The following is a 57,671-nucleotide window of genomic DNA, read 5'->3' on the forward strand; positions in this document are numbered from 1 at the left end:
CGCCTGTGGCACGGAATTGAATGTCGTTCAGAGTGGTATTCCTGAGGTCATTCCCGTCGAAATGTGCTATCTCGGCTGGCAAGAATCTCTAGAGCAGTTGGCAAAATTGGTCGAGCCAGACATTGCTGGTTAGATTTGAGAACGGGCTCAAACAAGCATTGAATTGACAATCAAAAACAGAAATGGAGACGAATGATGGCCTATGTTGATGGATTCGTATGCGCGGTCGCGACTGCGAACAAAGAACAATATCTTACCCATGCAAAGCTCATTGCGAGCGTATTCAAAGAGCATGGGGCACTACAAGTCGTGGAATGCTGGGGGGATGATGTGCCTGATGGAAAAGTGACTTCTTTTCCACTAGCTGTCCAACGAAAAGAGGATGAAACGGTCGTTTTCTCATGGGTACGTTGGCCTTCGCGCACTATACGAGATCAGGCTTGGGGAAAGGTAATGCAAGACCCACGACTGAGTGATCAAGATCGAATTTTGCCTTTTGATGGGCAGCGCCTCATTTATGGTGGCTTTGAGATGCTACTAGAAATTGAATAAAAAACCTTTCAATTGAATACGACATTTCACGACACTTGATTAATCAAACCTCAAAGGAATCCCTATGCCAAAAATGATTTTTGTCAATTTACCAGTCACTGAGCTCTCAAATTCTATTGCCTTTTATACTGCGATCGGCGGCAGCAGAAATCCGCAGTTTTCAGACGATACCGCCGCTTGCATGGTGCTTTCAGAATCCATCCATGTCATGCTGCTGACCCACGCCAAATACAGCACATTCACGACCCGACCGATTGCAAATACGCACGCCACTAGTGCCAGCTTGCTTGCACTCACGTTCGATAGTCGCGACGAGGTGAATGCAACGCTTGATCTTGCGGTCGCTGCAGGTGGCCTAGCAGATCCCAATCCGCAACAAGATCTCGGCTTCATGTTCAGTCGCTCGGTACAAGACCCAGACGGTCATGTGTGGGAAATATTTTGGATGGACCCTACTGCACTCGCCACCACCTAACTATCCTAATTGAAAAAGGAGCACCGTCATGAAATACCTGTGTCTCGTCTATCTATCAGAAGAGAATTGGAATGCATGTCCTGACCCAACATGTTTTGCCTTTGCCGAGCAACTCGCCAAAAGTGGGCATATGATCGCCGCAGAACCCTTACACCCAATACAAACCGCGACAACGGTACGAGTACGTAATGGACAAATGTCGATGACTGACGGCCCCTTTGCTGAGACCAAAGAACATTTAGCAGGCTTCTATTTAATTGATGCCAAAGATCTCAATGAGGCAGTCAGCTGGGCCGCAAAAATTCCTCCCGCCAAATTCGGAAGTATCGAAGTCCGGCCAGTACGCGAATTAGATTTGGGTGTCGCGCCGAGCTAATCATATTCAACCTGCTAGGGTCAAACGATCATTACGAGGACAGAACGAATTCACTGTTTGCTTTCAATGAGTCACTTTATTTAAAAAAAGGAAAAACATGGCTAAGACCATCACGATCAGCTTACCCGTCACCGACATCAATGCGTCGAAAGCGTTCTATACAGAGCTCGGCTTTACATTCAATCCAAAATGGGGCGACGAAAGTGCAGCATTAATGGTGTGGAGCGACACCATCAGCGTCATGTTGTTGACGCACGAAAAATGGAGCAGCTTTACGACACGCCCAATTCCTCCAACTACATCAAGCGAAGTCGCGCTGAATATAAGCTGTGATTCGCGCGAAGATGTGGATGCGATGAATCAGGTTGCTCTAACAAAGGGCGGAATCGCCGATATCAATCCAATTCAAGATCATGGTTTCATGTATGGCCGCGACTTCGCTGATCTTGATGGTCATATTTGGGGTGCGGTATGGATGGATATGTCTGCAATGCCAACAGAAGACTAGTCTCCTGCAAAACTGTCTGTCATGAGCATTCCCAACTTCGGCGCCGCGAGGGGGAATGCTATTGCTACTGCAGTAGATCGATCGCTGCGGCGCTCATTGCCTGTACCGAGGCCTTGATCGCGGGCTCCGCAATCGGCGCAAATTTGCTGGTGTGAGTACCAGGAACATAGGCTAGCCCCGCATTAGCTTTCGCTAGATGTTCGGCTTCGGTTACACCCACATTAAAAAGAACGGTTGGAATTTCGCGTTGTGGCAAACTGTACAGGGCAAAATCCTCACTGCCCATGATAGGGAATCCATCACTGACTTTAGCCGAACCAAGTACCTTTGCAATCGATTTTTTTACGCGCGCAACCAGATCCCGATTATTGACATTCGCGGGTCCCGTTTCCGTTTCTATGATTTTAACGATAGGTTTGCGATCTTCCGCAAGACCATTGCTCACTGCCAAACCATCGGCGGCACGGCGGATCCCATCGATGATGATCTTCATTGCCTTATCGCTATGCGCTCGTGTTGTTAATTCTAGTTTTACCTCATCGGGGATAATATTACGTTTGGTGCCACCATGAATACTTCCGACCGTCACCACAGCTGAGTCAAGCGGATCTTGATTACGGCTCACGATGGTTTGAATTTGGTTGATAAATTGTGCGGCCATCACGATAGGATCGCGTCCCCGATGGGGGGCAGCACCATGACCACCCACTCCTCGTATGATCACATCAATGGACGTTACCGCAGCATGGGTCGCACCAGCATATACGCCCACCTCGCCTGTTGGTATTGCGGCACTGTCATGCATGGCCAATGCCATATCTGGTCGCCCAAAACGCTCATACAATCCATCCCGCAACATCGCTTGTGCGCCATCCAAGGTCTCCTCAGATGGCTGACCGACCAGAACCAAAGTTCCACGCCACTCTTGACGCCGAGCCGCAAGCTCTCGCGCCGTTCCAACCAAGGCTGTCACATGCAAGTCGTGGCCACAAGCGTGCATTACACCAATCTCTTGCCCCATGGCGTTCTTGGCTTTAATCTTACTAGCGTACGGCAATCCGGTTTCTTCGACAATCGGCAACGCGTCCATATCTGCGCGAATTAAGAGGCGTGGCCCTGGCCCATTTTCTAGCACAGCAACGACACCATAGGCTTGACTACCGTCCTCATATTTTCCGACGCGCTCGGTCACTTTGTAGCCAGCCTTGCGTAACTCTGCTGCCAAATTTGCAGAAGTATTTTTCTCGAAATGCGACAATTCCGGATTCGCATGCAAATGTTGGTAATAGCGGAATAAATCATCGGCATGGGCAATTGTTACATTAAAAACACCCAAAGCAAGCAACGCCACCATCGATCGCAAGCGAAGACTCTTTTTCCCCATAATGTCACCTCTAAAGTAAGCTATACATCGTGTCAACTTTGACCTAGTTCGGCAATACCGTTCTGACTAAAAGTCCATTATATAGACGAGTAAAGCAAATCATTGCCACGCCAAACCAACTGTTGTTTTCGAGATAAACTGCAAGCTACTCAATTAGTTATGAGGGCTTCAATCAATACGCAAGGTACGCACGTGTTACGTTCACCATCGCTGTTGGCTGTCACATCAGGTTCTTCAATTTACCGAAGCGCCGCGCTTACTACATTGCACATTCTGATTTACTCTCTTTGAGTTCGCTGCGTAAAAATTGTTCGATGTAATCGAAATGGCGAAGTGGAGCTCGGTGATTTCCATCTATAGCAATATGTCGGACTGGAAAAGGAAAACGCTTTGCTTCAAGTCGTTGCACAAGTCTCTCAGACATTTCTGTCGAGGGCCACATCTCATCTTTTTTTGCTGAAAGAAGCATCACGGGGCCATTAATTTTTTCGACGGAAATCGCCGCTCTTTCCATCGCAAGTTGGTCCTCCATCATAATGGAAAATGCTGCGCGTAGATCGCGTCGCATTAAGGCTGGGTAAGTCGCCTCTGACACTGGAACAAAGGGGAATACCTTGCCATGATGACTCCACCCCGGCGTATCCATTGTCAGTGTTAAAGCAGGAAATACTGAACTACCTGGAACAATCCCGATGACCGCATCGTATTCACTATAAAGACTGCCAAGCAACAAAGCTAGTTCCCCCCCGCGCGAACCGCCAATCACGACTATGCACTCAGAGTTGATGCCAGGAGCGCGCGCGGCTTGCATCACAGCTTCATGGATCGATTCAATAGCAATACGGTCGAGATTCGCTGGCGTTTCTTTTGTCCCAAAGTAGCCCAACGCTAAGACAGCATACCCTTGCTCCAAAAAGCGGTCACGCTGTGCTTTCCAGAATTGACTCGCCCAAGGATTTCCTCCTTCTGAGCCGCCCAATCCAACGATCAATCCCTGTTTTTTGCCACTTCCGACAAACAATTGTTGACTAACTTGTCCGTGCCTCTCAGGGAAAACGACCGCTTGATCTTGAGCAATCGCCACATTCGAGACATCAAACCCAATCAGTATGAACATCGACATGCAAGTTATCCATCGCTTCATTTCTTGTCCCTCCCTAAACGCTGATCCAATTGGCGCTTTTCCCAATTCGCCCCGAAAAATGCCTTTGCATCGAATAGCTCGATGATTTGATATGCCAACCAAAAGCCCCATCCGACCGCGAGTCCCAAACCGTTTCGGATTTCACCATTGTGGACGTACGACGCGACACAAATTAGTGGCACAACAATGAAATAGGCCACCAATTCGACAATCAAGTGCCGAATTGCACGAATGTTTTTGAGTTCAGCTTTCTCCACTTCATTCAGTTGGGCTTCATCGACCGCTTCAATCAGCCCAAGCTGTGTAATTGGGAGCTCAAATACGGCAGCAAGACACTTGGCTGTTTCTGCCGTCGCAGCTTGCCCTTTTTCAATTCGCTGAATTGTGCGTTGGCTGACACCACTGAATTCCGCCAACTGTGCTTGCGTCCAGCCCCGCTCATTACGAAGATTTTTAATCGACATTGCGTATTCCTTGCATCATTAAAGGAAATTCCAGTTTACGAGGAATTGCAGTTTTCAGTAACGAAATCGGGCGAAAGCGATGTGACACGAAGACGACATGGCACGACAAAGGATAACGAATCGATACTTTTTGCACACTCATGGCAACTGGGTAGCACATTGCTGTATTTTTTTATTTCGCAAAAAAAGCAACCCATCCGACCCAACACTTGCGAATCCTACCGGTAAATCTGAAGATTTTTTACCAGCAACTACGACCTCACGCGCAATGCAAAACACTTAAAATGTTGCCTCACATGGTTCCGTATCGACCTTGCTTTGACCATGATATGGTGCCAATTAAGGCCCTGCTAGCTAAGCAAAATTCACTTAGAGATCAAACCGTACTCGGCATATTTGCGGCTAAAGAAAGACCTATGCACGAACATAAGGATGGTACTTGGACTTGAAATCAACATCGCTTGAACACCATCACAAATCGGATAGTGACAGATAAAAATTGACTCATTGAATCAGCATTTACCCATAGGAGAAAAGCACATGAAATGTCCCGTCTGCACCACCTGCCACCTATTGATGTCAGAACGTCAGGGCGTCGAGATCGACTATTGTCCGCAGTGCCGCGGTGTATGGTTGGATCGAGGAGAATTAGACAAAATTATCCAACTTTCCGGGACGCAAACGCATATTCCGCAATCCGATACCGCTAGCCTTCCCCCAATGGGAAGTCAGATCCATCAAACGAGTTCGCCGCATCCTGGGCACACTGAGCACAAACATATCCCAGCACCAGCCTATCATCCACCAGCTCAAAAACAGTATTCTAACCACCACCAAACACATTACCCTCAGCAAAATACTCAATATAAGAAACGAAAGGAGAGCTTCCTCTCTGAGCTGTTTGATTTCGACTAATGCATGCACCGCTAATCCAAAGTCACCGACAAGATATGAGTCGAACTAAATTGTTACGACGACACGGGCACCAAGCAATCTCACTTTGGTGTCCTGTCGACGTCTTCCTAGGCATCTGCCAGACTTTCTCCTTCAGCCTACGCTGAATCGGATCGACGTTTCATCCAAGCGTGCGATCCATAATATGCGTTATCAACGCATGATTAGCCGTATCATATCGAATTCAAATCGAATTCAAATCTAATTCAACACCTGTCCATGCTATCGCTTCGACCACGCTTTCTGCCATGACATAGTCGACTGACAACCATAACGCACTAGCCCGACTAAGCTTTCAAAACGCACAGACTCGACCAATTTCATTTCAGGTTAATTATGCAAGATCTTCACCACCATCTCAATTTCATCTTAGAACTTGATAAGCTCAAAGCAGTCTATCGCAAAGCATTGATCAAGGCGGATAATAATCGTTACGAAAACAGTGCAGAACATAGCTGGCATATCGCACTCACTTCTCATGTCCTCGCACCTTATGCTGATTCATCGGTCGATATCGCGCGCGTGAGTTTGATGCTCTTAATTCACGATATTGTCGAGATCGACGCGGGAGATACATTCGCATTTGATCACCTCGCTGTCCTAAGTGCACAATCGATTAAGGAAAGCGCTGCTGCCGAACGTATTTTCGGATTATTGCCAGCACCGTATAACGCCCAATTTATCGATTTATGGAATGAGTTTGAAAAAGCCATGACGCCTGACGCCCAATTTGCCAAAGCGATGGATAGGATTTTGCCGCTGATCCAAAACATGCAGAATAATGGCGGCAGCTGGGCGCAAAATAGCGTCACTAAAAATCAAGTCATCCAACGCAATCAGTATTTAGAAAAGTCGGCACCTAAACTATGGCACTATGTTCTAGCACAGATTGAGACAGCGACGCGCAATGGTTGGCTCAAAGAGGAGTAAAGCCATGCTTATCGAAGATTTTTGCTCTTTTATTGTCAATAAATTTTCTATTTTTTAAAAAGGTATTCAGTAAACCGTTGTTGCTGCGCCCTGATCTGCGAGATTGCGTCTTCAATTGATGAACAATGATTGACCAAAAAAGTAGCATGGATTACTCTGCATGCACTTTAATTACGAAGCCGAAACTGAAGCCGCATCACGATGCCTTAGATTGAGAATACACTTCTGAACCACAATGTACAATTAGAATGAGAAAAACAAAGTACTTGTCTCAACAACTCTCTCGAGCCGCCTTATTGTTACTGTCGGCTATCAGCGGGGCTGGCACAGCTCAAACAAAACACACGACGATTCAAGTCACCACAGAGTACCTTTTCCCCTTGAATATCGTTGATAAAGAAGGCGAGGCAATCTACGGTCAATCCGCCGACAAAGTCCATGAACTGTTTAAGCGCAGTCGTCTGCCTTACCAGATGAATATGATGAGTTGGAACCGCGCCTTCGAACTCGCACGTAAGAACCCAGATACTTGTGTATTTTCAACGGCGCGTATCAAAGAAAGAGAATCATGGTTTCAATGGGTGGGTCCCATCGCATCAGGTCATTGGGCAGTTTTTGGCAGTCCTGAAAAGCTGGGAAAAGTGACACGCCTCGAAGACATTCAACACGCGACAATCGGAACCGAGATTGGCAACGTTTCAGTGCCTTACCTCTCGGAACGCGGTTTTCACATGATTACTTCTAGTGAATCTGAAACAACCTTCAAGAACGTTGCTGTTGGGCGGATTGATTATGCGACGGCAGGTGACATTCACGGCAAGAAAATCATCGCAGAACATCACCTCGAAGATAAAGTCATTTGGCTGTTTAACTACCAAACATCTGATTACTACCTAGCCTGCAATCCTAAAATGAACTCAAATACGATTGCATTATTAAACGCCAAGTTGCGAGAAATGAAGCAAGACGGTAGTTACAAAAACATCGATGCGAAATACTAAATCGACCGTCTAGGTTTGATTTATAAATCCTAATAGCATTGAATTTGCAGGCGTTTCGCCATCACAGGGTGTATCAGTCGCGGTAGCGATCAAAGATTCGTTTCAACTCTCCACTTTTCGATAGATCAAGCAAAGCATCTTGAATCATTTTGACCTCGAAAGCGGGTAAGTCTTTCCGCAATCCCATGTAAAACTTCTCAGTATGAAAAACGTGATCTAGAACACGCACTTCCCGAGACAGCCCCGCTTGTTGGATCGACGACTTGAGACCTGGGGAGCGGTGACAATAAAATCGGCCTCTCCCTGCTAACAGTTTTCTTAGATTTGAAAGTGATGAAGTCGCGCTCGGATCTAATTTTAATCCGCCGATCTTTTGCAGAATATCGACGATTCCAAAGCCTTGAAGTGCCAAAATAACGCCATTGTCCCCAAGCTGCCGTATCTCCTCCCAAGACTTCACTTGCACTGGATCATCCGCCCGAACGGCAAGCATGTAATCAACAGAAAACAAAACCGTACTTAATAACTGATATTGTGCCGTATTACGTGGAAGATCTTGCACACCGCAAATGAGATCAATGCGCTTATCCTGAAAATACAAATCCATCCTTCTGCGCGGCATCCACACCTGGTCACCACTAAAATGTATCGTGGGAAAGCGCTTTTCTATCGAACGAAAAATATCAACACAAATACCACTAATCGCGGGTTTCCCTTGGCTTTTAATTGCGATAAATTTGGGTTCGGATGATTCTTGCGCTGCTGTCCGTATGTGAATCTCCGCCGATGTCAGTTGTGGAAATCCGCACACGAAGAGCGTGAATACCACAATCAAAACGTTCATCGGACTCCTCTGCATTCCAACACTTCCTTTTACTAAAACGAAACAGCCATCGAACACACCAACAAACCAAAAACCAATAAACTAAGTTGCTACATTTGAACTATATAGCAGAAACAGCAAATAACTGCCAACAACGAGCGCCACAAGGTAGTTTTGGACACGTTCCAAACAAGAGCCAATTCGATGGACGCAGTTCACTAGTGCATCTCAACTCAATGGCATAAATTAAAATCAAAACGAAAGATCGAGCGAAATTATCAGAGCTGAACGAAATACAAACTCCCTTGTCTAAACGCCTTCCCGAGACTGCGCCCGCTTTACCACCGACATTAATATGGCACTTTCGTATTCGACCCAGACGGCAATAGTGTTGAGACGATTTGCCACCACGCAGAATAAGGTTTTTCAGTCGTGTCGCAGATTCACCAAAAACGCATCAAAAGTAAGCAATTGAGCTAGCTAGAAATCTCACAGACGACTACGATGGTAAACAGCCCCCAACGCACGAATCGCAATACAAAGTTAAATAATAATCATGAATTTCGTTAAAGATGTTTAATTTCAATGCATTAGGATAAATTTTATGTCCACCGGAACGAAAACATCGTTATATTGCCATACGGTAATTTTTATTTGCTCGTCTTTTATACTTGCTTTCTCAAAGGCTCACAATGTTTTCTCAAATGGGTATTGCTAAACGACTGTATGTGGTCTCCTTTCTCCTGATCATCGCGCTTGCGGTTGTCGCCATTGATGCTTGGGTCTCATTAAAAGGGATCAAAACCATGGTGGTTCAAACCGAAGAAAAGCGCGTGCCACAGATGATGCAAATTGCAGCGATCGAATTAAATGTCACACGCACTTCACTTTTGCTTCGCCACGGTATCTTATCGCGCTCGCCAGAAGAATTGGCCGCGACAATGGCAGACATCAAAGAAAAGCGGCAGCTAATTGACCAAAATCTAAATGATTTCGAACATGGCGTATTCACCAAAGAGGGGCGTGCATTTATTGAGAATTTCAAGCCCATCATGAAACGATTTTGGGAAATCGGTGAGCAAAACATTCAATTGATCTTAGATGGAAAAAAAGACGAAGCTTTCGAATATCTTGTCAGTAAAACGATTCCAGCACGTAATTTACTATTGACTGCGAGTGGGCAAGAAAAAGACCGACAAACCAAACAACTAAGACACGAATTGGCGACTTTTTCCAAAGAAGCGGATATGACAGGCTATCAAATCGTAGGCTTAGTGTTAGTGGTGGCAATCGGGTTGGTCATCTTCTCTGCTTACCTCGCTCGTGTGCTCCGCAAACGGGTGGAAATATCGCAAGAAATTGCGGAGCGCGTGCGCCACGGCGACTTAGTCCACGCCGTTATCGACGATAGCCATGATGAATTTAGTCCATTACTCGCCTCGCTCCACGCAATGCAACAAGCTCTGATTGAGATTGTTAGTAAGGTTCGCCATTCTTCTGACGGTGTTGCAACCTCAAGCGCCGAAATCGCAACGGGTAATATGGACTTAAGTCAGCGGACTGAAGATCAAGGCATGAGCTTGGAACAAACCGTCAGCGCAATGGCACAACTGAATACAACCGTAAAACAAAATGCGGAGAACGCACGGCAAGCCAACCAGCTCGCGGTCTCAGCATCGGAGATCGCGTCACAAGGCGGTCAAGTCGTCGCAGAGGTTGTGGAAACCATGAAAGGTATCAATACAGCATCAACAAAGATTGCCGATATTATCGGTGTGATTGATAGCATTGCATTTCAAACAAATATTCTCGCGCTCAATGCTGCGGTTGAGGCAGCTCGCGCAGGAGAACAAGGCAGAGGCTTCGCGGTGGTCGCGTCAGAAGTCAGGAGTTTGGCTGGTCGCTCGGCGGAAGCTGCCAAAGAAATCAAGCATTTGATCGGTGCCAGTGTCGAACGTGTGAATGAAGGCTCTGCTTTGGTTGATCAAGCTGGTTCAACGATGGAAAAAGTCGTCAGTGCCATCACACGTGTGACCGACATTATGGCCGAGATCAGTGCGGCTAGTGAAGAGCAATCGCGAGGGGTTGGGCGTGTCGATCAGGCTGTGACACAAATGGATGCCAGCACGCAGCAAAATGCTGCCTTGGTCGAAGAAATGGCAGCAGCAGCAGCCAGCCTCAAATCGCAAGCTGGCGAACTCATCACCGCGGTATCGGTATTTAAACTACGCTGAGCGCAAGGATGACCCAATGCAATCGATCATACATCCGAAGTTTTGAATTCAATGTTCAATTAAGCAGGAACCTGAAGTGAGGATTGGCTCTTTAGTTGAAAATGAAGCGCCTCTTCTTTTAACCATTGCTCAAATGCGTATAAGGCCTCACTTTTCTGTAGTCCCTTGGGCGTGACCAAATAGTAACTATAATCGGATGGTGCAATCAGATCGAACAATCTCACCAAATTACCCGCTTCTATCTCCCCCGCGACCAAACTATGCCGTGCTACCGCGATCCCCTGACCCGCTTTCGCTGCTGTTAACATCAAATTACTATCACTATGATGGGTGTCGTGTTGAAAGTGGTTGATGTCAACGCCTGCTACGCAGCTCCAGTTGTGCCACTCGCGCCCGTTTTCCACACTTAAAATTCGATAATTTCGCAATTGTTTGGGCTTGCTTGGAAATCGGCCACCGTTGAAACTCGGACTACAAACCGGATATAACTGATCATCGAGTAATTTTTCTGCATCGTAATCTTCCCATTTTCCCAGACCAAAACGAATTGCAATATCGGTTTTGGTTCGATCGAGATTCACGAGTCCAATCGCTGCTTGGATATGGATGGCAAGATCGGGATGCCGCGACTGAAATTGCCCCAATCGAGGAAGTAACCAAAAGGTGGCGAAAGACTGCAATGTTGCGACGCGAATTGCATTGTTTCGTTTATCAGAAGTCAACTGCGACAAGGCTCGAGCTATTTGCCGCAGTGCTGGCTGAATCTGCTTGAGTAGTTGTTGCCCTTCTGGGGTTAACTGCATTTGCCGTCCCTTGCGCTCAAACAAAGCTACCGAAAGCGACTCCTCTAACAAACGCATTTGCTGGCTAATTGCGCTATGCGTAATATGTAGCTCCGCCGCAGCCAAAGAATAACTCTTGTGACGTGCAGCGGCTTCAAAAGTAACAAGCGAATTTAACGAGGTTGGAAACATGTAGTATTGTTAGTTTTTCTTACAATAGATGTCAATAAGTATCGTTCGCCTTTTTCAAGCTAAGCCGTTAGCATGCAAACCTTAATGACGGAATGTCAAACGCTTTTTTATCCGCATTGGACAGTTGTGAAGCTACCTTTTTGTCATTCAGCTGGAACCATTGTAACCAGTAGAATTGGTGCCACCAGCAACCTAAACGCAGGCATTACGGATTTCCATTACTTTATAAACTGAATTGCTATGTCACTCTCAAACTTAACTCGACTTTTACTACTCGCACTTATCTGGGGAACCAGCTTCATGCTGATGCGGATCGCGTCACCAGTGTATGGCCCCTTCCTCACCACCTTCGGACGTGCAAGTTTGGGAGCCTTCGCAATCTACTTATTTGCACGCCATCGTGGCATTGAATTTCATTGGAAAAAGAATGCGAAGACCTATCTGATCATTGGATTGGGCAACACCGCCATCCCGTTCAGTCTGTTCGCATGGTCTGCACTGCATATTCCTTCTGCCTATATGGCAACCATGAATTCTCTCGCCCCCATCTTTACTGCGGTGTTCGGTTTTTTGATATTGGGCGAACGCTTAAGTTGGTTGAGAATTAGTGCTTTCATCATGGGCTTGTTTGGCGTCGCAGTTTTAGTCGGCATCGGCCCTGTGAGCGTGACCCCACTGGTCATACTAGGGGTCTTGGCGGGAATGGGTGCTGCAGTCAATTATGGTTTCGCTGCCATCTACACACGGATGCATGCCAAAGAAATTCCATCGCTGGCGACCGCTGCGGGCAGTCAATTCGCGGCCGCACTGGCCCTGCTTCCGTTTGCATTTCCTGCTGTTCCCCATGCCATTGCGTACGGCACGATACAAGCTTTCATTTCTGTTCTGATTTTGGGCATCGTTTGCACAGGAATCGCGTATGCGCTGTTCTTTCATCTTATTTCAACAGAAGGTGCAAGCAAGGCCGTGACTGTGACCTTTTTGATTCCTGCTACCGCTTCCATTTGGGCTTGGTTACTACTAAACGAACCAATCACACCTGGCATCATCACAGGCATCATGATCGTTCTATTGGCAACTGCGATGTCACTCGGCATATTCAAATTACCCGCCTCTCTGAAAAGAACGCCAACAAATTCGTAAAGACCATTCGATCTGGCTAAGCTAGCTAACCAGATCGACTTTTATCGTCCTTTAAATCCGCTCATGGGGTTGCGGACTCCTTCATTCAAAAACGCCATGAATGGGTGCGCGAGCAATTTTTTACGATTTTACGGCGCGCAATGTAAGTCAGATGGCTTTACTTAAGCCCCGATGCAACTTATTCCCTTCACGCATCATAATGTCAATTGACTGTTAATTCGCGAATACGCTTTGGGATTACAATGCGCTCGCTTATCTATTTTTAGTGGAGACTGGTAATGCAAGAATCAGCATTTTTTGAAATTGAGTTTTATGTCCTCATTTTGCTTACTTTTTTACTGCCTATTGGTATCTATTGGATGATGCTAAAAAAGCGGTCTATTTCAAAAATCCACGTATTAGCCTATGGTATCGTACTCGTTTTGTTATCAGCTTTAAATGTGGTCCTACTCAGGCTGTTGCATGACATCGCGATGAAAACACCCTCACTTGCGGATGAAAAACTATTCGCGTCGGAAATTTCCATTGCCTTGTATGTCGTTCCAGCAATTTTTGCAGGAATTGGTATCAACATTATTTCCCACGTCCTGATTGAACACCTTAAGGAAGCCGAACGGAATTTTTCTCAAGATGAATCAACGCACCGATAAGTGAATAGTCAACGACAATCCACTCCAATAATGTCAAATAAAACGGTAATTTTCCTTTTTGCATCAAAATCACTGGTTCGCAACCGAGTAGCGTCAACAAAAACCTCTAATCAAGCGTACTCCGTCTCATTTTTGCCTATCTACTTCATTTGAAAAAAACCCATCAAGTTTTGCAGTTGTTCCGATTGCTCCATCAATTCTTCTGCCGTTGCAGCAAGCTCTTCCGATGCTGAAGCATTTTGCTGTGTAATTTGATTTAATTGATTCATCGCGACATTAATCTCTCGAATCCCTTGAGTCTGTTCTTCTGATGCAGCAGCAATTTCTTGCACTAGATCTGAAGTCCTTCCAATGCTCGGAATCATGTCACTAAGTAATTGCCCCGCATCATCGGAAATATTCACGGTCCGCTCAGCAAGCGCGTTAATTTCTTGCGCGGCAACTTGGCTGCGTTCGGCCAATTTACGAACTTCAGAAGCGACTACGGCAAACCCTTTACCATGCTCGCCGGCACGTGCAGCTTCGATTGCAGCGTTTAAAGCCAGCATATTGGTTTGGTAAGCTATGTCATCAATAATACTGATTTTGGCGGCAATCTGGCGCATTGATTCAATCGACTGCGTGACAGCAACACCACTTTTCTTTGCCGTCTCTGACGCTTTTGTTGCCATTCCGTCCGTTACTTTTGCATTGTCGGTATTTTGCGCAACCGACGCTGACATCTCTTCAATCGCGGCACTGGTTTTGTCGACTCCCGCTGCTTGCTCAGAGGAAGATTGCGCCAAACTCTGCGCGGTGGCACTAACTTGTTCAGATGCCAAACTGAGTGCAGCGGCGGCATCTTTAACTTCGCTCATAATCTCCGCAAGTTTTGCCGCTGTCCCATTCACGTCATCTTTGAGACGTGCAAAAGTCCCCGCATATTGATGTTCGATTCGTTGCGTCAGGTTGCCGTGAGATAAGGCTGCAAGAACCCGCGCGATATCATTCAGACCAGCCTCACTTGTCGCAATCAATTTGTTCATACCTTGCGCCAATTGTAAGAAGAATGCACTTTTATTTTTCTCATCGACGCGCTGGCTAAAGTCGCCTGCTGCGGCACTTGACACAATGCGATTGATTTCAATTTCGGCTGCCAATTGGTCAGTGACATCAAGCCATTGGCCCACGGTCCCGATTTTTTCTCCACTATCAGCATAGACTGCGGAGGTGATCACATCATAGTCACGCCCACCCAGTTCAAGTCGAGTCTTAACGGTACCTTCAAGATTTTGTAATCGATTTAGCGCGGCAACAGGGTCTGCATAAAATATTCCAATACTGCCCCCCTCAACTTTGTCCGCTTCAAATTGCGGAATCTTGGCACGGAAGGCGGCTTCATCTCTTCGCAATGTATTCCTTAACTCTTGATTGATGTAAATGATGGTACCGTCCATCGTAGCAATTCGCACAGGCACGGCTACCGCATCCAATGCCATACAAATTCGATGATTTTCCTTTGCAATTTGATCCGCTTTGGCCAAGTTGTCACTCATTGCTTTCAGCGCTCGCAACAGATCACTGGTTTCATCCTCCGAGAGAATCTGAATCTGCTGAGAAAAATCCCCTTCTGCGACACGTCGCGCTATATCAACTGCCAGTTTCACCACAGAATCGAGCGCGAGACGGATGCGTTGATTGTCCTCTGCCACGGCAGCAGCAGCGGCTAAACTTTGACTCATTTCTGCGAGTGCGCGCAGCAGGTCCCCCGTCTCATCTGAGGTGTCGACCTTAATCTTTTGTCCCAAATTTCCCTGAGCGACACCTTTAGCAACTTCGACTGCATAGTTCACAGGTTGCGTGATACCAGCACTAATCACGCCACAAATCCAAAGCAATAGACCTGACAGTAAAGCGGCGCCAAGCATAAATAGGCCTGATCTGGTCCAAAAAGCCGCATTAACTGTGTCCACATACACACCAGAACCGATTAACCAACCCCAAGGTGCAAATCCCTTAACAAATGAAACTTTTTCGACAGGTTTACTTTGTCCGGGTTTGGGCCACATATAAAAGACAAAACCCGACTCATGTGCTTTTACAGTCTCGACAAATTCAACAAATAGTTGTTTACCGTCAGGGTCTTTGATATTCGCAACATCCTTACCGTCGAGTTCAGGTTTGATAGGATGCATCAACATGCGCACTTGCATATCATTGACCCAAAAATACTCCTGCCCTGAATAGCGCAAACTTTGAATGGTTTGGAGCGCGGCGGCTTTGGCATCCGCTTCACTCATTAAACCCTTGCGGCTCTGCTCGTAAAAATGTCCAATAATTCCATGACTGGCTTCTACCGCTTGGCGAACACTGTTCTGCCGCTCTTGCATCAAGAGTCGCTTTTCTGACAATAAAAATATGATTGTCAATAGAACCAAACCTAAGGTCGCACAATAGGCCAACAAACGCAATTTCTTACTGATTTGAAAGTATTGAATTTTTTGTGAAATCAAACGAGAAAAAGACATTGTTGGTCCCCACCAAAGCGGAAAGAATGAAAAGTCAAAAAAAGTGGCTTAGGATCAACTTTTTTGAAAGTTTCGTCAATCCGCGTTCCGCGACTTTGTTGTTTATCTGTGCACCATCAATTGAGTATAAAACCGTCACATCAAAATGCCACCGAGTCGTAAAAAAATGCAAAACAACAAAGGCAAAGGTCGCGAATGCAATCACAAGATTGGCTTTGAACAAAACGTCCCGCTCACTCGCTTGGTTAACAAGCGCAAAACCTGACCTCCATTTCGATAAAGCCCGAATAGAAGTAAAAACACCTTGCATCTCATCGTTTCATTTCTCAAAGGAAATTGGATAATCCTTCTATTGGCGAACAAGACATGGGCCAGAATCAATCGACAGCCGATTTATTCAGCCTTCGATATTTACTTTAAAGATAGAAGGAAGACTATGCTAGTCGAACGCGAAGCTGAAAGCTGCTATTTGGGTCAATTCATTCCCCTTCAGTATCATCACAATATGTTGATGGATGCAAATCGTATGGACAATTTCAAAGCAGCCATACAGCACCAAGTATTTGAGGGAGCAAAGGTACTTGAGCTAGGAGGCGGAACTGGTGTTTTGTCGTGGTTTGCTGCACAACATGCAGCAAAAGTCTATTGCGTCGAATTTAATCCTGATATGGTGGCAGAGGCGCGTCGCTTAATGGGCATGAATCAACACGGTGAACGAGTTGAAGTCATTCACGCTGATGCTTTTGAATACCTACCACCTGAACCTGTCGATTTTGTCATTTGTGAGATGATCCATGTCGCGATGCTTCGCGAAAAGCAAGTCGAGGTCATTGAAAACTTCAAGCGTCGCTATGCGGCTCGTTTTCCCGATGCCAATATGCCCGTCTTTATTCCTGAAGCAATCTTAATGGCGGTCCAACCTCTGCAACAACGTTATGATTTTTCTGGTTTTCAAGCACCAATTATCCAGTTTCAATTAGGTGGTGTGTTTACCGCAGACACCCAAGAACTTGCACAACCAGTGCTCTACAAAATAATCGATTTTACCCAAGCCAATGATTTGTTCGTGAATTGGGCCGGTCAGATCAAAATAGAACAAAGTGGGCGACTCAGCGCACTGCGATTCATCACAAAGAATGTCTTAGCAATTGTTCCAGAGACCAACTCAACCATTGATTGGCTTAACCACTATATGGCTTTGCCACTCAAAACACCTATCAATGTCAACGCTGGCGACATTATTGAGGTTCGATTCAACTATCGAACAGGGGGGGCGATTGATTCTCTACAGCAGACTATTTCTGTCGAGGTCAATCCCCACTTGAATAAACTTGAACGTGGACGACACTTAATTGAAGCATAGGGAGATCATGTCGTTTCCTGCTCAGTATTGTTCCCAAAAGGAAATTAAGAGTCGGCAATTTCTACAACCATGAAACGCCAATAAAAACTGAATATTTGCATCGCAGCTCAAAGTGCAGAACCCAATTGCCCCTCATTCAAGGGGCAAACCATTTTTCTCTGGCGGCAGATCTTACGAACTTCGTTAGTAAACGATTTGATGCATTTACATCATCCTAGCTTGCCTAAATAGTTGTTGCATCGAATCCCCTCGGGATCTCAACGCGAGATTGGAACTTTCCGCATGATCCAAATCTCTTCCACGCCAATGCTCAAAACGCTCAATGTCAATTTTTGTGACACAGTCAGTTCTCTTTCGCTATAATCCTTGAGCTGTTTTTTAATTAATATTTCAAGAAATTAGGCGACACCTAATTTCCACGAAGTTACAGCGACGCCCTGTCGAAGAATCAATTTTGCCCCACGCCCTTTATTCGCGATAACTATGAAATCTTTTCAACGTATTTGCATCTTCATCGCTCTGTTAACTTTGTCAATTGGCAGCAACGCGCAAATGCGCAAATGTATTACGAGCGGTGGAAAGTCTATCTATACGGATCAGCCCTGTGCCAGCAAGGCGGGAGAGAACGCGGCTGAAGTCAAAGATAGCGAGTTATTAAAAAAAATTAGCTCAATTAATGGTCAAAAAAATTTGGAAAAATCCTGTTGGATTCTGGGTCACCGAGATTCTCAATGTTATCCACGCGTAATCAGCGAACTCGGAACAGTGTTTCGTGAAAACTGTTCGATCCCGAGTAAACAGTACGAAAAAGATCAATTAAATGGGAAACGACGCCCTCATCGAAACAACGATCCAGAAAATGAAGGCGACGACCTACTATTCGAACATCGCTACACTGAAAAGAGTCGCTCAACTTTGCAATGTGACGCATTAGAGAAGGAAATGTGGGACTTTTTAAAATCAAATTTTCCTAAACGAATTTCGGAACAAGATGCCAAGATTATCAACTACAAATTGAAGATTTCACCGACCAAAAATTCTGAGAGTTACTATTGAGTTTCAGTTCTTACAGGATCAACAATACGAGAAACAAAATCGACTAGACCGCACGCTTACAATCCGCGTCATATAAATTCGAAGAACCTACGAGAAAAAACGGTCTGTCGTTGCTTCATGATATGGATGTAGTCACCATCGCATTTAATAGACCTTACCAATAATAATGATACGCAAACTGATCATCGCATTCTGCGCCCTTGGCATTGCCTACTACAGCATCCAAATCAATCAATTAAAAGATCGTATTTCGCTGTCGCCCAATTCGGCTTCGGCTTCGACGTCGGCCTTGGCCTCGACTTCGAATAAGACTTCTCCTGCGCAATCAAAGAAACGGGAACAAATGCGTTTTCATTTTACGATGAGTTCACGTGACATTCAGTTGATTGAAAGGTGTCGTCAGTTGTTCAGTGAGAATGACCAGATGGTATTGGGTATCGATCCAAAAGATAGCAGCACCGCGAATTTAAAAGTTGAACGCATATTTCAAACTCAAATGATGCAGGAGATTTTAGACTTAAACAAAGCACTTAAGTCCAACGGCTGCATGCAAAAAGACAGCGATGTGTTCGAAATAAAGACAAATTAATCTTTGTCTCGAAAGGCCTAAGCGATCCCAGCGCGAGTCCATTCGATCGATAGTGACTGAGTTGGAGATCATCGCCATAAAAAGAAACCAAGCTTTAGAACACAGCTTGGTTTCCTATTTAAATGAATCAAACTAACCAAGTTAACCTGATTTCTTAAACTGTTTTTCGCTTTACTATTTTCTGAAACAGGCTGACTATTCCCAAGACGCCAGCGCCGGCCACTATCCCGCACAATGCATCGAACAACGAAGGAATAAAAGCAGCCAAAAGTGAGCCTATGCCAATCACACCCGATGCACTGTGGGCGATCTGATGTGAAAATTCACTCAAAGCATGTACGCCATGTGTCAAAATTCCACCGCCAACTAAAAACATCGCCGCGGTACCAATCACCGTTAGTGCTTTCATAAGACGGGGTGCAAACGCGACAAAGCCATCCCCCAATTTGCGCTGAAATCGATTTAAAAAAGATTGCCCTTGATATTTTTGCAAATAGAATCCCATGTCATCAAGCTTAACAATCAGAGCAACAAAGCCGTACACACCAACAGTCATCAACAAACTAACCCCCGCCAATACGGCTAAACGGGTGGAAAATGCAGATTCCGCAACAGTTCCAAGCGTAATGATGATAATTTCACCGCTCAACACAAAATCCGTTGTGATCGCCCCTTTAATTTTGTCCTTTTCAAATTGTACGATATCGACATTTTGATCATCCAAAGCATGAACCAACTCGACATGATGCGCCTCATCTTCAGCTTCACTATGCAAGAATTTATGCGCCAATTTTTCAAAACCTTCAAAACACAAATAGGCACCACCTAACATCAACAATGGTACGATTGCCCAAGGGGCGATTGCGCTAAGAATCAATGCGATCGGCACCAAAATCATTTTATTGACTAACGATCCCTTCGCGACAGCCCACACGACTGGCAATTCGCGTTCAGCGCGCACGCCGGCAACTTGCTCCGCGTTCAAGGCAAGATCATCGCCAAGGACACCAGCAGTCTTTTTAGCGGCAACCTTCGTCATCAGGGCAACATCATCTAAAACGGTAGCGATATCATCAAAAAGTGTGAGCAAACTTGCGCCAGGCATAATGACTTTCTATAAAAAAGAAGAGTGCAAATTCTACTGTACAAAACTACCATCTCCTAGTGCTTCCTGTTGGTGATTTTTAGTTCGAATCACCATGCACGAATTGAGTTGAATTTCTCTGGAACTTTCCAACCAAGAGTCAGTCTATTTTTGCTGTGGTCCGGTGCTCAATCATGGCATTGTCATCAATAGCCTATTCAAAGGAAAAAAATGAAAAAAAAGCTCATCGCACTTAGTCTCTGCGTCATCTACAACTTCGGTATTATTGCGACGCCTGCAATAGCAAGCACGACAACTTCTATTCCCAAGATAAAAGCAAGTGAACTCAGTTTAGAGCAAATTTTCCGTAGTCGCTCCTACATGGGCAAAGCAGCAACACAGATTCGATTCAGCCAGGACGAACGCTTTCTTGCCTACACTTGGAATCCATTTGGCGAGGAAGGGAATGACCTTTACCTCCACGACACCGAGACAGGCAAAACGACCAGAATTACTTCCCCAACACTGATGAAAACGTATGACCCACCAGAAGATTGGGATCGCTTCGAAAAGAAACTCCGCCAAAAAGAGAAGGAGCTGAATGAACGTCAGGCCAAAGCCGAAGCGCAAGCTGCCTATCTTCGTGGTGAAAAGGTGGATTTGCTTCAATGGGAACGTGCTGCAATTGCCGATCTCAAACAAGAACTAGCTGATAAGAAAGCGCGAGAAGCAGCGCTCAAGATTGAAAAGGATCTCGACATTGCCAAGGAAAAAATGGCAGTTGCTGCATTAAAAAATAGCAAGTCAAATGACCCACAAGAGAAAAAAGATCCGTTATCTGACATGAAAACGGATGGCAAAGCGACCAGCAAACTCGATGATACGAAGAAAAGTGAAGTCGACAAAGAGCTATGGGAGCTTCGAGATGAATTGAAAAAAAAGCTAGCCAAAGAAAAGTTGAAAAATAATGATCTCTATCCAGGAGTGGAAAACTACGTATGGGCAAAAAATGCGCAGGAGCTCATCTTCCAATATCGTGGCGATTTATTTCGACTCCAAGCACAATCTGGCCAAATTGAGCGCCTCAGCAAAACCGATAAAGTCGAGCGCATCGTCTCTTATCTCGCCGACGATAGCGGTTACTTATATATGGATGATAAACGCATATTTGCTTCAAGTTTTAACAGCAGCAAACTACGCCAATTAAATCCGGAGTTCATTTTTGCGGATGACGCCGACAAGAAGTATAGCCTCACTTCAACGATTCTCAGCGAAGACAAGCAGTGGATGGCAATTTCTGCGAATGCAACTCCAGCAGACCCAGCGAAGTCACCGAGCGGGCGTCAAATTGAAATCATGAATTATAACGAACGATTTGCAACCGCTAAAAAAGTCAGTCGTGAAGTATCAGATGATAAAAGAACCGTTCCCGCAAGTGCCTTGTATATTCGTCGGGTCAGTGATGAATCCATGCGCCAACCTTTGCCAGTATTCACCAATGACGGCGGTGATGTCTGGTTTGAAATGAGCCGTGTTAGCTTTTCTAAGGACGGTAGGCAATATACTTTTGCAACTTGGGAACGAGAAAAAGAACTATTGCGTATTTATCTTGGCAGTACAGCCGAATCAGGTAAGCCAAAGATTGTGTTCGAAAAACGAGGCGATATTGGGCATGAAGTGGTTGATGTGGTTGCACCGCAATTCACTCCTGACGGCCAGCAATTAATTGCAGTCCTTGACGAACTTGGCTACCGTCAGCCTTTTACAATTGATTTAAGTAATGGCAATGCGAAGCCGCTTTTAAAGGGTAACTTTGAGGCGCATCAGATACTTCACATGACACCCGATAGCCAAACCATGTTTGTGCTCGCGAATCGTGATGACTTTGCATCCATGAATATATTCAAAGTAAAAATGCAATCCGGTGAAATGATCGCGTTGGGTCAGCTGGGTGACTTTCATCGTGCGACCGCAGTATCGGAAAACGGCTCACTAGTCGCGAGTGTTGCCGGACAATGGTCGAATCGACCCGAATTAAAGTTGATCAATTTGAGAGGCGATCAACCACAAGCTCGTACATTGACCGATAGCCATGATCCCAAATGGAATGCGGTTCATTTGCTCCAGCCCGAACGCTTTAATTTTACAAACCGACATGGCGACAAAATCGATGCTTACGTTTTCAAACCATCTAATTGGAGCAGCAGCGATAATCGTCCCGCCATCGTGTACACCTATGGTGGCCCATTAGGTGACCGGCATATCATCGAAACAGATAGCTTCCAAGCGACGGCCTATCAGTTTGGAATGTATATGGCAGCGAAGCATGGCTATGTGACTGTCGCCGTAGACCCGCGTGGACACTCAAATTATGGCCGAAGATTTAGCGATGCGAATTGGGAACAAGTCGGCAAACCACAGACAGAGGACTTAGAAGACTTAAGTAAGTACTTGCAGAAAAAACTGGGGGTTGATGGAAAAAGGATTGGTTTGACAGGTTGGAGTTTTGGCGGATTTCAAACACAATATACGATGTACACCAGTCCGGATACATTTGCCGCAGGAATCGCCGGGGCGGGTCCGACGGAGTGGGAAAACTATAACAGCTGGTACAGCGGAAGGACTATTGGTAAAGTTGATCGTAGCAAGCCCAACCTGCGCCGCTACTCATTGTTACCACTGACCATAGGATTGAAAAAACCCCTGATGTTAGTGCACGGGATGCAAGATCCCAACGTCTTATATCAAGATACCGTCAATGTGTATCGTGCATTACTTGAAAATGGCAAAGAAGGTCTCGTTGATCTCTTCCTTGACCCAGATGGTGAACACGGATTAGGTGGTGCCATCAAACCGAAAGCTTGGCATAAAAAATATGAAAGTTTCTTCTTACAACACTTAGGGAAAGCACGTTAATTGCGTACTGATTGCATATATAAGCAACTTTACATCTTACGCATTGTCACCTGCTAGACCCTGTTAGACAAAGCGCGAGAGCGAGGGATAACTCAGCATCCATCGCTCTCCTCTTCTACCTACAAAAACAATGGCGATTGCAACTGTAATCAGAGATCGTTTGCAAACCACTCGGCGAGTTAAATATTGCGTTGCCATTTGGTTCAATTGCCCTTGGTGTAGAAATCCGATCGACTCGCAGTCATCCACATGACGATAGTGTTCACGCGAACCCATGCCTAAGTTCGGTCTTTCTTGTTCACGCTTCTTTTCCCTTACGTGCGCTTCCTTAACACGATTTGTTGCGGACCAAGGCGACAAATGTATCCTCAACAGAATGTACGAAAAGCTGCCACAATAGCGATTATCTCCATTCTACGAATCCCGTATGTCCACCCAATTCACCGCAGTAGAAGCCACCAAATCTTCAAAACCAACAACCGGTACACTCAAAACACTGGCTGAATTGCTTCCATTTCTGCGTCCGTATCGACGTCAATTCTTATTAGCAGGGATCGCCCTTTTTATTGCTGCCGCTGCAACCCTCACTATCCCTTATGCATTTCGACAAATGATCGATCAGGGTTTTAGCAAAGTTGGCGAAGGTGGGGGTCATGGAATCGAGCATGTTAACCTTACATTTCTCGCCCTATTTGTGGTTGCTGTCGTTCTTGGTATCGCAACGGCCGCGCGTTTCTATATGGTCTCTTGGATTGGCGAAAGAGTCACTGCTGATATTCGCAATGCGGTTTATGCGCATGTTGTCACCCAAAGTCCTGAGTTCTTTGAGACCACTCAAACGGGTGAAGTTTTATCTCGACTGACAACAGATACAACTTTAATTCAATCCGTCGTGGGAACGAGTATTAGTTTGGCGTTACGAAACGTATTGTTGTTTGCAGGTGGACTGATCATGCTGTTCGTGACCAGCCCGATATTGTCGTCCATCATTATTGTTATGCTCATACTAGTGATTGTGCCGATTATTTTATTCGGGAGAAGAGTCAGAACATTGTCACGTGATTCGCAAGATCGAATCGCAGATGCATCCGCTCTTGCAGGAGAGATTCTGAATGCAATGCCCACTGTTCAAGCCTATACCCACGAACAAATTGAAGCGAATCGATTTTCGAGTTCCGTCGAACATGCTTTTCACACTGCGATGAGACGAATTCGTGCGCGCTCTCTACTGACAATGATGGCGATTTTGCTGGTCTTCGGCGCAATCGTATTTGTCTTATGGCTGGGGGCGCAGGCTGTCTTGCAAGGAGAAATGAGTGGTGGCAAACTTGGTCAATTTATTCTTTATGCTTCGATCGTTGCTGGAGCAATTGGTGCACTATCCGAAGTGCTGGGTGAGGCGCAACGGGCGGCTGGCGCAACCGAACGACTGTTGGAACTCATTGCAGTGCGATCACCGGTCAGTTCACCTGAACACCCATTGCACCTTCCAGTCCTTGATGTACACGGCGCAACGATTAGTTTCCAAGCGGTCGAATTTCATTACCCATCGCGCCCACAAACCGCCGCACTGGCGAATATTCACTTTCACGTCAATCCGGGAGAAACGATTGCCCTTGTCGGTGCATCAGGCGCTGGAAAAACTAGTCTGTTTCAACTACTCCTACGATTCTACGATCCGCAGCAAGGCGAGATTCTAATTGAGGGGGTTCCGATTCGCCAAATTAGCCTACATGCTTTGCGCGAAGTGATTGGGATCGTGCCACAAGACACTGTGATTTTTTCAGCAAATGCAATGGAGAATATTCGATATGGGCGCATCGACGCGAGTGATGAAGAAGTTATTCTTGCTGCGAAACAAGCAGCTGCACATGAATTTATCGAACGACTACCCGACGCCTATCACTCATTTTTAGGCGAACGTGGAGTGCGACTTTCAGGAGGTCAGAAACAACGCATCGCTATCGCTCGTGCGATCCTCAAAAATCCACGTCTTTTGCTACTTGATGAAGCTACCAGCGCGCTTGATGCTGAATCAGAGCGTCTGGTTCAACAAGCACTAGAGTCCGCGATGCAAGGACGAACCACAATGATTATTGCGCATCGACTCTCCACAGTTCAACGCGCAGATCGCATTATGGTATTAGAACAAGGAAAGATCATTGAGACTGGCACCCACAACGAGCTCATTAAGTTGGGTGGCACATATGCCCGTCTTGCATCCTTACAATTTAACCTGCACTAACATGAATGACATCGTTGCGTTCTTTTAGCGCGGAATCAACTCAACAAAATATTTTGAATGTACTCCGAACTCAAGTATTGGATTGGCAAAATAGTAGGACGTCATTTCTACGCATTCTGAAATGACGCCACTTTCCACGAAGAGTTCAACTTCCTACAAATCAATTACTTCTTGTAGACCAACTTACCAGCCTGCCAAGTTTCCAAAACTTGTGTCTTGAAGATATCTTTGGTTGGGATCTTAAAAATATCTTGATCGATCACGATAAAATCGGCCCATTTACCCTTTTCCAAACTACCTAAAGTTTTTTCTTGGTGAGCCGCGTACGCTGCATCTAGCGTGAAGCATTTAAACGCTTCTTGAACACGCATTGCTTGCTCAGGATACCAGCCTTTAATAGGCATTTGCTGATGATCCTGACGCGTTACAGCACTGTAAATACCCCAAAATGGATTAGGACTTTCGATTGGAAAATCGGAACCGCAAGGTATCGTTGAACCTTGATTTAAAAAAGTTCGCCATGCATACGCCCCCTGAATACGTTCCTTACCAACGCGATCTTCCGCCATATTCATATCAGAGGTCGCGTGTGTAGGTTGCATCGATGGAATAATATGAAACTTTGCAACCCGAGGAATATCACTCAACGCCAAAACTTGCGCATGTTCTATTCGATGCCGCAGGGACTTCGCAGAATATGCCTTTGGTAGCTGTCCCAATGCTTCAATGACTTGTCGATTCCCAGCATCACCGATCGCATGTACATTCACCTGATAGCCTTTTGTTGCAGCTTTGCGCACCATCGCCTGCATATCAGCATCCTTCGAGAATAAAAGCCCTTTGGTGTGTGGCGCATCTGAATAGGGTTCGAGAAGTGCAGCGCCACGACTGCCTAAGGCACCATCTGAGTACAATTTGACGGCACGTAGAGAATATAAATCGTCCTTCAAATTGAGTAAGGGCCCATCACGCGACACTCGATCAAAAAACTGATCAACACCACCAATCATTCCGTAAACACGTGTCGTAAGTTTTCCTTGTATTGCATACTCCCGAAAGAGACGGTCGGATTCGGCATCAACGCCTGCGTCATGGACACTCGTTAAACCAACACTACGTAATTGCTTTAATGCTGCATCCAAAGCGAGTCGTAATTCCACATCATTTTGTGGTGGAATTACTTTTTCCATCAAATCCATCGCCGCATCGACCAAAATACCAGTCGCTTTACCTTGACTATCTCGTTCTATTTTTCCGCCAACGGGATCAGCTGTCGAATCAAGAATTCCTGCGAGCTTCAATGCACGTGTATTCGCCCAGCCAGCATGGCCATCGACTCGCCGCAGCCAAACTGGGCGATCAGCGACAACGTTGTCGAGTTCCTGCGCGGTAGGAAAGCGCCCCAGCTTCCATATAGCCTGATTCCACTCCCCACCCAAAATCCATTGCTGCTGAGTCGCCTTCTCTGCATAAGCAGCAATTGCCGCTAGGGCTTCTGCCAAATTATTTGTACTACGCAGACTGAGCTGACTTTCCGCAGTACCGAGATTAAAAACATGCCCATGTGCGTCGATCAGTCCTGGTAGGACCGTCTTTCCACCTAGATCAACTTGGGCTACATTTGGATAACGCTTGAGTAGTACCGACTTCGCGCCCGTCATTTTTACTTTGCCATGATCGTCAACCAACATTGCATCAAACTTCTGCAGTTGATGTCTTCCATTGAGAGTGTATCCATTTGCGGCAACAAACAAGGTATCGGCCTGAACCCCACCCACGACAACACCGCTCAAGCATAGGCCCAAAAACATTTCTAATCGCTTATTTTTTTTCAGCATCAGTATCTCCATAATGTTCATTTATTTTAATTAAGCACAACAATACCCTGTCGGTTTTGCTCCTTATCCTAATGATACTCCAAACATGACTTACGCTATTCAAGCGAAGAAAGCATGACTTTTTCCCCACTAAATATTACTAAGCGGAAATTCTCTAGCAAATTCAATCAGAGTTATATTGCTCACAAAAAACTTCAGCGCAAATTCACCTTCACTTTATCAGATTCACTTGACCTTAAATTGGCCTGTTGCGTACACTTCGCTGTTACCCAATTTAGCATCGAATGCTTCGATATTTTGGAAATGATGAAACGATTCACATATAGTCTGAGCAGTGCAATCTTCGCATTTTTGATGCAAGATCCAATGACAGCACAAGCTCAAACCTCTGAGCAACTAAAGCTCAGCAAACGACTGAGCGATTCAGCATTAAAAACTTATCCTGAATTAATCGAGACTGTCGTTCCCGACCAAGTCGAAGAAGACATTTTGCATTTCACAGAATCGGATTTATGGAATCGGATTCGTCGCGGTTACGCCATCCCGAATCTAGATAATCATCTCGTCAATTACCAAACCAGTTGGTACAGCGCACGTCTCGACTATTTGATACGTATCATTCAACGCGGTTCCCGTTATTTGTATCACGTAGTTGATGCATTAGATAAACGCGGCATGCCAACGGATTTGGCATTGTTACCGTTTATCGAATCGGCATTTAATCCGCAGGCAATTTCCAGTGCGAAGGCTTCTGGCATCTGGCAATTTATGCCTGCTACAGGTCGCGATTTCAATTTAAAACAAAATATTTTCAAAGATGATCGCCGTGGCGTCTTAGATTCAACTGAAGCAGCACTCGACTATTTGCAACGGCTCTATAATATTTTTGGCGATTGGCAGTTAGCTTTGGCTGCATACAATTGGGGAGAAGGTTCCGTACAACGCGCCATCAAACGACAGCAAGCCCTTGGCTTGCCAATCGACTTTGACAGCCTGTCCGCCTTGATGCCCAACGAAACGAAAAACTACGTGCCAAAACTTCAGGCCGTCAAAAATATTATTGGGCACCCGGAACAATACAACTTGACCTTGCCACGCTTAGACAATGTTCCTTACTTCACAAGTGTAAAGAAAGACAAAGACATCGATGTCCATCTTGCAGCAAAATTGGCAGAGCTCCCTTTAAGTGAATTTAAAGCCTTAAATCCCCAATTCAACCGACCTGTTATCACTGGCGGCAATAACACGAGTATTTTGCTACCGATAGAAAAAGCCGATGTATTCGAAAACAATTTTTTAATGTGGAAGGGTCCATACTCTTCTTGGACAACTTTAAACGTCAATAAGACGGAGAAAGTCGAGAATCTCGCAACACGTTTCGGCTACAAACCAGACGTATTACGTGAAGTGAATGCGATACCCGCCAAAATGCTGGTGAAAGCGGGCTCAACTATCTTGGTTCCTAAAACGGCACGTTCTTCCGATGAAAATATTCCACAAAGTATCGCTGAACAAGCACAACTCAGTATCGCCAAAGCGGAACCGAGCACGCGTCAAATACATATCAAAGTTGGGAAGAAGGATAACTTAACGACGATCGCAAAAAAATATCAATTACAGATTGCGGATATCAAAGAATGGAACAAGCTACGTCGAGACCAAATAAATCCTGGGCAAAAACTTGTGCTTCACGTTCCTAAGGCAGGCTCTACAAAACTAACCAAGCGTCATGAGTCAAAAAAGAAAACATCTCGATTGGTAAAACATAATGAGAATGGTCGCTCTAAGAAAATAGTCGCTAGCAATACCAAGAAATCGCGAAAACAGAGTTAAGGTAGGCAAACTGCGGTAAAAATGTAACTGAAAGAAGTTGTTAATCGATCAGCAGTCAATTGTGGACGCAGAATTTCGTCCCAAAAGATAGTTCAAACAACCGCTGAAAAATGTCAGCGACGACCAGAAACCAAATCATTGATACACGTCGCAGTGTGAAGCCTTCGTAGGCACACACTCTAGGCTAAGAGAGCCATCAATTTCGTATTATTGTTCCGGATCGCCCTTCTGTTTCGTCACGGCTGACTTCCGAATCATTTGCCGAATGCTTTACCCAAATGAACAACGCAATGAAGTGATTTTTTTAGTCACAAAAAAAGGTAGCTTAATAAAGCTACCTTTTCTAAGAAGTTCAACGAATTTACTTTGCTTGATTCGCGTAAATCGTCCAAAACCGCGCTAAATCCGCAGAACCATCTTTACCTTGAACATTTTTAAATGCTTTTAGGCCAGCTGCTTTTTTACCAGCGAGCAAGTGCGCGACGCCGAGATGTAGGTTTGCATCATCAGGATGTTTTAAACTACCTTTTTTGATGCCTTGCTCCATCAAGCCAACACCTTTCTCGTATTCACCACCAGTCGCTAACGAGAAGCCCAGATTCACTAAGGCAGTACCATCAGCAGACTTCTGTGCGTCCGACTCAGTTGTTGCAAACGCTGCTTTAGCTTCAGCCACGCGTTTAGTCGCCAAGTCTTTTAAGCGTCCGTGACGAGCAGCTTCATTACCTGTGCCCAGGGCACCAGATTTATAACCTTGTTCAATGATCTTTAATGCCTCACCTGCGTTCCCATCCTGAATCGCCATTTGAGACATTTCCATAAAATCGCTAGTCTTCGAAATTTGCCCCACAGCCAATTTTAATCGGTACAAGTCCATCGTCAATCGAGAAGAAAAATCTGGCTTACGTTCCACACTATTCAGCAAATTTACCCAGTATTCTTTCTTACCGTAATGCATGACCAATTTTTCTAATGTCGCCAAGTAGCCAGCCTTATCTCCGCTCTTTTGCACCGCATATGCATAAGTTTCCAAAGTTGACTGGCTTGGGACACGTCCCGCTTTTTCGGCTGCCTGGATTTCCGCACGGGTTTCTTTCAAAGCACCTGCACTATCACCACTCATAGACTTCGCCTGAATCATATATTGGCGAGATGAACTATCAGTACCTCCTTCACTAAAATAACGTTCATACATCTTCGCTGCTTTAGCGTAGTTATTCGCTTTAAAGTATGAATTCGCCAGCACCTGAATCAATTGCAGTTGATCTTTGTTTGGTAATTTATTTGCCGCAACAATAATCTCGCCAGAACGAATCACAGCATCGTTATCTCCCGCCGCTGATGCTACCGACAAACGCATACGCTCAATCGTGAATGTTTCATTCACTGATTTATTTCCGATACGATCCGTCTCTTGCAATTTACCTAAAGCATCACGATATTTTTTTGCCTTATACAATTCGCCAGCTTGCTGTACCAGCTTACCAACTTCCGCGCGCATGGCTTCTTGTGCATAGGCTTGGTTGCCCGCAACACCAGTTAATTCAGGGACTGTCGCACAGCCAATTGCGGCGAGCAGAATAGCTAATTGTGATAAGCGTAGGTGCTTCATATTTGATCTCTCAATCAATAAAATCGATAAAATTAATAAACTTCGAGCCTAACAAACTACGGGTTACACCGTGGATACGGCAGATTATCATAGCCTGCGCAAAACTCACAATACAAAAAAAGGCAGGGAAATCCCTGCCCTCTTTCTTTTAACAATCGTTCAAATTATATGAACCAATTGAAGTGAATATTCTTACTTCAAAAATTGCTCGTTACCAATCATCCCAAGTTTCGTGATACCACGACTTTGGGCAGCAGCCATCACGGCAGCAACAGATTTATAAGAAACCAAACGATTTGGTTGCAAATGAATCTCAGGTTGAGGATTCGTTGCTGCAGCTGCAGACAATTTATCTTCTAACTGGGTACGACTTACAACTTCACCATTCCACGTCATCGTGCCATCAAAATCAACGTCAATCTTAACTACCACAGGCGGTTCCGGTGGAGGCTGATTTTGCGTATTTGTTGGCAAATTCAAATTGACAGCGTGATTGGCGATTGGCAATGTCGTAATAAACATAATAATCAACACCAACATGACGTCGATCATTGGTGTCATATTCATTTCCATCATTGGTTCTGGATCACCACCAGAACCGGAGCTCATATTCATGCCCATGCGATTCTCCTCTTAGCCTTTTGGTGGTGGTTCAAGTACGAAACCAACTTTTGCAATACCTGCACGTTGCACAGTCAAAATCGTTTTACCGATGGACTCATAGCGTGCGTTTTGATCGCCACGAATATGAACCTCTGGTTGCGGAACTTTCACTGCTTCTTTTGCCATCAAATCAAACAAAGCATCATCAGAGGCGACTGGAGTGCGGATCCCGCCCCAGTAAATATCACCATCTTTGCTTACCGTGATGATCACGTTCTTAGCATCAGGATGATAATCTTCGTTCTTCTCAGCTGGCAACTGAACTTTTGTCAAGTCTAAAACTACGGGTGATGTGATGATAAAGATAATCAACAAAACCAACATAATATCCACAAGTGGTGTGGTATTAATGGTGCTGTTGACTTGGTCTTCACCACCGTCACCGCCGATTTGCATTCCCATAATATTTTCTCTTTAGTGAACTCTTTTGCATCGATTCGAACAATCTACTAAAACCGCTCGGTGCAAAAGAGTTATCGTAATAAAAACAACTTACTTCTTATTACTCAGATTACTTATTTGAGTTAGCTTTGTTCATTGCACCAGACAAAACTACAGAGTGCAAATCAGCGCCGAATGCGTTGATGTCTTCCATTGCAGACTTGTTACGACGCAACAAGTAGTTGTAGCCCAATACTGCTGGAACCGCAACACCCAAACCAATTGCAGTCATGATCAAAGCAGAACCAACTGGACCCGCGACTTTATCGATAGAAGAGTTACCTGTAGAACCAATCGCTACCAAAGCGTGGTAAATACCCATAACTGTACCGAACAAACCGATAAATGGTGCTGTAGAACCTACAGTTGCCAAGAATGTCAAACCTTCACCCAAACGGCTTTGTACTTTATCAACAGAACGTTGGATAGACATTGTTACCCAAGAGTTCAGGTCGATTTGTTCCAACAACGCACCTTCGTGGTGTTCACTTGCACTCAAGCCAGAATCAGCGATGAAACGGTATGGGCTACCTTCTTTCAACACTGACAAACCTGCAGCAACGTTTGCCGCTTTCCAAAACTTGCGTGCTTCTTTTGCTTGGTTGCTCAATTTAGCTAAGTCAATGATCTTAGTGATCAAAATGTACCAACTAAACATAGACATGATCAACATGATTGCCAATGTTGCTTGGTCAACCAAAGTACCGTGTTTAATCAAGTGAGCCAAACTATATTGATCCACAACTTCAGGAGCTTCACCAGCTGGAACAGAAGCATCAGGAGCAGCTGCTGCAGGCGCAGTCGCTTCCGCAGATGCTGGTGCAGCTGCAGCTGCTTCAGTCGTTGCAGCAGACGCGGATGCTTCTTGAGCGAATACAGGTGCGGTTGTCATTGTAGCTGTCAATGCAAACAAAATTGCCGCCAGGAATGTGCTTACTTTAGCGCGGGTTTTCATGTAGATACTTCCTTTAAAAAAAATTTAATACTTACGTTGGTTGTGAGTAAAACGATACTTTTTTTGTGACTCTTGTTACATGTTGGCTCTGTTTTAATCAAGCTTCCAAACGTATTCAACTTGAGTCGTGGTAGCCTGCGGCTTGCCGTCCACTGTTCCAGGTTTATTTTTGCACGACCCAGACAACAATTGGGCACGCACTGCATTATCTAGACCCCTGAATCCACTAGATTTTGCGATTGCTACATCGGTGACTGAACCATCTGCACCAATTGTAACTGTCAACCTTGTTACACCGGTTTCTTCATTGCGCAACGAAGCACGTGGGTACTCTGGTGTGCAACCTGCCTGTTGAAAGTCAACACGGCCAGGAACGATTACCGGACCAGCTGCTGCTTTTGGCGCTTCAGCTACTGGTGCAGCTGACTTTGTCATCACATTGCTATCTGGTTTTACATTAGAAACAGCCGAAATAGCGTTTGGCGAAGGAGTCTGCTGCGCAACCTGAACCTCTGGTGGAGGAATAAATGGTGGCGGCGGCGTCATCAATTTTGGTGGCGGCGGCGGTGGCGTATCTGGCGGTGGTGGTGGTGGCGGCGGCGTCTCCTTCACCACAGCTTCCATCGGCTTTTGAATAAACTTAGCGATCTTACTACCTAAGCCGTTCATTAAAGCCCAGCCTAATATAATGTGAAAAACAATTACCAAACCTAAACCAAAAAATTTCTTTCCCGGTTCCTGTTGGCGTCCTGAAAAATCCATACCTACTCCTCCAATACCACAACAATTTCAATTAGGTTCAAACGCGCGAAACCTTTGCTTACGATAGTTTCAATCGCTCATCTTGAAAATGAACGAATCATACTTATCTCTACAACCTGCAATTCGCTCGTCAACAAGTTGCATCGACTTACCGTTTGCGCCCCCATATTCGCATGAAAGTAGAAACCACGGTTTCTTCGACTCACGCAAATATTACTATTCACTTACAAATCGTTTAGTTACTTTAGTTACTTCAGTCAACACTTGCCCTACCAGACCTACGTTCACTGAACTCAAATCATATCTTGAAAAGATATGCCGAAAATTGAAGCGGCTGTTTTGTCTTTCTTATTCACCAAGAATTGACAAATAACTTTCAACAAAACATTGTTTTTTTTAAATCTTCGCGAAAAACAGCGCTTATTTTGACACAATTAAAGCAATCAATGGAAGTCGCTTCTATGCTGCTCCGCAACATTAATTTACCACGAGGCAAGCTTTGAAGTTTCCGATATCTATTTAATCATAATTCAATCAAAAATGACTAAAATGACTAAAAAAATACACGGTTACCGATTGCTTTGAACTTTCCAAAAGAAAATATTATCTTCAATATATTAAGTTCTTTTCTTGCGGCAACGATTCTAATGGGAAATATCAAACCTGTGTCAAGTAAGCGTAGAAAAGTCTTGCAAAATCGAAGAAAATTCGCGCATTTCTACAACAGTGCTTGCTTTTTTTACGCTAAGATTGCCGAGCTGTGCATGATGAACTATATTTTTTTACAAATTCATGACAATTCTGAGCGCATCTGTTTAAGTCAAACACGAAGTTTTATATTTGCCCTATCGAGTCCGAACCACTACAATTCCGACCTATCAGTAAATTCTGAGGCAACATTTCCCCTCTACTCGTAAAGTATTGTCGAATCAAATGGTATTCGCAATTAGGGAAATGAAAAATATCGTGTCAAACGATCCTATTCAATTGACACGCTGGCTGCGGAACGAACATTTAAAACTATTTTGCGTGGGACATCATTAATAAGTCGAGCGCCCCACAATTACACTTGGAGTTGATATGGCATTTTTGCAAGGCAAGAGAATACTCATTACTGGTTTACTGTCCAACCGCTCAATTGCATACGGTATCGCACAAGCCTGTCATCGCGAGGGGGCAGAACTTGCCTTCACCTACGTTGGCGAACGCTTCAAGGATCGTATTACTGAGTTCGCCAAAGAATTCAACAGCGATCTCGTATTCGATTGCGACGTGAGCAGCGATGAACAAATCGCAGCGGTCTTTAGCGATCTCTCGAAAACTTGGGAAAAATTAGACGGCGTTGTTCATGCAATCGGATTTGCACCGCGTGAAGCAATCGCCGGAGACTTCTTAGATGGTTTCTCACGTGAAGCTTTCCGTATTGCCCATGATATTTCCGCGTACAGCTTCCCTGCACTTGCTAAAGCCGCACTTCCAATGATGAATGAAAATTCGTCGTTCTTGACTCTGTCTTATTTAGGCGCAATCCGTGCTATTCCTTATTACAATACAATGGGACTTGCTAAAGCCTCACTTGAGGCGAGCGTCCGATATCTTGCAGAGAATTTAGGCAAAAAGGGAATTCGTGTAAATGGCATTTCCGCAGGCCCAATCAAGACTTTGGCTGCAAGTGGCATCAAAGATTTCAGCACCTTGCTTGGTTTCGTTGCCGAGCACGCGCCATTGCGCCGTAATGTCACCATTGAAGAAGTAGGCAATACCGCTGCTTTCCTGCTTTCAAACTTGGCAAGCGGAATTACTGGTGAAATCACATACGTCGACGGCGGTTTTTCGCATGTAATGGGACTGACACCTGATTAATGTCATTTCTTCTGTTTAAAACAAGTTAGGAGCTTCAGCAGTGCTTTGAAGCTCCAACGAGCAAGCTCAATTCTGTATGCAAAAATCGTGGATTCCTTTTCAAGAGGCTTGCATAAAAAAGATCAAGCGTAACTCACCGTCCTAAAGAACAAAGATTCCTGAATACGCGCATTAGCTTTTCAAATGCAATCAAATCTTTTTGATGCGTTATTAATCAATTTAATGTATAGTCTCGTTTTTGCACTGCAATATAAATTAAATTGCAGTCTTTGTAGTAGGTAGCAACATCGCCCTTGCAAATCAAATAAAGATATTGCAATGTAAAGCCCTCCCGCCCTGTATGTCTGGTTTCACACATAGACATCGTCCCGGCGCAAAGCTTTTGTGCCGAAATTTCAACGTATTCCTAATTTGTACCAAATTTTGGTACGGGTTTTCTTTGTTCATTTCGATTGGTTGACGCTGCTTTTTTTGCGCGCTCGGTGTTTGCCGTGCGCGGATTCATAACGAAAGAAGAACACAATGACTTTTGAAACACTTGGCCTCCACACCTCCATCCTTCGAGCAATCGCTGATGCCGGTTACACAACGCCAACCGCAGTGCAACAGCAAGCAGTACCAGCTGCGATCGCTGGTCGTGACCTGTTGGTGTCCTCGCAAACTGGCTCTGGCAAAACTGCCGCATTCATGTTGCCTGCTTTGCATAAATTTGCAGCGGCAGCAGATGTCATGACGCCTGCTAGCGGCAAAACGCCAAATCAAGAACGTCAAGCTGCTCGCTCACGCGGCGAACGTCCACGCTTTCAAGCTGCAAAACCAAAAATGTTGGTACTGACGCCAACTCGTGAATTGGCTTTGCAAGTAACAACAGCAACCGATAAATACAGTGCGTATTCACGTCGCGTAAAGGCAGTGTCAATTTTGGGTGGTATGCCTTACCCAAAACAAATGCAATTATTGTCACGCAATCCAGAAATTTTAGTGGCTACGCCAGGCCGTTTAATTGATCACATGGAATCGGGCAAAATTGATTTCTCTGAATTAGAAATTTTGGTATTAGACGAAGCGGATCGCATGCTCGATATGGGCTTTATCGAAGACATCGAAAAGATCGTTGCAGCGACTCCAGAAAGCCGTCAAACCATGTTGTTCTCTGCAACATTAGATGGCGTAGTCGGTAGTATGGCGCGTCGCATCACTAAAGATCCATTAGTTATTCAAATTGCAGGCTCTTCCACTAAACACGAAAACATTCAACAAAAGGTTCACTTCGTTGATGACTTGTCACACAAGAACCGTTTGTTAGACCATTTATTGCGTGATGAATCTTTGGATCAAGCCGTCGTATTTACCGCAACAAAACGCGACGCAGATACAATCGCTGATCGTTTAAATATCGCAGGTTTCGCAGCCGCTGCTTTGCACGGTGATATGCATCAAGGCGCACGTAATCGCACCTTAGATTCACTGCGTCGTGGTCAAGTTCGTGTTTTGGTCGCAACCGATGTGGCAGCACGCGGAATTGACGTTCCTGGCATCACGCATGTATTTAATTATGATTTGCCTAAGTTCCCAGAAGATTATGTACACCGTATCGGTCGTACAGGTCGTGCTGGTCGTAAAGGCTTGGCAGTCTCTTTGGTGAATCATGCGGAAGGCATCAACGTCAAACGTATCGAACGTTTTACCAAGCAATTAATTCCTGTCGATGTTATTGAAGGTTTTGAACCAAAGAAAAGCGCAATGGCTGCACGATCACCAGCACGTAAGCCAAGTGGCTGGAAACCAGGCGACAAGCGTTCAACAGGTAATAATTTTGGCAATAGCAAACCAGGTCAACGCAGCTTCTCCAAACCGAATGCAGCGCCACGTAGTGAAGGCGGCGGATTTGGTGGCGGTGCGAAATCGCGATTTGGCGACGCAAGCCGTCGTTCGTTTAGCGATCGTTAATCAAATTGATGATTGACTAGTCGGAAAACAAAAGCGATCTCATTGAGGTCGCTTTTTTTATGCACTTCACATCATCCATTGTTTTTTCGACTTTGCGCTAGCTCTCCCCTATAATTCCTATTCCATTCCTTCGACCTTTCATCATTTTTTAGAATGCTATGAGTACAGCACCGATACGTCTCACTTCCTTTTCTCATGGCGGCGGTTGTGGCTGCAAAATTGCGCCGGGTGTATTGGCGGAGATTCTCAAAAAATCGGGTGGATTCCCAATTCCGGAAGCGCTCATGGTTGGTATAGAAACATCCGACGATGCTGCCGTTTATCGCCTGAATGATGAACAAGCCTTGATTGCAACGACCGATTTTTTCATGCCGATTGTTGACGATCCTTTTGATTTTGGCCGAATTGCCGCAACGAATGCCATCTCCGACGTGTATGCGATGGGTGGCACACCGATTATGGCCTTAGCTCTGGTTGGCATGCCTATCAATCAAATTCCGCTAGAAGTGATTGGTAAGATCATTGAAGGCGGTGAAAGCATTTGTCGTGAAGCGGGAATCCCTATCGCAGGCGGCCATAGCATCGATTCTGTTGAGCCAATTTATGGTCTAGTAGTGATGGGATTAATTCATCCATCTAAGGTCAAACGCAATTCAGCAGCGCAAGTTGGTGACAAAATCATTTTAGGCAAGCCCTTAGGTGTTGGGGTACTTTCCGCTGCACTCAAAAAACAAAAATTAGATGAGGCGGGCTATACCAACATGCTTGAAAATACAACTAAGCTAAATAAGCCTGGTCAAGCATTATCAGAATTAGATGGAGTCCATGCCATGACCGATGTCACAGGCTTTGGTCTTCTCGGGCATCTGCTGGAAATTTGCCGTGGTGCCCAAGTGAGTGCCAAGCTCAACCTTGCTAACATCCCTTTTTTACCGCAAGTACAAGCATTAGCAAGCGCTGGATGCATTACTGGCGCCTCAGCTCGCAACTTTGCTGCCTATGGGCACGAAGTCATTCTTAATCAAACCGACGCGATTACTCAAGCCCTACTCTGTGATCCACAAACGTCCGGCGGCTTACTCGTTGCCTGCGCTCCCGATTCTGTAGAGCAGGTTCTAGAATTATTTCATAAAAATAATTTTAAAGACGCGGCAGTGATTGGCGATATCCTCGCCGGCCCAGCGCAAATTCAGGTCAGTTAATACGCTCTATCTACTCCACTTACATTCTCACATTAGCCATCATGAATCAACTTGAACAGCTCAAACAATACACAACCGTTGTCGCCGATACAGGTGACTTTCAATCGATGCAAGCCTATACACCGCGCGATGCAACGACCAATCCCTCTTTGATTTTAAAAGCGGTTCAAAAAGCCGAATATCAGCCCTTGTTAGCGGAAGTTATCGCCCGTAATGCAGGCAAATCAAGCGATGAGATTATTGATCAACTCCTCATCAGTTTTGGCTTGAAAATATTGGAAATTGTTCCGGGTCGTGTCTCGACGGAAACGGATGCCAGACTGTCATTTGATACCGAGGCAACTGTCGCTAAAGGCCGTCAATTAATTGCCTTATACGAAGCCGCTGGGATTCCGCGCGAACGTGTCTTGATCAAGATTGCTTCGACGTGGGAAGGTATACGCGCCGCAGAGATTCTGGAGAAGGAAGGCATACGTTGCAATATGACTTTATTGTTTTGTTTGGCACAGGCTGCGGCTTGTGCTGAAGCGGGTGCGCAATTAATTTCTCCATTTGTAGGACGCATTTACGACTGGTTCAAAAAGCAAACTGGCCAAGAAATTTATGGCGCGGATGATCCTGGTGTTTTATCCGTTAAACGAATCTTCAACTACTATCGAAAATTCGGCTATCGCACAGAAATTATGGGCGCAAGTTTTCGCAATACCTCACAAATTTTAGAACTTGCCGGTTGTGACTTATTAACGATCAGTCCAGATTTATTGCAAAAACTCAATGACTCAGAGACAACCGTGTCCCAAAAACTCAATCCTGAAAGTGCGCAATCCGCTGAAATGGAAAAATTAGATATCAGTGAAAAAACCTTCCGTTTTATGCTCAACGAAGATGCGATGGCGACAGAAAAGCTAGCAGAAGGAATTCGTTTATTTTGTGCTGATACGATAAAACTAGAAAGTATGATCGCCAGTATGCGCTAATCGCTTGTAGTAAGACTGAGCGTAGAGTATTGAACACTATGAGTACGAAGCACAACTCGTTAGGACGGGCTGAGTCGCACATATTTCCATCTACAAGGCTATAAGAAAAGCCGCATTGACAATCAATGCGGCCTCTATCAAGTCAAAGTACTGATTCAACACCACGATTTGCTAATTGATCCGCACGTTCGTTGCCGGCGTCACCAGCATGTCCACGCACCCAGATCCATTCGATTTTATGTACGCTGCGCGCCGCATCTAGCTGTTGCCACAAATCGACGTTTTTGACTGGAGATTTAGATGCCGTTTTCCAAGCTTTCGCTTTCCAACCATCTATCCATTCTGTGATTCCCTTGAGCACATATTGACTATCCGTGTGCAAGGCAATTTCGCATGGGCGTTTTAATGCGCCGAGCGCCTGAATAACCGCCATCAGTTCCATACGATTATTTGTAGTCTCGCGTTCACCACCAAACAATTCTTTCTCACGATGCCCGGCAATCAGTAAAGCACCCCAGCCGCCGACACCAGGATTGCCCTTGCACGCGCCATCGGTGTAAATCTTAATTTTGTCCATGTTTTTTTATCTTGTTCGCGACGGGTACGACGTTCGCTTGAGGTACACGTTTATGTTTCAGCGCAGGTCCGACTAAATGCATGCCTCGAACACGCTTGATCGCCTCTATCATATAAACCGCGCCAAACCGAGGCCACCAACGATGCCCTAGGTTTTCCATTAATGTGGAGTTTTCTAGCCATTGCGTATTTTCAACTGGTAGCGCATAGCAACCAAAACGCGTTTGACTCACTTCCATACTTAACAATTTCAACCAGTCTTTTAAACGATGCGCACTGATGAATTCGCCCTCTTTGGGCAAAAACGCGCTGCGTGTAATTCGCCCTGCCATTTGTCGCATACCCCACAAGCTGGCGCGATTCAAGCCGCTGATAATCACTCTACCTTCGGGAATCAATATCCTATCTACCTCACGCAAAATTTGATGAGGCTCCTCAGCAAATTCCAGTACATGCGGGAGTATGATTAAATCAATACTTTGCGATTCAAACGGCAATTCAGCAAAATCGTGTACCAACACAACTTGTTGACGTAAGCTTGCATTCATCAGTGGCACCTGATGCGCTGTCTGCCATTGGTGTGGCATTCGGCTCGCGGTTAACGCTGGCAACTGCGGCAATCCAATTTGCAATGCGTGAAACCCGAAAATATCGGCCGTCAATAAATCAAATTGTGCCTGCTCCCACGCACAGATATAACTTCCAGCGGGCTGCAGGAGCCAATCACCTAAGTCTATAATGGCGGCTTGCGTAGAATTTGATGCGTTCACTTCATTCACTTCACAAAAATCAGGGCAATTTCACTATGAATAATCCGACCAACGAGCAAGCGCTAAGTATATTGACTGTACCCGCATTTGACGACAACTATCTTTGGTTAGTACACAATGGTCAGAACGCCATCGTCGTCGATCCAGGTGATGCGACCGCTATTTTACAGGCTCTGAGTCAACAAGGTTTACGCTTGAGCGCCATCTTGCTGACACATCATCATAGTGACCATACAGGAGGAGTAGCGGAGTTATTGACACATTATCCGATTCCCGTGTTTGGTCCAGCGCATGATGGTATTGCGGCAGTCACCCAACCATTGGATGAAGGCGACAAAATTACAATTGACGCGCTGAATCTAGATTTTCAAGTTATCGCTGTGCCGGGACATACTTTTGGCCATATTGCGTATTATTCTGAAAACTTAGCGTCTGTCTTTTGTGGAGATACCTTATTTGCGGGCGGCTGCGGCCGGCTGTTTGAAGGCAGTCCAGCACAAATGCTAGACTCGCTCGATCGCTTAGCTAAATTGCCGGGACAAACCTCCGTGTATTGCGCGCATGAATACACTTTGTCGAATTTAAAATTTGCGTTGGAAGTGGAGCCTGACAATCTAGCTCTCCAAGCTCGCATGTTACGTGAACAAGAAAAACGCGCAGAAAACATTCCAACAGTACCGAGCACAATAGATCTTGAAGTACAGACTAATCCGTTCTTACGTAGCCGTGTGAAAGCAATCACATCGCGTCTGGTCGATATGGGAAAAGTCGCGGCACAGCAGGACGATGCGGCCAATTTTGCCGCGCTACGTGAGTGGAAAAATAATTTCCGTTGATTAAGGGCCTATTCCAACGCATAACTCTGCGTTATTTTTATTTCACTCCAAAATTTGTATGAAAAATGATCCAGCAAGTAGCTAACAAAACGACGAAGCTCGCCCTATTTTGCAAAGTAGTCGACAATTTTGGTGACATTGGCATTTGTTGGCGACTGGCTCGTCAACTTTGCGACGAGCACAAAATTGCAGTCACCCTCTGGGTCGATGATCTGATCAGTTTTCAGAAAATCTGCCCTGAAGTAAAGATCGATCTAAGACAACAATTTGTTCAATCAATTTGCATTCACCATTGGCATAGCCAAGATGAACAATTTCAAACCGAGGAAATTGCAGACATCGTTATTGAATTTTTCGGCTGCGACATCCCTCCCGACTACATTGCAACGATGGCGAAATGTGAGCCAAAACCAGTGTGGATCAATCTGGAGGGATTGACTGCAGAAGAATGGGTGGAAGGCTGCCATACCTTACCCTCGTCACATCCTCAATATCCGTTGACGAAGTATTTCTTTTTTCCGGGCTTTACCTCGAATACAGGTGGACTTTTAAGAGAAAATAATATCGCATCTGATTATGCCGATTTTCAAAAAGACCCAGGTAATCGACTCGCTTTCCTAAGTAGTTTAGGGCTGAGCCATGAAGAAGCTCAGGGATTCACGGTTTCTCTATTTTGCTATCCACATGCACCCGTCGAAGATTTATTGCGTACGTGGGAGGCTTCTGGTGAAACAATCAATTGCTTAATCCCAGTCGGCGTTGCGAAACAAGCGGTACACAACTTTTTGCAAGAGGAAGCGTTAACTGGACTCCGCATTCAACGCGACAATCTCAATCTACGCATCATTCCATTCATTCCGCAGCAAGCTTACGATCAATTATTGTGGAGTTGCGATCTGAATTTTGTTAGAGGTGAAGATTCTTTCGTCCGAGCACAATGGGCACAAACCGCCTTTATTTGGCATATTTATCCGCAAGATGAAAATTTACATCACAAAAAATTACGCGCATTCCTTGCAAAACACTTAGCAACAACCCCTGCAAGCAAGGCATTTTCTCTTGCATGGAACGACGCTTCAGCAAACCCTAACTGGGCCGATTTATGGAAGGAGTTTCGCCAAGACTTGCCTAAAATACGGACCTTAAGTGCGGAGTGGCAAGCTGAAATGCAGGATATTGGTGACATGACATCGAATTTATTGAGCTTCATCAACACGAAACGATAAAAGCCTCCAAAAATAGGTTAAAATGTGCGGTTAATTTTTAATGTATTTTCGATTCAATCAATACTGAGCTTGCAGGGCAATATTTTTAATATTCCAGTAGGCAACAGATGATTTTTAAGCAACCTACTTTTTATTTCAATTACTATGAAACCTGCAAAAGAAATTCGCGTTGGCAACATCATTATGGTCGACAGCAAACCTATGATCGTTCTACGTTCTGACGTCAACGGCTCTAGCCGTACTGGCTTCACTTACAAGTGGAAAATGAAAAACTTGTTGACGAACAGCCCATTGGAAAACGTGTTCCGTGGCGACGACAAATTTGACGTTGTTGTGCTGGATAAAAAACCTGTGACTTACTCCTACTTCGCAGACCCGTTATTCGTATTCATGGATGCGGAATACAATCAGTATGAAATCGAAGAAGAAAACTTGGGCGATGCATTGCACTACTTGAAAGATGGCATGGAATGCGAAGCAGTTTTTTATGATGGCAAAGCTATTTCTGTAGAATTGCCAACAACAATCGCTCGCCAAGTGATCTACTCTGAGCCTGCTGTTAAAGGCAACACTTCTGGCAACGTATTGAAAGAAGCAAAAATCGAAAATGCAATTGAAGCACATTGCCATATCGTGCAAGTACCATTGTTCGTTAGCCAAGACGATATTATCGAAATCGATACACGTACCAACGAATACAAGCGCGTAGTTCGTAACTAATCGACGCTTCGTTCTAAAAAAACGCTGTTAATTTTTTAACGGCGTTTTTTTTCGACTTTTTTTCTAGTTCCACTAATTATTGATTGCTTGGCTTGCCTAAATATTAATCAATCATCAAAACTGACAGGCGACCAAGCCAACAGCACACTAAGTCAAAGAATCGCTGCGAATTCACACTTACACACTTGAAGAATGCCGTGATCTCATCTATTCTTCAGGCAGTTATCGACCCAAAATAACTAATTTCTTTCTCAATAGGAATCATTATGGCGACCGCACCCATCACATCTACAGCCGCAAGAGACCAGATCTTTGCGAATCGAAATGAAGAGCTCAAGTCCTTCGCCCCAAAGAACAAAGTCAACGAGACAGAAGCAATCAAAGCAAAAGAAGCCATCAATAAAGCACAGGAAGTGAAGCAGTCGCAGGAAAATCAAGAACCCAAACAAACGGCAAAACCAGCTCAAGAGCCCAAACCTACACCTGTCGTAAATACTCGAGGAGAAGTCACTGGCGGAACGATTAATACCAGCGCATAAGACTCACTAAGAAATAGTACGCCCCGCTGAATATACAAAAAAGCCCGCTTCACGACCCTCAACATAAGAGATTCCGTGAAGCGGGCTTTGTTTTATTGAAGCACCGTTACAACCACACGGCGAAGGACAATAGCAAGAGCAATAACATCCACAATAGCAAAGCACGCCAAACTAAACCCACAGCACTTTGCAACGCACGCGGACTAGCCTCTACGCCAGGCTGACTTTCCAGCTCCAAGCTATCGACATCGACCGCACTTGCATCCGCATTCAAAACAACTAGTGCTTTGGTTTCCGGCTCTCCCAAACGCACACCAATTGCCCCGCCGCCAGCAGACAAAATAATCCCTAGCAATTCATCACTCCAGCGATTTGCATAATTACGCCAAGAATAAATCGCATCTTCAAAGTTACCAACCACCGCAAACGCCACTGCTGTTAAATGCGCCGGCACCCAATCGATCCAATAGAAGATTTTCTTCGCAAATTGCCCAAACTCCTCATTTTGCATGTGTTCAGGCTCACACCATTCACGCGAAAGAAATTCAGACATGCGATACATCACAGCACAGGCTGGTCCAACTGGCATTAAGAACCAAAAAAACACGCCAAATACATTGCGATGCGAAGCGATCAAAGAACGCTCCACCGCACCACGGGCAATATCGGTTGCGTCCATACCGGAGCAGTCTTTATTAATCCAATCCGATAAATATTTGCGCGCTGCATCTTCATCACCTGCATTTAAGGCAATTTGTATCGACGTGAAATAATGACTGTAACGACGAAAGCCCAAAGTCAGGTATACGATAATGACATTCCAAATAAAAGCCGCAAAAGGATTTAAACGCAAACACAGCCAATACACCAAAGCGGTTGGCAAAGTTAACGCACCGACCACAATAAACCAGCCTGTACGACCGTGATGCGCCTTACCAGCGTTGCACCACGCTTCTACTTTGGCGGCAAAATGCTGCACCTGGGTATACACTGGATTATCCACTCTCAGTGGCTTGAGTTGCTCAATTAAGAGCGCGAAAAGTATGGAGAGAAATGTCATAGCGGGTATTCAAACTTCCCTTTGGGGGATGACTTAGAAAAGATCTCCAGTGTAAACTGATTTGACCCGTTTATGAAGTAGATCACATCCTCATTCTGGGAGATCTGCACGTAAAAAATGGAATAAATTGCGCAGCATGCCAGCGGTTGCTCCCCAGATAAAATATTCCTCATAAGGAATCGCATAGAAACTACGCTTACCTCGGCCATCCGGAAAATCAAATTGACGACGTTGATGATGTCGAGGATCCATTAAAAAACTTAAAGGCACTTCGAAAATAGAGGCAACTTCAAATGGATCTGAGCGAAATTCATAAGGTGGATGTACCAATGCAACCACGGGTGTAACAGAAAATCCTGTGCCAGTCACATAGTTTGGCAAACGCCCCAATACTTCAATCTGCGACTCTGCCAATCCCACCTCTTCCTTCGCTTCACGCAGAGCAGTATGCTCGGCGGAAGTATCCGTTGGATCTACGCGCCCACCTGGAAAACTGATCTGACCAGCGTGATGATGTAGATGCGCAGCTCTCTGGGTCAATAATACTTGCAAACCGTGTTCACGGTTAAGTAATGGCAATAGCACAGATGCAGGCTTAAAATCTATTCCTTGGTACATACTAGATTCGCCCGTATTTTCTGGCGACCAAGACAGTTCCAACTGAAAACGTTGACGCAAAAAATCCAAAGAAATTTTATTTATTGGAAGTGCCGCCTCATCCGCATAGGAATGAATCGCTAAAGATTGTGGATCAAAGTTGAGTATCGCCATTGTTAACGCGATCATGAAAAAGGTTTACAAACAAAAAAGGGATGCCATAGGCACCCCTTTTTTACAATCACAAAACAAACATCGTGTAGATTACACAGCTGCTGCTTTACGATTTGGTAATTTCTCTTTAATACGAGCAGATTTACCAGAACGGTCACGCAAGTAGTACAACTTAGCGCGACGTACGTCACCACGGCGTTTCACTTCGATAGAAGCGATCAATGGTGAGTACAATTGGAATGTACGTTCAACGCCTTCACCGGAAGAAATTTTACGAACGATGAAGTTCGAATTCAAACCACGGTTACGACGAGCGATAACAACGCCTTCGTACGCCTGAGCACGCTTACGTGTACCTTCAACGACATTAACGTTCACAACCACTGTATCGCCAGGTGCGAAGTCAGGGATGTTTTTACCTAAGCGAGCAATTTCTTCTTGCTCTAATGTTTGGATCAAATCCATTTTTTTCACTCCAATTACCATCTTGCTGACGCCTATATTCGCTTGCGCTACTTTGCTCAGTAGAGGATGGGATTAAACATGTGAGCTGATTACTTCTTCAGCCCACGCTAAACACATGCACAATTATCTGCATGCTTACTCGCACAGAAAGTCGCGAATTCTTTACTTAGGATTGAGCGATTTTAAAAACTGCTCATCCGCCTTACTTAGCAAACCCGCTTTGCGCGCTTGCTCAATTAATTCTGGGCGTTTCCGCCAACTTACCAATAAAGATTGCTGACGTCGCCATTTTGCGATCTCTGCGTGATTGCCACCTAACAAGACTGTTGGAACACTTTGCTCTTCAAAAACTTCTGGCCTAGTGTAATGCGGGCAATCCAACAAACCGTTCACAAAACTATCTTCAACTGCAGAGGCTTCATCATGTAAAACGCCAGGTATTTGACGTATCACCGCATCCATCAAAGCCATTGCTGGCAATTCACCACCAGATAATACAAAATCGCCGAGACTAATCTCTTCATCGACTTCACTGTCTAATAAGCGTTGATCGACAGCTTCGTAACGACCACATAACAAGACCAAACCGTCTTGCGCTGCCCACTCCATCACACGCGCGTGATTCAAAGGCTTGCCTTGCGGTGACAAATAAAGCACTTTAGGCTTTACCAATCCTAAGTTTTGCTGGCGCGCTTTTGCTGCATGCAGCGCCATCTGCAACGGCTTAGCCAACATCACCATGCCAGGACCACCGCCATACGGCCTATCATCGACCGTTCTATGTCTGTCTGCGGTGAAATCGCGCGGATTCCAAAACTGCAAAGCACATTTATCTTGCTCAAATGCCCGACGGGTCACACCAGATTGCGTAATCGCGGCAAACATTTCCGGAAACAACGTAATGACATCAAATTGCATTCATTACGCTCCAATAAACGAACATCGATCAATTCCAACAAACTTTGCTTTAATAATCGATGCCCCAGTCAACGATGATTTTTTTCGCTTCGCGATCAACTTCTTTAATGAAGTGATCAACAAAGGGAATTAAGCGTTCATGCTTCATCAATTCAGCTTCAGGCACATCACTGCCCGCGACACGCAAAATGGATTGCGCACCATTGTCCATCATGGCTCGGACAACGCCAAGGTTCTCACCTTGCAAATTCTGAACTGATAGGCCAATCAAATCGACCCAGTAAAACTCGTCTTGCTCTAAAGCAGGAAAAGCTTGGCGTGACACTTTGACGACACATCCTTTCAAAGCTTCCGCAGCAGTGCGATCTGGAACTTGGTCCAGTCTTGCAACGACATCTTCGCCATGTACTTTAGAACTCAAACGCTTGAGCTCGCGCAAACTTGGAACAACTGCAGCTTGTGCTGCACTTTCCAACCAGAACGAAGCCGCATCTAACAAGGCATCTGCTGTCGTCGAGTATGGACGAATTTTCACCCACCCTTGAAGACCAAATGCCCCTGAGACATAGCCAACAATGACCAGATCTTCAGGAGCAGATTGATTTGCAGAGACTTGCACTGCCTGTTTTACATCAATTGAAGCAGACAATTAAGCTGCTTTTTTTGCTACTTGTGCAGCCAAACGAGCAACAGCTGGTGACAATTGTGCACCAACGCCTTGCCAGTAAGCCAAACGATCAGCAGCAATACGAACTTCTTCAGCATTGCCAGTTGCTACTGGATTGTAAAAACCAATGCGCTCGATGAAACGACCATCACGACGATTGCGTGAATCAGCTGCAACGATATTGTAGAAAGGGCGCTTTTTTGCACCACCACGAGCTAAACGAATAACGACCATAATATTTCCAAAAAATTGTCAAAGGACGGAAAAAGCCGCAAATTATAGCCCGTAAAGCAGATTTACCGCAAGAACTATTGAATATTGGCTTTGTAAAACCAAGCATTGTACCCGATTTTTCTTGTCAATTTCTAGCTTCACGCAAGTGAATTTAAATTTCCTTGGCATTTTCCCTTTTTCCTACGATGGGACTGAATGAAATCCAACAATTCCGATAAAATCACTCTCTCCTCTAGAGCATTAAAATTTCAAAATGACAACGAATAAACACAAGAACAAAACACTAGCCGTCCTTATTTGCCTCTTGTTTGGCAGTATTGGCGGACACAGATTTTATTTATACGGCAAACGCGATCAATTTGCATGGCTACATTGCATCACTCTGCCATTGTCATTCTTGCTATCGAAGCTATACTTTAATCTGAATTTCTTCGTCACCTACGGACCGTGGATGCTCTCGTTTCTCATCAGCCTTTTGATGTGTCTCGTACTCGGTCTAAAATCAGATGAGCATTGGGACGCACAATTCAATCCCCATTCTGGTCAGACGAGCGACTCCTCTTGGCCATTAGCACTGTTATTGGTCTTGAGCGTAGGCCTCGGTGCTATTTCACTATTGTTCGTCTTAGCACGTGGGTTTGACTTGCTTTACACTGGTGGTGCGTACGGCTAAGTCCTATCAATCGTACCGATGGGACTAATATAACTGCCTTACAAAAGTTCGGGCTTAGAATCGACGCTCTGATCTTATTAGCGCAACGCCTCAAAAGTAGAATGCAAAAATGGCGCGAGTCTGTCGACATCGCGCCATTTTTTTCGTCATTTAGTGTAGGTCGTTAAAACCACTTACTTTCATTTTGTGACCTCAGTAATACCCAATTTGGGCATTGCCTATTCTCACAACTTAAAACTGCTCATTACCCAAAGCCAACACACCCGCACTGCCGTCAACGATAGAAGAACGCAATCCCGTCGCAGCACTTAGTACATGATCAGCAAAGAATCGTGCTGTCGCCAGTTTGGCTTGATTAAAGCTGGTATCCCCTTCGCCCGCTTGCAATTTTTGCTGTGCGATTTTCGCGGCGCGAGCTAATTGCCAGCCACCGAACACGACACCAGCTAATTTCAAGTAAGGTACACTTCCTGAAAATACCGCTTTGATGTCTGACTTAAAGTTGGCAACCACGAAGTTGACCACCTCATCCAATGCCGTTGCGCCGAGCGCCAATTGCTTAGCGATAGCCTGCAAATCGACATTACTGCTTGCAGCCAATTCTGCTTGCGTTGCACGAATTTGTGCGATGAAGTTTTTAGCAACCGCACCGCCATCACGTGCTGTTTTACGGCCGACTAAATCATTCGCCTGAATCGCCGTTGTACCTTCGTAAATCGTCAGAATCTGTGCGTCACGATAGTATTGCGCTGCACCTGTTTCTTCAATAAAGCCCATACCACCATGCACTTGCACGCCCGTTGATGTCACATGCAAAGACATCTCGGTCGACCAACCTTTAACGATAGGTACCAAATATTCGTAGGCAGCTTGATTTTGTTTGCGTACCACTTCATCTCTCGCATGATGCGCTTTGTCACTCATCGCCGCAGCGACATAAGCCAAAGCACGTGCGCCTTCAATTTGCGCGCGCATGGACATCAACATACGACGCACGTCTGGGTGATTAATAATTGCAACAGGACCTGGAGAACCAGCCAAGTCACGTGATTGCACGCGATCTTTGGCATAAGACACCGCTTTTTGATAAGCACGTTCTGCCACCGCAATACCTTGCATACCAACGCCAAAGCGTGCGGCATTCATCATGATGAACATGTATTCGAGGCCGCGGTTTTCTTCGCCCACTAAAGTACCAATCGCGCCGCCATTATCACCAAATTGCAATACACAAGTTGGGCTGGCTTTGATACCAAGTTTATGTTCAATAGAGACACAATGCGCATCGTTACGCGCACCTAAACTACCGTCAGCATTGACCAAGAATTTCGGCACGATAAACAGGGAGATACCTTTGACGCCTTCTGGCGCATCTGGCGTGCGAGCCAATACCAAGTGCACGATATTTTCTGCCATATCGTGTTCACCATAAGTGATGAAAATCTTCGTACCGAAAACTTTATACGTGCCATCACCTTGTGGCACGGCGCGTGTACGCACCATCGCCAAATCAGAACCAGCCTGCGGCTCAGTCAAATTCATCGTACCTGTCCACTTACCAGACACCAAGTTTTCAAGGTAAGTTGCTTTGTCGGCCTCACTACCTGCTGTCAACAAAGCTTCGATCGCGCCATCGCTCAACAAGGGGCACAAAGCAAACGACAAATTCGCTGCATGCAACATTTCTATGCACGGTGTCGCCACCAATTTTGGCAGGCCTTGGCCACCGAATTCTGTAGGATGCTGCACACCTTGCCAGCCGGCTTCGGCAAACATCTTAAATGCTTCTTTAAAGCCTTTAGTCGTAAATACCTGGCCGTCTTTCCAATAGCTTGGCTCTTGATCGCCCGCCCAGTTCAATGGGGCAATGACTTCACTGGTAAAGCGTGCGTTTTCTTCGAGTACCGCTTCTACGGTTTCAATCGTCGCGTCTTCGCAGCCAGGCAAGGCATTTACTTCATTTAAGCCAGCCAATTCGTTCATCACGAACAGCATGTCTTTAATTGGCGCTACATAACTCATACAGTCTCCAATATTTCAAATCATTCTTTTGCTCAGATAACCAAAGGGCGCAGAGAATTCGGATGATTTCCCTGCGCCCTCTACGATCGATGATTCTCGCGAATCGAAAATCAACACATCAATGTGTAGCTAGCGCTTAGCCTAACTCTGTCACCAACTGTGGCACGATTTCGAACAGATCGCCGACGATACCGTAATCGGCAACAGAGAAAATTGGCGCTTCTGGATCTTTGTTGATTGCCACGATGGTTTTAGAATCTTTCATACCAGCCAAATGCTGGATCGCGCCTGAAATACCAACCGCGATGTACAGCGTTGGTGCAACGATCTTACCTGTTTGACCGACTTGCCAATCGTTAGGCACATAGCCAGCGTCCACCGCCGCGCGAGATGCACCCATCGCTGCGCCGAGTTTGTCTGCCAATGGCTCCAGCACTTTGAATGCGTCGGCAGAACCCATACCGCGACCACCAGAAACGATAACTTTTGCCGCTGTCAATTCTGGACGATCAGATTTTGCAACTTCACGAGAAACGAAGGCAGACTTACCGCTATCGGCTACCGCAGCCACAGATTCCACCGCTGCAGAACCACCTGTTGCAGCTGCATCAAAACCAGTTGTACGAACTGTGATTACTTTGATGGAATCTGTCGATTGCACAGTAGCGATCGCGTTACCAGCATAGATTGGACGTTCAAATGTATCAGCAGATTCCACTTTCGTGATTTCGGAGATTTGCGCGACGTCGAGTTTGGCTGCAACGCGTGGCAAAATGTTTTTGCCATAGGCGGTTGCTGGCGCCAAGATGTGTGTATAGCCAGACGCAATCGTCAAGACTTGCTCAGCGACGTTTTCTGCCAAGCCTTCAGCGAAATATGCTGCGTCTGCGTGCAGAACTTTACTCACGCCTGCAATTTGTGCAGCCGCTTGCGCAGCAGCGCCCGCATTGTGACCAGCAACTAATACATGTACGTCACCACCGCATTTCGCAGCAGCAGTAACTGTGTTCAAGGTACTTCCCTTCAAGGAAGCATTATCGTGTTCAGCGATGACGAGTGTAGTCATGATGTTTTCCACTAGTTTCCGCAAATTCACAAATGAATTTGCTTAAAAATTTGATTGAAATGAATAAGGAAAAAGTTTTCAAATAAAAAATTTAGCCAATCACTTTGGCTTCGTTTTTCAATTTGCTGACTAAAGTCGCAACGTCAGGCACGATAATGCCGGCAGAACGTTTTGCTGGCTCTGCGACTTTCAAAGTCTTGATGCGAGAAGTCACGTCCACACCCAAATCGGCGGGCTTAACGTTATCCAAAGTTTTCTTTTTCGCTTTCATGATGTTTGGCAAAGTCACATAGCGTGGCTCATTCAAACGCAAATCCGTCGTGATGATTGCTGGCAAAGTCAGGCTCAAAGTTTCCAAGCCGCCATCCACTTCGCGTGTCACTGTCGCCTTACCGTCTGCGACCACGACTTTAGAAGCGAAAGTCGCTTGTGGCCAGCCCAACAAGGCCGCCAACATTTGACCAGTTTGATTGCAATCATCATCGATTGCTTGCTTGCCCAATATGATCAATTGTGGTTGCTCTTTGTCAGCCAAAGCTTTCAATAGCTTTGCAACTGCCAATGGTTGCAACTCTTCATCCGTTTCAACCAAAATACCGCGATCAGCACCGATCGCCATCGCTGTACGCAAGGTTTCTTGGCATTGCGCAACACCGCAAGAAACAGCGACAACTTCCGTGACTGCACCAGCTTCTTTTAAGCGGGTCGCTTCTTCCACTGCGATTTCATCGAATGGATTCATAGACATTTTGACGTTCGCTACATCAACGCCAGAACCATCGGATTTGACGCGGACTTTAACGTTATAGTCAACCACGCGCTTAACTGGTACTAAGACTTTCATAGTTTTGCCTTTACTGTGCTTACTAGGATAAAAAACGGATAATAAAACAAAAAAATTCTGCTGCAGGTTCACATTTGAATTGCATGAAACCATATGCAAATAAATTCAAATTGACGTAAACGTAAACCATCTGATTATAGATGTTAACAGGAAACGCGTCTGCTTTTTTAGAACGTTCGTTCTTTTTTATAAAAACCGATGAATTACTCTATGAAATAATCTGATTTCGATAAAAAAAAACCACAAAAACATTTGTGGTTTTTATATTTTTTAAGAAATATCGCGACGACTTGTCACAAAATTCAGTACAAAAATTGTCAGTATCGAACTATCAAAGCGATCCTAGCTTAAACTCTATTTGCGCTTCAAGAAATATTCAAATTCATTGCTTACTTCTAGATGCGACAGTAATTCATTGCCAGTTTGTTTTGAAAAAGCCTTAAAGTCGCGCACTGAACCAGGATCAGTTGCAATAACGCGCAAAACTTCACCCGTAATCATTTCTGACAATGCCTTTTTAGCCTTTAAGATTGGAAGCGGGCAATTGAGGCCACGTGCGTCCAGTTCTCTATTAAATTGCATAATTTTCCTTGAGGCAAGAAAATAAATTAAACCTATTTTTCAATAAACCAGCCAACTGCTTAAATCCGTTTGCTGAAACATTATGCAGGGAATTCTACCGCAATTTTCATTTTTTTGTGCAACGCAACAAGCAAAATCACTTTTTCTTTCGTCAAATACGACTTCAGAAAAATTTTATACAACGAAAGAATATATCTTTCCCTTATTACAACGAAGGAGTCACAAAAAACCGATCCCTCGTTGGCACGCACTTAAAACCAGACTCTTACTATAGCTTTGCACTCAACCAAGCTGGCACCGCTGCCAGGGCAACAGGCAAGCCTTCCGGATTAGTACCTCCGGCCTGCGCCATGTCAGGACGACCGCCACCTTTACCACCGACTTGTTGTGCAACAAAGTTCACCAGATCACCGGCTTTGACTTTGGAAGTGCAATCGGCACTCACACCAGCCGTTAAACTCACCTTGCCATCAATCACAGACGCCAATACAACGACCGCCGTTTTTAATTGATCTTTCAGGCGTGTAACAGAATCGCGCAAAGCATTCGCATCAGCACCATCTAAAGTCGCTACTAAAACTTTTACGCCATTGATATCCTGCGCTTGCGACAACATCGCATCAGCTTGATTCGCAGCTAATTTTGATTTCAATGCAGCGACTTCTTTTTCCAACGACTTCATTTGTTCTTGCCATTGGTTTAAGCGCGCAGCGATATCTTCTGGCTGCACTTTCATCGTTGCCGCTACTTGGCTGATGCTCGCGTCCATGTTTTGGACCAAATTAAACGCCACTTCGCCCGTCACTGCCTCGACACGACGAATGCCGGCCGCAATACCGCCTTCGCCAACAATCTTAAATAAACCAATATCACCAGTACGATGCACGTGCACACCGCCGCACAACTCGCGTGAGGTACCTATATCTAACACACGCACCTCATCGCCATATTTTTCACCGAACAAAGCCATTGCACCGTGTTTTACCGCATCATCAAACGACATCAATTGCGCTTGCGTCGCCACGTTCGCCAAGATTTCTCGATTGACGATCGTTTCAACCTGACGAATTTCTTCGGCAGTCATCGGGGCATTATGGCTAAAGTCGAAACGTGTTTTTTCGGCATCAACCAAAGACCCTTTTTGTGCCACATGCGCGCCCAATACTTCGCGCAAAGCTTTGTGCATCAAATGTGTTGCGGAGTGATTACGAATCGTATGAGTGCGCATTACTTTGTTGACTTGTGCGCTGACGGCATCGCCAACCGCCAAACTACCTGCACTCAAAGTGCCATGATGACCAAATACATCAGCTTGAATTTTCTGTGTATCGACAACCTCGAAACTAACACCACTTGCTGTTTGCAACACACCGGCATCACCACATTGACCGCCTGATTCTGCGTAGAACGGTGTCACATCCAAGACCACGATCGCCGCTTGGTTCGCTTCAATTTTTTGTACCGCTGCACCATCGACATACAAAGCAATCACTTTACTGTCGTAGCTCAATTGCTCGTAACCGACAAACTTCGATTTCGCACCGTTATACTCAATTGCTGTGTTCATTTTGAACTTGCCAGCCGCACGTGCCATTTGTTTTTGGTTCGCCATCGCTGCGTCGAAACCTGCTTCATCGAGCACCACACCACGTTCGCGGCAGATGTCGGCAGTTAAATCCAATGGGAAACCGTAGGTATCATACAAAGTGAAAGCTGTGGTGCCGTCGAGGTTTTTGCTGTCTTTTGCCAGTGCCGCTTCCAAGATCTTCATGCCGTGTTCCAGCGTTTCGCCGAAGCGCTCTTCTTCTTGCTTGATGACTTGTGCAACACGTTCACCGGCTTCCGCCAATTCAGGATAAGCCACACCCATTTCTTTGACCAAATCAGCAACCAGCTTGTAGAAGAATGGCTTGGTTTGGCCGAGCTTGTGTCCGTGACGCAAAGCGCGACGTGTGATACGGCGCAGTACATAGCCACGACCTTCGTTACCCGGAATGATGCCGTCAACAATCAAGAAACCTGCGCAGCGAATATGATCAGCGATCACTTTCAAAGAGTTATTGTTCAAATCAGCGCAACCGGTTTCACGCGCTGCTGCTTTGATTAAAGCCTGGAAAGTATCGATTTCGTAGTTGGAATGCACATGCTGCAAGACCGCTGCAATACGTTCCAAGCCCATGCCCGTGTCGACGCATGGTTTTGGCAATGGATGCAAGACGCCTTGTTCATCTTTATTGAACTGCATGAAAACGAGGTTCCATACTTCGATAAAGCGATCACCGTTTTCCTCAGGAGAACCTGGAGGACCACCCCAGATTTCTGGACCGTGGTCATAGAAAATTTCACTGCAAGGCCCACAAGGACCGGTGTCTGCCATTTGCCAAAAGTTATCCGATGCGTAACGCGCACCTTTGTTATCGCCGATACGGATAATGCGCTCGACTGGCACACCAATCTCATCTTTCCAGATGTTGTAGGCTTCATCGTCTTCTTGGTAGACCGTGACCGTCAATTTGTCTTTTGGCAAACCGTAGACGACGGTCAACAATTCCCATGCATAGTTGATCGCATCACGTTTGAAGTAATCACCAAACGAGAAGTTACCCAACATTTCAAAGAAAGTGTGATGACGCGCGGTATAACCTACGTTTTCCAAATCGTTGTGCTTACCGCCAGCACGCACACTGCGCTGCGCTGTGGTTGCACGGCTATAGTTACGCTTATCTTGACCCAAGAACACGTCTTTAAACTGCACCATACCGGAGTTGGTAAACAACAAAGTCGGGTCATTGCCAGGGATTAAACTGGAAGAACGGACGATGCTATGCCCTTTGGATTCAAAGAATTTAAGGAATTTTTCGCGAATTTCTGACGAGTTCATAGGTTTTATAAAGGTAAAGGTCGTGCAAAAAGTAAGAGTAACCTTTGATTATACGTGAAGAAGTGCGCTTTGATTGCGTTCAAACGAAATTCCGATTATCCATATAAGAGAGAACTCAGGTCTACGAACACTTTTTGTCGAATTCAAGCATCTTCGCCAAAATCCCAGACCACCCAAAACTATATCTTAGAGGGTGTAACGCAAACTATCATTGAAGTTGCAAAACTAGAAAATCAAGAAAGTTCATTCGCTAGGATCTAGCGGTACTCTCGCAACACTTTTGGCAAGCTGCCATTCTTCATGCCACGTTGAATTGCAAGGTCAATTTTATTCATCACGTCTTGGAAGTGATTCTTTGAACTCGCAAAGTGAATCGTATCGTAGAACATAGGATTCTGAGAAATATTGAATTTTCTTCCAGAAAAATCAGGATCATTAAATTCAGTGATCGTTTGACGATGTAAGACCTCTTCGGCCTGCTCGCGCGACAACTCTTGTCGAACGGGAATCAACATAACCGAATTTTTCTGTGCGATCAGTTTCTTGAATCGCTCTTGGATAGTGAGAAAATCTTCCTGAACAACGAACAATTGATTACGTGCACGTTCAAATTCGATCCCATGACTGATCCCCAGTGAGCTAATTACTATTTTCCCTTTTAGGTCATTGAGCTCGGCAAGGTTTCCACTGTTGGGACCATAGGAGATTGCCCAAATATTGAGAGTAATCACAGGGACTGAGAATCGGTATGATTCAAGCCGTTCAGTTGACTTTGAAAAGCCGTATAAAATACCATTTCCCTGTTTGACTTCAATTTGAGCCCGTTTCCAAGGCAAATAAACAATCGAAAATTTAATCTTGGTCTCACGTTGAATATAGCGCAACACACTTTCAATTTGAGGCGTAATGGGGATTTGTATGCCTTTGACATCCAAATTTTCTGGTAGGAAAAGTTTGACGCCGCGTCCATCATTTGCTTGCGAAACTTGAGCAAAAAGAAACATCGCAAGACACATCACCGCCCGAAGAATTCGACCAGAAAACATAGGTAAATTTTAGTTCATACTTAATTATATAAGTATGAATGGTTTTTCGACTTTATTGAATGAAATATTTCCTTGTGGAACCTTTTAATTTAAGGTGACATACAAAGTGTTTGATTTTAGTCAAACCATTTCATTGATTTAATTCACTAGGGTGTAGAAAATTACAATACTTCCATGCTAAGACGTGCTGACGTGACTTCATTTTGAGGGCACAATTGAGGTCACATCAGCAAGGCACATTTTCGCTTTTTATTCCGAAATTACTGCGAAATTATTGCGAAGTCCGTTCGTTATGCTTTTTTTGATA

The 57,671-nt window shown here is 45.1% G+C and carries 54 protein-coding genes (2 of these 54 running past the window's edge); 26 read left to right on the top strand and 28 right to left on the bottom strand.

Annotated elements, in window-relative coordinates; translation table 11 throughout:
* From KDM90_RS04460 to KDM90_RS04480, 5 genes are all read left to right on the top strand, one after another.
* On the top strand, nucleotides 1-133 hold the 3' end of the coding sequence (locus KDM90_RS04460) for an SRPBCC family protein (protein WP_212674342.1). 314 nt of this gene lie to the left of the window's left edge; 133 of the gene's 447 nt are visible here — the last part of the coding sequence; its start codon lies beyond the left edge, outside the window; the stop codon is at nucleotides 131-133.
* Between the two features lie 62 nt (nucleotides 134-195).
* Entirely contained in the window at nucleotides 196-552 is a 357-nt protein-coding gene (locus KDM90_RS04465) for a DUF1428 domain-containing protein (RefSeq protein ID WP_212674501.1), read from the top strand.
* A 64-nt stretch (nucleotides 553-616) separates the two neighbouring features.
* Nucleotides 617-1,027, top strand: a complete 411-nt coding sequence (locus KDM90_RS04470; RefSeq protein WP_212674343.1) for a VOC family protein — start codon at nucleotides 617-619, stop codon at nucleotides 1,025-1,027.
* Between the two features lie 28 nt (nucleotides 1,028-1,055).
* The gene (locus KDM90_RS04475) at nucleotides 1,056-1,403 is read left to right on the top strand and encodes a YciI family protein (RefSeq protein WP_212674344.1); all 348 of its coding nucleotides are present in this window, start codon (nucleotides 1,056-1,058) and stop codon (nucleotides 1,401-1,403) included.
* Nucleotides 1,404-1,500: 97 nt separating this feature from the next.
* On the top strand, nucleotides 1,501-1,911 hold the full coding sequence (locus KDM90_RS04480; protein ID WP_212674345.1) for a VOC family protein: 411 nt from the start codon (nucleotides 1,501-1,503) through the stop codon (nucleotides 1,909-1,911).
* 64 nt (nucleotides 1,912-1,975) lie between these two features.
* Here the strand turns inward: KDM90_RS04480 and KDM90_RS04485 are convergent, their stop codons facing one another.
* From KDM90_RS04485 to KDM90_RS04495, 3 genes are all read right to left on the bottom strand, one after another.
* Entirely contained in the window at nucleotides 1,976-3,295 is a 1,320-nt protein-coding gene (locus tag KDM90_RS04485; RefSeq protein ID WP_212674346.1) for a M20 metallopeptidase family protein, read from the bottom strand.
* 259 nt (nucleotides 3,296-3,554) lie between these two features.
* Complete coding sequence (locus tag KDM90_RS04490) at nucleotides 3,555-4,418, bottom strand: acyl-CoA thioester hydrolase/BAAT C-terminal domain-containing protein (RefSeq protein ID WP_212674347.1); 864 nt, start codon at nucleotides 4,416-4,418, stop codon at nucleotides 3,555-3,557.
* Between the two features lie 17 nt (nucleotides 4,419-4,435).
* The gene (locus KDM90_RS04495) at nucleotides 4,436-4,903 is read right to left on the bottom strand and encodes a helix-turn-helix domain-containing protein (protein WP_212674348.1); all 468 of its coding nucleotides are present in this window, start codon (nucleotides 4,901-4,903) and stop codon (nucleotides 4,436-4,438) included.
* A 540-nt stretch (nucleotides 4,904-5,443) separates the two neighbouring features.
* Between KDM90_RS04495 and KDM90_RS04500 the strand changes: the two genes are divergently transcribed.
* The 3 genes from KDM90_RS04500 (at nucleotide 5,444) to KDM90_RS04510 (ending at nucleotide 7,788) form a co-directional block, all read left to right on the top strand.
* On the top strand, nucleotides 5,444-5,818 hold the full coding sequence (locus KDM90_RS04500; protein ID WP_212674349.1) for a TFIIB-type zinc ribbon-containing protein: 375 nt from the start codon (nucleotides 5,444-5,446) through the stop codon (nucleotides 5,816-5,818).
* Nucleotides 5,819-6,193: 375 nt separating this feature from the next.
* A complete protein-coding gene (locus KDM90_RS04505) occupies nucleotides 6,194-6,787 on the top strand; it encodes an HD domain-containing protein (RefSeq protein ID WP_212674350.1) in 594 nt (197 codons plus the stop codon).
* A 248-nt stretch (nucleotides 6,788-7,035) separates the two neighbouring features.
* Nucleotides 7,036-7,788: a substrate-binding periplasmic protein gene (locus tag KDM90_RS04510; protein ID WP_212674351.1), complete on the top strand. Its 753-nt coding sequence runs from the start codon at nucleotides 7,036-7,038 to the stop codon at nucleotides 7,786-7,788.
* 73 nt (nucleotides 7,789-7,861) lie between these two features.
* Here the strand turns inward: KDM90_RS04510 and KDM90_RS04515 are convergent, their stop codons facing one another.
* On the bottom strand, nucleotides 7,862-8,632 hold the full coding sequence (locus KDM90_RS04515) for a substrate-binding periplasmic protein (protein WP_212674352.1): 771 nt from the start codon (nucleotides 8,630-8,632) through the stop codon (nucleotides 7,862-7,864).
* A 671-nt stretch (nucleotides 8,633-9,303) separates the two neighbouring features.
* Between KDM90_RS04515 and KDM90_RS18230 the strand changes: the two genes are divergently transcribed.
* Complete coding sequence (locus KDM90_RS18230) at nucleotides 9,304-10,845, top strand: methyl-accepting chemotaxis protein (protein ID WP_212674353.1); 1,542 nt, start codon at nucleotides 9,304-9,306, stop codon at nucleotides 10,843-10,845.
* Nucleotides 10,846-10,904: 59 nt separating this feature from the next.
* Here KDM90_RS18230 and gcvA read toward each other — a convergent pair whose 3' ends face one another.
* Nucleotides 10,905-11,819, bottom strand: a complete 915-nt coding sequence (gene gcvA, locus KDM90_RS04525; RefSeq protein ID WP_212674354.1) for a transcriptional regulator GcvA — start codon at nucleotides 11,817-11,819, stop codon at nucleotides 10,905-10,907.
* A gap of 240 nt (nucleotides 11,820-12,059) precedes the next feature.
* On the opposite strand from gcvA, the gene KDM90_RS04530 reads away from it, so the two are divergent.
* Together KDM90_RS04530 and KDM90_RS04535 are read left to right on the top strand one after the other, a co-directional pair.
* A complete protein-coding gene (locus KDM90_RS04530) occupies nucleotides 12,060-12,962 on the top strand; it encodes a DMT family transporter (RefSeq protein ID WP_212674355.1) in 903 nt (300 codons plus the stop codon).
* A 278-nt stretch (nucleotides 12,963-13,240) separates the two neighbouring features.
* Nucleotides 13,241-13,612, top strand: coding sequence for a hypothetical protein (locus KDM90_RS04535; protein WP_212674356.1), 372 nt, complete (start codon nucleotides 13,241-13,243; stop codon nucleotides 13,610-13,612).
* Between the two features lie 140 nt (nucleotides 13,613-13,752).
* Here KDM90_RS04535 and KDM90_RS04540 read toward each other — a convergent pair whose 3' ends face one another.
* A complete protein-coding gene (locus KDM90_RS04540) occupies nucleotides 13,753-16,119 on the bottom strand; it encodes a cache domain-containing protein (protein ID WP_212674357.1) in 2,367 nt (788 codons plus the stop codon).
* Between the two features lie 436 nt (nucleotides 16,120-16,555).
* Between KDM90_RS04540 and KDM90_RS04545 the strand changes: the two genes are divergently transcribed.
* The 3 genes from KDM90_RS04545 (at nucleotide 16,556) to KDM90_RS04555 (ending at nucleotide 19,127) form a co-directional block, all read left to right on the top strand.
* On the top strand, nucleotides 16,556-17,482 hold the full coding sequence (locus KDM90_RS04545) for a methyltransferase domain-containing protein (protein WP_212674358.1): 927 nt from the start codon (nucleotides 16,556-16,558) through the stop codon (nucleotides 17,480-17,482).
* Between the two features lie 483 nt (nucleotides 17,483-17,965).
* Nucleotides 17,966-18,538, top strand: coding sequence for a hypothetical protein (locus KDM90_RS04550; protein ID WP_212674359.1), 573 nt, complete (start codon nucleotides 17,966-17,968; stop codon nucleotides 18,536-18,538).
* Nucleotides 18,539-18,704: 166 nt separating this feature from the next.
* On the top strand, nucleotides 18,705-19,127 hold the full coding sequence (locus KDM90_RS04555) for a hypothetical protein (protein WP_212674360.1): 423 nt from the start codon (nucleotides 18,705-18,707) through the stop codon (nucleotides 19,125-19,127).
* A gap of 154 nt (nucleotides 19,128-19,281) precedes the next feature.
* Here KDM90_RS04555 and KDM90_RS04560 read toward each other — a convergent pair whose 3' ends face one another.
* Entirely contained in the window at nucleotides 19,282-20,232 is a 951-nt protein-coding gene (locus tag KDM90_RS04560; RefSeq protein WP_212674361.1) for a DUF808 domain-containing protein, read from the bottom strand.
* Nucleotides 20,233-20,442: 210 nt separating this feature from the next.
* On the opposite strand from KDM90_RS04560, the gene KDM90_RS04565 reads away from it, so the two are divergent.
* On the top strand, nucleotides 20,443-23,127 hold the full coding sequence (locus KDM90_RS04565; protein WP_212674362.1) for a S9 family peptidase: 2,685 nt from the start codon (nucleotides 20,443-20,445) through the stop codon (nucleotides 23,125-23,127).
* 427 nt (nucleotides 23,128-23,554) lie between these two features.
* Entirely contained in the window at nucleotides 23,555-25,372 is a 1,818-nt protein-coding gene (locus KDM90_RS04570) for an ABC transporter transmembrane domain-containing protein (RefSeq protein WP_212674363.1), read from the top strand.
* 164 nt (nucleotides 25,373-25,536) lie between these two features.
* Here KDM90_RS04570 and KDM90_RS04575 read toward each other — a convergent pair whose 3' ends face one another.
* On the bottom strand, nucleotides 25,537-27,210 hold the full coding sequence (locus KDM90_RS04575) for an amidohydrolase (protein WP_230409582.1): 1,674 nt from the start codon (nucleotides 27,208-27,210) through the stop codon (nucleotides 25,537-25,539).
* Between the two features lie 366 nt (nucleotides 27,211-27,576).
* Between KDM90_RS04575 and KDM90_RS04580 the strand changes: the two genes are divergently transcribed.
* Nucleotides 27,577-29,043, top strand: coding sequence for a transglycosylase SLT domain-containing protein (locus tag KDM90_RS04580; protein WP_230409583.1), 1,467 nt, complete (start codon nucleotides 27,577-27,579; stop codon nucleotides 29,041-29,043).
* A 361-nt stretch (nucleotides 29,044-29,404) separates the two neighbouring features.
* Here KDM90_RS04580 and KDM90_RS04585 read toward each other — a convergent pair whose 3' ends face one another.
* The 5 genes from KDM90_RS04585 to KDM90_RS04605 form a co-directional block, all read right to left on the bottom strand.
* Nucleotides 29,405-30,655: a tetratricopeptide repeat protein gene (locus KDM90_RS04585; RefSeq protein WP_212674364.1), complete on the bottom strand. Its 1,251-nt coding sequence runs from the start codon at nucleotides 30,653-30,655 to the stop codon at nucleotides 29,405-29,407.
* Between the two features lie 192 nt (nucleotides 30,656-30,847).
* Nucleotides 30,848-31,276, bottom strand: a complete 429-nt coding sequence (locus tag KDM90_RS04590; RefSeq protein ID WP_212674365.1) for an ExbD/TolR family protein — start codon at nucleotides 31,274-31,276, stop codon at nucleotides 30,848-30,850.
* A 12-nt stretch (nucleotides 31,277-31,288) separates the two neighbouring features.
* Nucleotides 31,289-31,720: an ExbD/TolR family protein gene (locus KDM90_RS04595; protein ID WP_212674366.1), complete on the bottom strand. Its 432-nt coding sequence runs from the start codon at nucleotides 31,718-31,720 to the stop codon at nucleotides 31,289-31,291.
* Nucleotides 31,721-31,829: 109 nt separating this feature from the next.
* Entirely contained in the window at nucleotides 31,830-32,714 is an 885-nt protein-coding gene (locus KDM90_RS04600) for a MotA/TolQ/ExbB proton channel family protein (RefSeq protein ID WP_212674367.1), read from the bottom strand.
* A gap of 93 nt (nucleotides 32,715-32,807) precedes the next feature.
* Nucleotides 32,808-33,476, bottom strand: a complete 669-nt coding sequence (locus KDM90_RS04605; protein WP_212674368.1) for an energy transducer TonB — start codon at nucleotides 33,474-33,476, stop codon at nucleotides 32,808-32,810.
* A gap of 1,080 nt (nucleotides 33,477-34,556) precedes the next feature.
* Between KDM90_RS04605 and fabI the strand changes: the two genes are divergently transcribed.
* The 4 genes from fabI to tal all read left to right on the top strand — a co-directional run bounded on the left by fabI (nucleotide 34,557) and on the right by tal (nucleotide 39,468).
* A complete protein-coding gene (gene fabI, locus KDM90_RS04610) occupies nucleotides 34,557-35,339 on the top strand; it encodes an enoyl-ACP reductase FabI (protein ID WP_212674369.1) in 783 nt (260 codons plus the stop codon).
* A 522-nt stretch (nucleotides 35,340-35,861) separates the two neighbouring features.
* Nucleotides 35,862-37,289 (top strand): DEAD/DEAH box helicase, encoded by a 1,428-nt coding sequence (locus KDM90_RS04615; RefSeq protein WP_212674370.1) that lies wholly within the window; start codon nucleotides 35,862-35,864, stop codon nucleotides 37,287-37,289.
* A gap of 158 nt (nucleotides 37,290-37,447) precedes the next feature.
* The gene (gene selD / locus KDM90_RS04620) at nucleotides 37,448-38,491 is read left to right on the top strand and encodes a selenide, water dikinase SelD (RefSeq protein WP_212674371.1); all 1,044 of its coding nucleotides are present in this window, start codon (nucleotides 37,448-37,450) and stop codon (nucleotides 38,489-38,491) included.
* A gap of 41 nt (nucleotides 38,492-38,532) precedes the next feature.
* The gene (gene tal, locus KDM90_RS04625) at nucleotides 38,533-39,468 is read left to right on the top strand and encodes a transaldolase (protein ID WP_212674372.1); all 936 of its coding nucleotides are present in this window, start codon (nucleotides 38,533-38,535) and stop codon (nucleotides 39,466-39,468) included.
* A 142-nt stretch (nucleotides 39,469-39,610) separates the two neighbouring features.
* Here tal and rnhA read toward each other — a convergent pair whose 3' ends face one another.
* Both rnhA and KDM90_RS04635 read right to left on the bottom strand, forming a co-directional pair.
* On the bottom strand, nucleotides 39,611-40,045 hold the full coding sequence (rnhA, locus tag KDM90_RS04630) for a ribonuclease HI (RefSeq protein ID WP_212674373.1): 435 nt from the start codon (nucleotides 40,043-40,045) through the stop codon (nucleotides 39,611-39,613).
* A complete protein-coding gene (locus KDM90_RS04635; protein ID WP_212674374.1) occupies nucleotides 40,032-40,814 on the bottom strand; it encodes a class I SAM-dependent methyltransferase in 783 nt (260 codons plus the stop codon). Before KDM90_RS04635 ends, rnhA begins: the two co-directional genes overlap by 14 nt.
* A 35-nt stretch (nucleotides 40,815-40,849) precedes the next feature.
* On the opposite strand from KDM90_RS04635, the gene gloB reads away from it, so the two are divergent.
* The 4 genes from gloB to KDM90_RS04655 all read left to right on the top strand — a co-directional run bounded on the left by gloB (nucleotide 40,850) and on the right by KDM90_RS04655 (nucleotide 44,135).
* Nucleotides 40,850-41,650, top strand: coding sequence for a hydroxyacylglutathione hydrolase (gene gloB / locus KDM90_RS04640; protein ID WP_212674375.1), 801 nt, complete (start codon nucleotides 40,850-40,852; stop codon nucleotides 41,648-41,650).
* A 65-nt stretch (nucleotides 41,651-41,715) separates the two neighbouring features.
* Nucleotides 41,716-42,876, top strand: coding sequence for an elongation factor P maturation arginine rhamnosyltransferase EarP (gene earP, locus KDM90_RS04645; protein WP_212674376.1), 1,161 nt, complete (start codon nucleotides 41,716-41,718; stop codon nucleotides 42,874-42,876).
* Nucleotides 42,877-43,020: 144 nt separating this feature from the next.
* The gene (locus KDM90_RS04650; protein ID WP_189344834.1) at nucleotides 43,021-43,596 is read left to right on the top strand and encodes an elongation factor P; all 576 of its coding nucleotides are present in this window, start codon (nucleotides 43,021-43,023) and stop codon (nucleotides 43,594-43,596) included.
* A 266-nt stretch (nucleotides 43,597-43,862) separates the two neighbouring features.
* A complete protein-coding gene (locus KDM90_RS04655) occupies nucleotides 43,863-44,135 on the top strand; it encodes a hypothetical protein (RefSeq protein ID WP_212674377.1) in 273 nt (90 codons plus the stop codon).
* Nucleotides 44,136-44,241: 106 nt separating this feature from the next.
* Here KDM90_RS04655 and KDM90_RS04660 read toward each other — a convergent pair whose 3' ends face one another.
* The 6 genes from KDM90_RS04660 to rpsP form a co-directional block, all read right to left on the bottom strand.
* Nucleotides 44,242-45,195 (bottom strand): CobD/CbiB family protein, encoded by a 954-nt coding sequence (locus KDM90_RS04660; RefSeq protein ID WP_212674378.1) that lies wholly within the window; start codon nucleotides 45,193-45,195, stop codon nucleotides 44,242-44,244.
* A 90-nt stretch (nucleotides 45,196-45,285) separates the two neighbouring features.
* Nucleotides 45,286-45,966 carry a CoA pyrophosphatase gene (locus KDM90_RS04665; protein WP_212674379.1) on the bottom strand — a complete coding sequence of 227 codons (681 nt, stop codon included), beginning with the start codon at nucleotides 45,964-45,966 and terminating at the stop codon, nucleotides 45,286-45,288.
* A 90-nt stretch (nucleotides 45,967-46,056) separates the two neighbouring features.
* On the bottom strand, nucleotides 46,057-46,431 hold the full coding sequence (gene rplS, locus KDM90_RS04670) for a 50S ribosomal protein L19 (RefSeq protein ID WP_212674380.1): 375 nt from the start codon (nucleotides 46,429-46,431) through the stop codon (nucleotides 46,057-46,059).
* A gap of 162 nt (nucleotides 46,432-46,593) precedes the next feature.
* Nucleotides 46,594-47,349, bottom strand: coding sequence for a tRNA (guanosine(37)-N1)-methyltransferase TrmD (gene trmD, locus KDM90_RS04675; protein WP_212674381.1), 756 nt, complete (start codon nucleotides 47,347-47,349; stop codon nucleotides 46,594-46,596).
* A gap of 49 nt (nucleotides 47,350-47,398) precedes the next feature.
* Nucleotides 47,399-47,998, bottom strand: a complete 600-nt coding sequence (rimM, locus tag KDM90_RS04680) for a ribosome maturation factor RimM (protein ID WP_212674382.1) — start codon at nucleotides 47,996-47,998, stop codon at nucleotides 47,399-47,401.
* Nucleotides 47,999-48,250 carry a 30S ribosomal protein S16 gene (gene rpsP, locus KDM90_RS04685; protein WP_212674383.1) on the bottom strand — a complete coding sequence of 84 codons (252 nt, stop codon included), beginning with the start codon at nucleotides 48,248-48,250 and terminating at the stop codon, nucleotides 47,999-48,001.
* Nucleotides 48,251-48,503: 253 nt separating this feature from the next.
* On the opposite strand from rpsP, the gene KDM90_RS04690 reads away from it, so the two are divergent.
* Nucleotides 48,504-48,923 carry an NINE protein gene (locus KDM90_RS04690; RefSeq protein WP_212674384.1) on the top strand — a complete coding sequence of 140 codons (420 nt, stop codon included), beginning with the start codon at nucleotides 48,504-48,506 and terminating at the stop codon, nucleotides 48,921-48,923.
* Between the two features lie 231 nt (nucleotides 48,924-49,154).
* Here KDM90_RS04690 and KDM90_RS04695 read toward each other — a convergent pair whose 3' ends face one another.
* The 7 genes from KDM90_RS04695 to KDM90_RS04725 all read right to left on the bottom strand — a co-directional run.
* Complete coding sequence (locus KDM90_RS04695) at nucleotides 49,155-50,945, bottom strand: acyl-CoA dehydrogenase (RefSeq protein WP_212674385.1); 1,791 nt, start codon at nucleotides 50,943-50,945, stop codon at nucleotides 49,155-49,157.
* Between the two features lie 136 nt (nucleotides 50,946-51,081).
* On the bottom strand, nucleotides 51,082-52,011 hold the full coding sequence (locus KDM90_RS04700) for an electron transfer flavoprotein subunit alpha/FixB family protein (protein ID WP_212674386.1): 930 nt from the start codon (nucleotides 52,009-52,011) through the stop codon (nucleotides 51,082-51,084).
* Between the two features lie 91 nt (nucleotides 52,012-52,102).
* On the bottom strand, nucleotides 52,103-52,855 hold the full coding sequence (locus KDM90_RS04705) for an electron transfer flavoprotein subunit beta/FixA family protein (RefSeq protein WP_212674387.1): 753 nt from the start codon (nucleotides 52,853-52,855) through the stop codon (nucleotides 52,103-52,105).
* Between the two features lie 354 nt (nucleotides 52,856-53,209).
* Nucleotides 53,210-53,437: a sulfurtransferase TusA family protein gene (locus KDM90_RS04710; RefSeq protein WP_212674388.1), complete on the bottom strand. Its 228-nt coding sequence runs from the start codon at nucleotides 53,435-53,437 to the stop codon at nucleotides 53,210-53,212.
* Between the two features lie 268 nt (nucleotides 53,438-53,705).
* The gene (gene alaS, locus KDM90_RS04715) at nucleotides 53,706-56,318 is read right to left on the bottom strand and encodes an alanine--tRNA ligase (protein ID WP_212674389.1); all 2,613 of its coding nucleotides are present in this window, start codon (nucleotides 56,316-56,318) and stop codon (nucleotides 53,706-53,708) included.
* A 257-nt stretch (nucleotides 56,319-56,575) separates the two neighbouring features.
* Nucleotides 56,576-57,322: a substrate-binding periplasmic protein gene (locus KDM90_RS04720; RefSeq protein ID WP_212674390.1), complete on the bottom strand. Its 747-nt coding sequence runs from the start codon at nucleotides 57,320-57,322 to the stop codon at nucleotides 56,576-56,578.
* A 313-nt stretch (nucleotides 57,323-57,635) separates the two neighbouring features.
* On the bottom strand, nucleotides 57,636-57,671 hold the 3' portion of the coding sequence (locus KDM90_RS04725; RefSeq protein WP_212674391.1) for a hypothetical protein. It continues 282 nt past the right edge of the window; only the last 36 of its 318 coding nucleotides appear in the window; the start codon falls outside the window, past its right edge — the gene reads right to left on this strand; it ends in the stop codon at nucleotides 57,636-57,638.

The sequence above is a fragment of the Affinundibacterium fentianense genome (assembly GCF_018139545.1).
GTDB lineage: Bacteria > Pseudomonadota > Gammaproteobacteria > Burkholderiales > Burkholderiaceae_D > Undibacterium > Undibacterium fentianense.

What these genes read in the sequence shown, in the direction of transcription:
- KDM90_RS04600 (WP_212674367.1), bottom strand. Translation starts at nt 32,714, where the DNA reads ATGAAAACCCGCGCTAAAGTAAGCACATTCCTGGCGGCAATTTTGTTT.
- KDM90_RS04710 (WP_212674388.1), bottom strand. Translation starts at nt 53,437, where the DNA reads ATGCAATTTAATAGAGAACTGGACGCACGTGGCCTCAATTGCCCGCTT.
- KDM90_RS04580 (WP_230409583.1), top strand. Translation starts at nt 27,577, where the DNA reads ATGACAGCACAAGCTCAAACCTCTGAGCAACTAAAGCTCAGCAAACGA.
- KDM90_RS04665 (WP_212674379.1), bottom strand. Translation starts at nt 45,966, where the DNA reads ATGGCGATACTCAACTTTGATCCACAATCTTTAGCGATTCATTCCTAT.
- KDM90_RS04585 (WP_212674364.1), bottom strand. Translation starts at nt 30,655, where the DNA reads ATGAAGCACCTACGCTTATCACAATTAGCTATTCTGCTCGCCGCAATT.
- fabI (WP_212674369.1), top strand. Translation starts at nt 34,557, where the DNA reads ATGGCATTTTTGCAAGGCAAGAGAATACTCATTACTGGTTTACTGTCC.
- rplS (WP_212674380.1), bottom strand. Translation starts at nt 46,431, where the DNA reads ATGGATTTGATCCAAACATTAGAGCAAGAAGAAATTGCTCGCTTAGGT.
- gloB (WP_212674375.1), top strand. Translation starts at nt 40,850, where the DNA reads ATGAATAATCCGACCAACGAGCAAGCGCTAAGTATATTGACTGTACCC.
- gcvA (WP_212674354.1), bottom strand. Translation starts at nt 11,819, where the DNA reads ATGTTTCCAACCTCGTTAAATTCGCTTGTTACTTTTGAAGCCGCTGCA.
- KDM90_RS04570 (WP_212674363.1), top strand. Translation starts at nt 23,555, where the DNA reads ATGTCCACCCAATTCACCGCAGTAGAAGCCACCAAATCTTCAAAACCA.
- KDM90_RS04700 (WP_212674386.1), bottom strand. Translation starts at nt 52,011, where the DNA reads ATGACTACACTCGTCATCGCTGAACACGATAATGCTTCCTTGAAGGGA.
- KDM90_RS04480 (WP_212674345.1), top strand. Translation starts at nt 1,501, where the DNA reads ATGGCTAAGACCATCACGATCAGCTTACCCGTCACCGACATCAATGCG.
- KDM90_RS04650 (WP_189344834.1), top strand. Translation starts at nt 43,021, where the DNA reads ATGAAACCTGCAAAAGAAATTCGCGTTGGCAACATCATTATGGTCGAC.
- KDM90_RS18230 (WP_212674353.1), top strand. Translation starts at nt 9,304, where the DNA reads ATGTTTTCTCAAATGGGTATTGCTAAACGACTGTATGTGGTCTCCTTT.
- alaS (WP_212674389.1), bottom strand. Translation starts at nt 56,318, where the DNA reads ATGAACTCGTCAGAAATTCGCGAAAAATTCCTTAAATTCTTTGAATCC.
- KDM90_RS04555 (WP_212674360.1), top strand. Translation starts at nt 18,705, where the DNA reads ATGATACGCAAACTGATCATCGCATTCTGCGCCCTTGGCATTGCCTAC.
- KDM90_RS04465 (WP_212674501.1), top strand. Translation starts at nt 196, where the DNA reads ATGGCCTATGTTGATGGATTCGTATGCGCGGTCGCGACTGCGAACAAA.
- KDM90_RS04720 (WP_212674390.1), bottom strand. Translation starts at nt 57,322, where the DNA reads ATGTTTCTTTTTGCTCAAGTTTCGCAAGCAAATGATGGACGCGGCGTC.
- KDM90_RS04490 (WP_212674347.1), bottom strand. Translation starts at nt 4,418, where the DNA reads ATGTCGATGTTCATACTGATTGGGTTTGATGTCTCGAATGTGGCGATT.
- KDM90_RS04560 (WP_212674361.1), bottom strand. Translation starts at nt 20,232, where the DNA reads ATGCCTGGCGCAAGTTTGCTCACACTTTTTGATGATATCGCTACCGTT.
- KDM90_RS04605 (WP_212674368.1), bottom strand. Translation starts at nt 33,476, where the DNA reads ATGGATTTTTCAGGACGCCAACAGGAACCGGGAAAGAAATTTTTTGGT.
- KDM90_RS04545 (WP_212674358.1), top strand. Translation starts at nt 16,556, where the DNA reads ATGCTAGTCGAACGCGAAGCTGAAAGCTGCTATTTGGGTCAATTCATT.
- KDM90_RS04655 (WP_212674377.1), top strand. Translation starts at nt 43,863, where the DNA reads ATGGCGACCGCACCCATCACATCTACAGCCGCAAGAGACCAGATCTTT.
- KDM90_RS04615 (WP_212674370.1), top strand. Translation starts at nt 35,862, where the DNA reads ATGACTTTTGAAACACTTGGCCTCCACACCTCCATCCTTCGAGCAATC.
- KDM90_RS04515 (WP_212674352.1), bottom strand. Translation starts at nt 8,632, where the DNA reads ATGAACGTTTTGATTGTGGTATTCACGCTCTTCGTGTGCGGATTTCCA.
- KDM90_RS04550 (WP_212674359.1), top strand. Translation starts at nt 17,966, where the DNA reads ATGAAATCTTTTCAACGTATTTGCATCTTCATCGCTCTGTTAACTTTG.
- KDM90_RS04575 (WP_230409582.1), bottom strand. Translation starts at nt 27,210, where the DNA reads ATGCTGAAAAAAAATAAGCGATTAGAAATGTTTTTGGGCCTATGCTTG.
- earP (WP_212674376.1), top strand. Translation starts at nt 41,716, where the DNA reads ATGATCCAGCAAGTAGCTAACAAAACGACGAAGCTCGCCCTATTTTGC.
- KDM90_RS04530 (WP_212674355.1), top strand. Translation starts at nt 12,060, where the DNA reads ATGTCACTCTCAAACTTAACTCGACTTTTACTACTCGCACTTATCTGG.
- KDM90_RS04475 (WP_212674344.1), top strand. Translation starts at nt 1,056, where the DNA reads ATGAAATACCTGTGTCTCGTCTATCTATCAGAAGAGAATTGGAATGCA.
- tal (WP_212674372.1), top strand. Translation starts at nt 38,533, where the DNA reads ATGAATCAACTTGAACAGCTCAAACAATACACAACCGTTGTCGCCGAT.
- KDM90_RS04660 (WP_212674378.1), bottom strand. Translation starts at nt 45,195, where the DNA reads ATGACATTTCTCTCCATACTTTTCGCGCTCTTAATTGAGCAACTCAAG.
- KDM90_RS04690 (WP_212674384.1), top strand. Translation starts at nt 48,504, where the DNA reads ATGACAACGAATAAACACAAGAACAAAACACTAGCCGTCCTTATTTGC.
- rnhA (WP_212674373.1), bottom strand. Translation starts at nt 40,045, where the DNA reads ATGGACAAAATTAAGATTTACACCGATGGCGCGTGCAAGGGCAATCCT.
- KDM90_RS04470 (WP_212674343.1), top strand. Translation starts at nt 617, where the DNA reads ATGCCAAAAATGATTTTTGTCAATTTACCAGTCACTGAGCTCTCAAAT.
- KDM90_RS04595 (WP_212674366.1), bottom strand. Translation starts at nt 31,720, where the DNA reads ATGGGAATGCAAATCGGCGGTGACGGTGGTGAAGACCAAGTCAACAGC.
- KDM90_RS04695 (WP_212674385.1), bottom strand. Translation starts at nt 50,945, where the DNA reads ATGAGTTATGTAGCGCCAATTAAAGACATGCTGTTCGTGATGAACGAA.
- KDM90_RS04510 (WP_212674351.1), top strand. Translation starts at nt 7,036, where the DNA reads ATGAGAAAAACAAAGTACTTGTCTCAACAACTCTCTCGAGCCGCCTTA.
- KDM90_RS04505 (WP_212674350.1), top strand. Translation starts at nt 6,194, where the DNA reads ATGCAAGATCTTCACCACCATCTCAATTTCATCTTAGAACTTGATAAG.
- KDM90_RS04540 (WP_212674357.1), bottom strand. Translation starts at nt 16,119, where the DNA reads ATGTCTTTTTCTCGTTTGATTTCACAAAAAATTCAATACTTTCAAATC.
- KDM90_RS04500 (WP_212674349.1), top strand. Translation starts at nt 5,444, where the DNA reads ATGAAATGTCCCGTCTGCACCACCTGCCACCTATTGATGTCAGAACGT.
- trmD (WP_212674381.1), bottom strand. Translation starts at nt 47,349, where the DNA reads ATGCAATTTGATGTCATTACGTTGTTTCCGGAAATGTTTGCCGCGATT.
- selD (WP_212674371.1), top strand. Translation starts at nt 37,448, where the DNA reads ATGAGTACAGCACCGATACGTCTCACTTCCTTTTCTCATGGCGGCGGT.
- KDM90_RS04535 (WP_212674356.1), top strand. Translation starts at nt 13,241, where the DNA reads ATGCAAGAATCAGCATTTTTTGAAATTGAGTTTTATGTCCTCATTTTG.
- KDM90_RS04495 (WP_212674348.1), bottom strand. Translation starts at nt 4,903, where the DNA reads ATGTCGATTAAAAATCTTCGTAATGAGCGGGGCTGGACGCAAGCACAG.
- KDM90_RS04590 (WP_212674365.1), bottom strand. Translation starts at nt 31,276, where the DNA reads ATGGGCATGAATATGAGCTCCGGTTCTGGTGGTGATCCAGAACCAATG.
- KDM90_RS04485 (WP_212674346.1), bottom strand. Translation starts at nt 3,295, where the DNA reads ATGGGGAAAAAGAGTCTTCGCTTGCGATCGATGGTGGCGTTGCTTGCT.
- KDM90_RS04705 (WP_212674387.1), bottom strand. Translation starts at nt 52,855, where the DNA reads ATGAAAGTCTTAGTACCAGTTAAGCGCGTGGTTGACTATAACGTTAAA.
- rpsP (WP_212674383.1), bottom strand. Translation starts at nt 48,250, where the DNA reads ATGGTCGTTATTCGTTTAGCTCGTGGTGGTGCAAAAAAGCGCCCTTTC.
- KDM90_RS04565 (WP_212674362.1), top strand. Translation starts at nt 20,443, where the DNA reads ATGAAAAAAAAGCTCATCGCACTTAGTCTCTGCGTCATCTACAACTTC.